The sequence below is a fragment of the Streptomyces sp. NPDC058632 genome (assembly GCF_042717095.1).
In the GTDB taxonomy this organism is placed as follows: Bacteria; Actinomycetota; Actinomycetes; order Streptomycetales; family Streptomycetaceae; genus Streptomyces.
In genome coordinates, this window is the sequence record NZ_JBHXQZ010000041.1 from 1 (window position 1) to 54,638 (window position 54,638).

Consider the following 54,638-nt stretch of genomic DNA (forward strand, 5'->3'; position numbering starts at 1 on the left):
CTTCAGTGCGTGCGCGTGCGCGTGTACGCGCACGGGCGCTGCCGCTCAGTCGCCGGCCGGCCGGCTGGCCGAGGCGGCGTCGGTCGGGGTGCTCTCGAGGCCGTCCGCCGCGTCGGTGGAGCCCTCGGTCTCCTCGGTCTCCTCGGCCGCGGGAGCGCTCGGCGAGCCCGTGGCCTCGCCGGTCGCCTCGTCGGTGGCTTCCGGCGACGGCTCGGCCGGGGCCTCCGGCCCGGTCGGGAGGTCGCTCGGGCCCCAGTCGCTGAAGAAGCCCTCGGCCGGGTGGACGAGCGCGCGCAGGCTCACGTCACCGGTCTCGCTGAAGGTGAAGGTGACCGGCTGCGCGTTGCCGTCCTGGACGGCCTCACGGCTGCTGGACAGCACGGCCGAGGCGTTGCCCGCGCCGCCGAGGATGAGCCGGCCGCCGGCCGGGACGGTCAGACTGCCGCCCTCGGCGGGGGAGAGCTCGGCGGTCTTGCCCGTGCCGGGAAGGGTGATCGACTCCAGTGTCTGGTCCGTGCGGCCCTCGTTGAACAGGGTCGCGGAGACGACGGCCGGGCCCGTGGACTCGCGGTCCGGCTGGGTGACGACGATGGCGTTCTGGACCTTGATGACGCCGACGGTCGTCGCGGCGTTGTCCGGCTGGATCTGCAGGGACTGGGCGTTGTTGCCGGCCGCGCACGCGGAGAGCGGGGCGATCGAGAAAGCGAGGGCGGCGGCGGCGATGGCGCCGCGTCGAAGGCTGCTGCTCACGGCGGCGGCAACTCCTTGACTCGAGCGAGCGGTGGCGACCGGTCAGCCGCCTTGAGTGTCTGTCAGTCGCTGCCAGTGCGTGGCTGTCAGCGGCCTCAGGTTATCGAGCCGCTCCCGTACGCCCGCACCCGACCCTCCCTGCGGCGCCCACTGTTCACCCCGGGTCACCCCGGGCGGCGTGCACGGGCACCGCGGACGCCCTCGGCCGCGTGCGGTCCCCGAGCGGGACGCCCGGTCGGGAGGAACGCGCGCGAGTCCGCGTGCGATGTCCGAGCGTGATGCCTGTCACTGACTCGCGCAAGTGACTCGCGGGTTACTTCGGCGGGGCACTCCTCCGGCATTCGCATAAGGGCGGCCGGGGGCATCCGCCCCTCGATGCGGCGCATATTCGGTGAAGGAATGCGGGGCCGGGCCGGAAAATGCGGCAGGTGGTCCGAAAATTGATCACCGGCGGTGTGTCCCGGGGGTCGCGTGATCAATTTCGGATTCGATCGGAACCTGGACGTCCGCACCGAACGGAGTAGCGGAAGTCGAGCACTTGGAGTCAGACATACGGGGACGTATGGGTGTCTGTGGAGGGTTCCGGATGCGTGTAACGTACGCGTTTCGCTCGCCCCGGAGAGCCCCTCCGACCTGCGAATACCTGCTTCCGTCCAGTGGCCGAAGCACGTCCCTGATGCTGTTGTCAAGCCCCGAGAATGCCCCTGACCTGCGAAAACGCCATTCAGAACCCGCCGTATCCGTGTTACCCTGGATAGCCACGGAAGGGGTACCTGTCACATGACGTTCAAGGTTGGCGACACCGTGGTCTATCCCCATCACGGGGCCGCGCTGATCGAGGCTATCGAAACTCGCCAGATCAAAGGCGTGGACAAGACCTACTTGGTGCTGAAGGTCGCCCAGGGCGACCTGACGGTACGTGTGCCAGCGGACAATGCGGAGTTCGTCGGCGTGCGTGATGTGGTCGGTCAGGACGGGCTGGACCGGGTCTTCGAGGTACTGCGCGCACCGTATGCCGAGGAGCCCACGAACTGGTCCCGTCGGTACAAGGCAAACCTGGAGAAGCTCGCCTCGGGCGATGTCATCAAGGTCGCGGAAGTCGTGCGTGACCTGTGGCGTCGTGAGCGTGAGCGCGGACTCTCCGCCGGTGAGAAGCGGATGCTCGCCAAGGCGCGCCAGATTCTGGTCAGCGAGCTCGCCCTCGCGGAGAAGACCAACGAAGACAAGGCCGAAGCCCTCCTCGACGAGGTTCTCGCCTCCTGAGGCGACGAAGGCAGCAGGCGGGGCACGGACGGAGCTTCGTCGCCCGGTGCTCGGTGGCACGCGGAATCCCACGTGCACTCCGAGGACCAGCACATCGAAATGCCGCGGTGCCCGATGACGTTTGTGAAGTCGCCGGGCGCTGCGGCATGTCCGCACCCGGACACCGTCCGTATGCCGCGCAGCCCGTACGCTTCGCACCCACCGCGCTTGCCCGCACTGTGCCGGCTCCGGGCGGCCGGCCCGACCAGAGTCACGGAAGGGGCTGGTCAAGGCGGTACGCCCGGCACTACCCCCGCTCCAGGAGCGGGGGCTACGCCCAGGCCATACCCACCCGGCCCCCGCTGTCAAACTCCCGTCTGCCGCACGACGCCCCGCACGAACTTCCGACGCGCCGGACCCCGGACCGAGCACATGCCGTACGGGGCCCAGTGCCCGGGATGCCGAGAGCACGCACCTGACGCCGCGCGGCCCGCCCTGCGGGCGGACGACGGAGACCCGACGGCAGGACCCGGCCCGAGCACACACACCTGACAGGAACCGATGTCTGACGATCCCCTCCCGCAGCCGCCGGCACAGCCCGTGTCCGGCCGTCCGACCGCCCGCACGGCGGCCGTGATCCCGGCCGCCGGCCGGGGTGTGCGCCTCGGACCGGGCGCTCCCAAGGCGCTCCGCACCCTGGGCGGCACGCCCATGCTCATCCACGCGATCCGCGCGATGGCCGATTCCCGCGCCGTCTCCCTGGTCGTCGTCGTGGCCCCGCCCGAGGGTGCCGCGGAGGTCAGGACGCTGCTCGACGCGCACGCGCTGCCCGACCGCACCGAGTTCGTCGTCGTCCCCGGCGGCCGGACCCGCCAGGAGTCCGTGAAACTCGGCCTCGACGCGCTGCCCCCCGGCTTCGACATCGTCCTGGTGCACGACGCGGCCCGCCCGCTGGTCCCCGTCGACACCGTGGACGCCGTCGTCGAGGCCGTCCGCGACGGCGCCCCCGCCGTGGTCCCGGCGCTGCCGCTCGCCGACACCGTCAAACAGGTCGAGCCCGCCGCCGTCCCCGGCGAACCGGAACCCGTGGTCGCCACCCCCGACCGGTCCCTGCTGCGCGCCGTGCAGACCCCGCAGGGCTTCGACCGGGCCGCGCTGGTGCGCGCGCACGAGACGGTGACCGACAACGTCACCGACGACGCGAGCATGGTCGAGCAGCTGGGCCTGGCCGTCGTCACCGTGCCCGGCCACGAGGAGGCGTTCAAGGTCACCCGCCCCCTCGACCTCGTCCTCGCCGAGGCGGTCCTCGCCCGCAGGAGGCTCAACGATGGCTTCTGAGCCGCAGGCCGTCCGCGCGGAGCCCGTGCTCCCGCAGGTCGGCATCGGGACCGACGTCCACGCCTTCGAGGACGGCCGGGAGCTGTGGTGCGCCGGTCTGAAGTGGGAGGGCCAGGGGCCCGGACTCGCCGGGCACTCCGACGCCGACGTCGTGGCGCACGCCGCGTGCAACGCCCTGTTCTCCGCCGCCGGCCTCGGCGACCTGGGGCAGCACTTCGGCACCGGGCGGCCCGAGTGGTCCGGCGCCTCCGGCGTGACCCTGCTGACCGAGACCGCGCGGATCGTCCGGGCGGCCGGATTCCGGATCGGCAACGTGGCGGTGCAGGTCGTCGGCGACCGGCCCAGGATCGGCAAGCGCCGGGACGAGGCCCAGAAGATCCTTTCCGAGGCCGCCGGGGCACCCGTGTCGGTCTCCGGCGCCACCACCGACGGACTCGGCTTCCCGGGCCGCGGCGAAGGACTGATGGCCGTCGCCACCGCCCTCGTCGTCCGGACCGACCGAGGCTGACCGTCCTCCGCGCGGGACAGGGCCGCCGCCAGCCCGGACCGCAGACCGCCGGCCGCGTGGGCCGGGGCGGTCACCCGCGCGGACCGGGACCGCCGTCCGAGTGTGGACCGGACCGCCGTCCGCGTGGATCGGGGCGGTCACCCGCGCGGACCCGGACCGGCCGAAACACCGGGCGGGCACGGCGGGAAAGGGGCGCGAGGCACCGCCCCGGGCCGACTACCCTGGAGGGGTGACTATTCGCCTGTACGACACCAGCGCCCGGCAGATTCGTGACTTCACCCCGCTCCAGCCGGGTTGTGTCTCGATCTACCTGTGCGGTGCCACCGTGCAGGCAGCGCCCCACATCGGGCACATCCGCTCGGGGCTGAACTTCGACATCATGCGCCGCTGGTTCGAGTACCGCGGCCTGCGGACGACGTTCATCCGCAATGTCACGGACATCGACGACAAGATCATCGTGAAGTCCGCGGAGCAGGACCGCCCCTGGTGGACCATCGGCTACGAGAACGAGCGCGCCTTCACCGACGGCTACCGGGCCCTCGGCTGCCTCCCTCCGACCTACGAGCCGCGCGCCACCGGCCACATCACCGAGATGGTCGAGATGATGCGCGGTCTCATCGAGCGCGGCCACGCCTACGACGCCGACGGCAACGTCTACTTCGCCGTCACCTCGTTCCCCGAGTACCTGGAACTGTCCAACCAGGAGCTCGACAACCTCCTCCAGCCGTCGGGCGAGGGCGAGACCGGCAAGCGGGACCCGCGCGACTTCGCCATGTGGAAGGCGGCCAAGCCCGGCGAGCCGAGCTGGGAGTCGCCGTGGGGCCGCGGGCGTCCCGGCTGGCACCTCGAGTGCTCGGCGATGGCGCACAAGTACCTCGGCACCGCCTTCGACATCCACGGCGGCGGCCTCGACCTGGTCTTCCCGCACCACGAGAACGAGATCGCCCAGGCCAAGGCCTACGGCGACGAGTTCGCCCGGTACTGGGTGCACAACGCCTGGGTCACCATGAGCGGCGAGAAGATGTCGAAGTCGCTCGGCAACTCGGTGCTCGTCAGCGAGATGGTCAAGCGCTGGCGGCCCATCGTGCTCCGCTACTACCTCGGCACCCCGCACTACCGCTCGATGATCGAGTACAGCGAGGAGGCCCTGCGCGAGGCGGACTCCGCGTTCGCGCGGATCGAGGGCTTCATCCAGCGGGTCGGTGAGCTGACCGGCACCCCGGGCGCCGTCGGGCCGGCCGCCGAGGTGCCGCTCGCCTTCGCCGAGGCCATGGACGACGACCTCGGCGTGCCGCAGGCCCTGGCGGTGCTCCACACCACCGTCCGGCAGGGCAACAGCGCGCTGGCCGCCGACGACAAGGAAGCGGCCGTCGCCCGCCTCGCCGAGGTGCGCGCCATGCTCGCCGTCCTCGGCCTGGACCCCCTCGACGCGCACTGGGCGGGCGGCGCCGACCGCGGCGACGATCTGCACGGCGTCGTCGACACCCTCGTCCGCATGGTCCTCGACCAGCGCGAGGCCGCCCGCGCCCGCAAGGACTGGCCCACCGCGGACGCCCTCCGCGACCAGCTGGGCCAGTCCGGACTGGTCATCGAGGACGGTCCGCAGGGACCACGCTGGAGCCTCGGCCCGCGCTGACGCGGACGCACGACCGCAGCACGACCGCAGCACAGCCGCAAGATCGAGTGTGCCGTCCGGGCCTCCGGGCGGCACACTGCATAGACGTAACACCGACACACGCGACACACCGACGCGACACACGCGACACACGCGACACCGACGTGGGTACGCAGACCGTACGCACGCACGACTTCATGGAGACGGGTACATCATGGCCGCGAACAACCGCCGCATGTCCGGCAAGAAGGGCGCGCAGGTCGGCAGTGGCGGCCAGCGGCGCCGGGGCCTGGAGGGCAAGGGACCCACGCCCCCCGCCGAGATGCGCAAGGGGCACGCCAAGCAGCGCGTCGCCCAGGCGAAGACGCGCCGGGCCGTCGGACGCGCCCCGCAGCGGCGCGGCGGCCGCTCGACCTCCGAACTCGTCGTCGGGCGCAACCCCGTCGTCGAGGCGCTGCGCGAGGGCGTGCCCGCCTCCACGCTGTACGTCCAGCAGTTCATCGACAACGACGAGCGGGTGCGCGAGGCGCTCCAGCTCACGGCCGAGCGCGGCGGCATCAACCTCATGGAGGCCCCCCGCCCCGAACTCGACCGGATGACCAACGGCCTGAACCACCAGGGCCTGGTCCTCCAGGTCCCGCCCTACGAGTACGCGCACCCCGAGGACCTCGTCGCGGGTGCCCACGACGAGGGCCAGGACCCGCTGATCGTCGCCCTCGACGGCGTCACCGACCCGCGCAACCTCGGCGCCGTCGTCCGCTCCGTCTCCGCCTTCGGCGGCCACGGCGTCGTCGTCCCCGAGCGGCGCGCCGCCGGGATGACCGCCGGTGCCTGGAAGACGTCCGCCGGTGCCGCCGCCCGTACGCCCGTCGCGCGGGCCACCAACCTGACGCGGACCCTGGAGGCGTACAAGAAGGCGGGGATCGCGATCGTGGGGCTGGCCGCCGACGGAGAGGCCGAGATCGGCGAACTGGCGGCGCTGGCCGGTCCCGTCGTGATCGTCGTCGGCAGTGAGGGCAAGGGGCTGTCCCGGCTCGTCGGCGAAACCTGCGACTTCCGGGTGCGGATCCCGATGCCGGGCGGCACCGAGTCCCTGAACGCCGGTGTGGCGGCGGGGGTTGTGCTGTACGAGGCGGCACGCCGCCGCGCCTGAACGGGTTTTCGGCACCTTCACTCGTACGGGGTATTCCGCGTAGTCCGGACAGGTGGGGGACATGCTTGACGCGGTCCGGACACATCCGGCGCGTCAAAGCAGTGTCCTAACGTCACGTCACTCGGTTAGATGAGTGTGGACACCAGAACACCCCGCACACCCACGGGGGACCGCTCGTCGGGACTCGACGACGCTCCCGCGCTGAGCATGGTGAAGGTGCCGAGCGATCCGGCGCAGGTCATCGTCAATCACGCCAGCTTCCGCGTGCAGCTGGGCGTCTCGAACCGACGCGTCCAATCCCCGCGGATCGCACGGCACTTGATCGCGGCCGAGGACACGGCCCGCATCCCCGTCGTCACCACCGTGGGCGCCCCGGGCCGGACCGCGGCCCGTCGGCGCCCCGTCGTCTGGAGCGGCCGCTCGGCCCCCGACGACACGGGCGCGCACCGACTCCTCCAGGCCATGCGGCACGAAGGAGTCCACCACGCCGACGAACCGCTCACCGACGCCGGCGCCACCCAGCTCATCCCGCACGTCGGCGACGGTTACGGCTACGCCGGGGACCTGGCGGCCCAGACCCTCGAGACCCCCGTCATCGGCTCCCAGCGCACCCACGGCGGCCGGCGGCCCCTGCTGCCCCCCATGCGCACCGTCGGCAGCGCCTACGACGAACCGGCGTACGGCGGCCAGGGGTACGAGGGCCAGGGGTACGGGGGCCAGGAGTACGGGGACCAGGGCTACGACGAGAAGGGTTACGACCACCAGGGGTACGGCGAACAGGGCGACGACGGCGACGAGTACGGGGACACCGGCGGCCACCGGACCGCCACCGCCCCGGACACCGGCGGCCGCCGCGCCAGGCGCCACGGCGACGACCCGGCCCGGCACGCCTACTACCCGGGCCGCCGGATGAACCTCGGGGTCGTCCTGCTCCCGCTGCGTCTCTTCCTCGGCTTCATCTCCATCTACGCCGGCATGGGCAAACTCTGCGACCCGCTCTACTTCGACGGCGGCGAGCGCGGCTCCATGGTGAAGTGGCTCACGACCCTGCACCCCTGGGACGTCGCCCGGCCGCTCCAGCAGTTCGCCCTCGAGCACCCCATCGGCGCCGGACTCGTCGTCGCCTTCCTCCAGGTGATCGTCGGCGTCCTCACCATCCTCGGCTGCTGGCAGCGCGTCGGTGCCGTCATCGGGGCCCTGCTCTCCGCCGCGCTGCTGGTCACCGTCAGCTGGAAGAGCGTCCCCGCCTACGACACGCCCGACATCATCTACCTCGCCGCCTGGTCCCCGCTGATCATCGCCGGCGCTCCCGTCTACTCCGTCGACGGACGCCTCGCCGCCCGCGCCTGGCGCCGCCTCGGACCCGGCTCCGCCCTCTGGGACCTGCGCCGCTACGTGCTGCGCCGCGGTGCCCTCGTCACCGTCGTGGTCTGCGGACTCACCCTGCTCATCGGCTCGCTGCTCGGCGGTGCCGTGCGGGACGCCGGCCGCGTGGTCGTCCCCGGCCCCGGAGAGGCCCCGCGCAACGAACTCCCCGGCTCCCCGCTTCCGAAGGAGCCCGGTGAGCGCCGGAAGGAGACTCCGTCCGCCTCCACCTCGCCCACCCGGGGCGCCACGTCCGGAGCCGGCGGCGCCGATCCGTCCGCCGGCACCACCGCCCCCGGCGCGAGCCGCGACACCGGCGGCGGTGTCACCGGCGCGCCCAGCCAGACCCAGGGCACCACCGGTGAGGCCCCGCCCCAGCAGCCGTCCCCGGTGGAACAGGCCCCGAGCACCAGCTCCGGCCCCACCTCGGGCGGCGGCACCACGGGAGGCGGAGACGGCGGCGGTGCCCCGAGCGACGGCGGAGGGGGCGGGGACGAGGGCCCGGCACCCGAGGAGCCCGGCCGGCTCGTGGGCGGGCTGCTGGGATAGGCCGTCGGGCCGCCGCGCCCATCAGGACAGGCGCAGTCACCACGACGACAGGGCGGCCCCGTACGGCACTGCCGTGCGGGGCCCCGTCGTCGTGGTGGGAGGGGAAAGGGGTGGAAGGCAGGAGGGAGGAGGGCGGAGGGCGCGGGCTCAGCGGTTCTGGGAGGCCAGTTCCTTCGCCGCCTCCGTCAGGTCCTTCGCGGTGTCGATCGCCCGCCAGTAGGAGCCCTGCGGGATCGGGAACCCGGCCAGCCGGCGCTCACGGGCCAGCCGTGGGAACGTGGTGCGCTCGTGGTCGCCGCGTTCCGGCAGCAGAGCGGCGAACCCGGGGGAGAAGACGTACACACCCGCGTTGATCTCGAACGTCGACGGCGGCGACTCGATGAAGTCGGTGATGTGACCGAACCCGTCGGTCTGCACCGCACCCCACGGAATGCGCGGACGGGCCAGGGCGAGGGTCGCGACGGCGTCCCGCTCGGTGTGGAAGTCCGCCATGTCGCGCAGCGAGAAACGGGTCCAGATGTCGCCGTTCGTCGCGTACCAGGGCTGCTCCGGGTGCGGCAGCCGGGCTGCGGCGTACCGCAGACCGCCGCCCCGGCCGAGCGGCTCCGTCTCGACGACGGTGGTGACGGAGAGCGGCAGATCGGCGGACTCCAGCCACTCCTGCAGCACCTCGGCGAGATGACCGCAGGAGACCACGACATCCGTCACCCCCTCCTCGGCGAGCCAGGAGAGCTGATGGCCGATGATCGGGGTCCCCGTACCGGGGATCTCGACCATCGGCTTGGGCCGGTCGTCGGTGTACGGACGAAGCCGGGAGCCTTGGCCGCCGGCCAGGACGACGGCTTGAACGGGGCGCGACGCGGCACTCGGATGGGTCATGAGCGCACACCCTACGTGGCGCCCGGAAGGCAGGACCGCGGGCCCCGGGGGCGGCCGCCCCCGGGGCCCGCCGAGCCCGGCTCAGGGGCGCGGCCGAGGGCCAGGCCGGGAGTCGGGCGGAGGGCAGGACGGAAGACGGAAGCCGGAAGCCCGGGCGAGTGGCGGGCGTGGGCCGAGCCGCGGGCTCAGCCGTGGGCGGTGAGCACCCCCGAGGCGAAGGAGGTGTCGCAGACCGGACGGGAGTAGGACTGGGCCCGGGTGGGGCCGTACATCCGGACCGCCGCCCTGCCGAGGGCACGCGCGATCGACGTGCAGTGCCGCGCCAGCGACGGGCGGTCGTTCACCGCCTGCTGGAGGTGGGTGAGGACGACGCCCGGGTTCTCCTCCTGCAACTCGACCAGGAGCGTGTCCCGCAGGACCTCGTGCGGGGCCCGCTCGGCGGCGCGCGAGGACGCGTCGGAGGAGGAGGCACCGGACACGGCGGTGTCGGCGGCGGCGAGGACCGGACTCGAAGGGCTCCCCGACCAGTTGACCCGGGCGACCGCGAGGGTCCCGGAGAACACCAGGACGACGGGCAGGACGAAGGCGAGGGTACGGCCGACCCGGCGGGCGGGGCCCCGGCCGCGTCGCGTCTGAGGGGTAGTGGAGTGCTTCACGCGTGTGAGGGTAGCGCCCGGTAAGGGAAGGGGGACATTCAGTCACCGGTTCGGGTGACATGGCGGGGAAGGATTCCGGGTAACGCGTTGACGCACGCTGGTCGAAATGCCGTGTATGCCAGGGTATTCGTCGACAAGGAAGACGCAACGAAGAGGGCCCGCAGCGCACTGCGGGGCCCTCTTCATCAACTCGGGTGAATTACCCGGGCCGTCGCGTTGCGAAGGCGACGACGCCCGGATCGGACGCCCGGATCAGTCGGACAGGCGCGCGCCGGACGACGTCGCGAACACGTGGGTCTCGTCGGACCGCGGCACGACGTGCAGCGTGCTGCCCTTCTCCGGCACGTTGCGGCCACCGACGCGGACGACGAGGTCCTTCGACTCGTTGCCGACCTTGGCGGTGCCGTACACGAACGCGTCGGAGCCCAGCTCCTCGACCACGTTGACGGTGACCGCGAGACCCTGGTCGGACTCGGAGCCGGCCACGTCGAAGTGCTCGGGACGGACGCCGACCGTGACGGTCTTGTCGGTGGCGGCGGCCAGCGCGTCGCGGTCCACCGCGACCACCGAGTTGCCGAACTTCACACCACCGTCGGTGATCGGCACCTCGACGAGGTTCATCGCCGGGGAGCCGATGAAGCCGGCCACGAAGAGGTTGGCGGGCCTGTCGTACATGTTGCGCGGGGTGTCGACCTGCTGGAGCAGACCGTCCTTGAGGACCGCCACACGGTCGCCCATGGTCAGCGCCTCGACCTGGTCGTGGGTGACGTAGACGGTGGTGATGCCCAGGCGGCGCTGCAGCGAGGCGATCTGCGTACGGGTGGACACACGGAGCTTGGCGTCCAGGTTGGACAGCGGCTCGTCCATGAGGAACACCTGCGGCTCACGCACGATGGCGCGGCCCATGGCGACACGCTGGCGCTGACCGCCGGAGAGCGCCTTCGGCTTGCGGTCCAGGTACTCCGTCAGGTCGAGGATCTTCGCGGCCTCCTCGACCTTCTGCCGGATCTCCGCCTTGTTGACGCCGGCGATCTTGAGCGCGAAGCCCATGTTGTCGGCGACCGTCATGTGCGGGTACAGGGCGTAGTTCTGGAACACCATGGCGATGTCCCGGTCCTTCGGCGGCAGGTGCGTGACGTCGCGCTCACCGATGCGGATGGCGCCGGCGTTCACGTCCTCGAGCCCCGCCAGCATGCGGAGCGAGGTGGACTTGCCGCAGCCGGACGGGCCGACGAGCACGAGGAACTCCCCGTCCTCGATGTCGATCTCCAGCGCGTCCACGGCGGGCTTGGTCGAACCGGGGTAGATCCGGGTCGCCTTGTCGAACGTGACAGTGGCCATGGTGAGGGGCCCCCTTCTACCGGCAGGAACGTGCCGGACGATCCGAGTAGGAAGGTGGTGCCACGACGGGATGTTCCGTTGTGGTTCCGTGTGGTGCAGTCCACAAGGGTGAACTGGCACAGGACGGTACCTGGCGTTCACCTGTCTGTCAGTACCCGCGGCCCTGTGAACTTCGCGGAAACTTTCGAATGCCATCCGGTCGAGTCCGGGATCACCCGTCGGCCGCGTACCGTTTCGCCAGTACCGCGACGGCCGCCGCGACCGCCCGTCGCAGCTCCGCCGGGCCCAGTACCTCCGCCTCGGCGCCGAGCCGGAGCAGGTCGCCGGTCGCAACCGCCTCCGACTCGACGGACAGCGCCACCTCGACCCACCCCTCGCCGTCCGGCGGCCCCGAGTCCGCGAGCGCCCGTGCGCCCGCCGCCCCGAACTGCATCGGCAGCAGCTTCTGCCCGCGGGGCGAGAGCCGCAGCCTGGCCGTGCCCCGGTGCAGGGCCGCCTCCAGCCGCCGGGAGGACTCCGCCCAGTACGCGGCGAGATCGAACCCGGCGGGACGGGTGAACTCCCCGCCCGTCTCCTCCACCGCCTGGAAACGCGACACCCGGTACGTACGCACGGCGTCCTCCGCCAGCGCCACCAGGTACCAGATGCCGCCCTTCAGTACGAGACCCAGCGGGCGCATCTCCCGGCGGACCTCGCCGCGCCAGCGCCGGTAGTGGGTGCGCAGCACCCGCCGCTCCCACACCGCCCGCGCGACGGCCTCCAGAAGCGGTACGGGGTCGGCACCCCGGAACCACGCCGGCGCGTCCAGGTGGAACCGCTCGCGCACCTGCCGTGCCTGCCCGGCCAGTTCGCCCGGCAGCGCGGCCTCCACCTTCAGCTGGGCACTCGCCAGGACGGCACCCAGCCCCAGCTCCCTGGCCGGTCCCGGCAGCCCGGCCAGGAACAGCGAACCGGCCTCCGCGTCCGTCAGCCCGGTCAGCCGGGTGCGGTACCCGTCCATCAGGCGGTAGCCGCCCTCGGGCCCGCGCTCCGCCCGCACCGGCACCCCGGACGCGCCGAGCGCCTCGACGTCCCGGTAGACGGTGCGCACCGACACCTCCAGCTCCGCCGCGAGTTCGGGGGCGGTCATCCGGCCGCGGTTCTGCAGCAGCAGGAGCAGGGAGAGAAGCCGGTCGGCGCGCACGGGACGCATTCTCCCGCGTCCCGGCCGTACCTGACAGGAGATGTCAGGTACGGCTCCCAGGATGGTCGTGCCGGGCCGGCGCGGAACCCTCCCCGCCGACGGCACGACCGAAGGAGCACATCCATGCCCACCACCCCGACCACCGGCCACTTCACCTTCGCCGACTGGAAGGAGGTCCCCGTGGGCCCGGAGGACACCCTCCCCCGGCTCGCGCACGCCACCGTCACCAACGCCTTCACCGGTGGCATCGAGGCCGAGTCCACGACCTGCGACTACGTGATCTCCTACCTGACCGGCACGACCGGCTCCTTCGCCGGAATGGAACTCGTCCGCGGCCGTGTCGACGGCCGTGAGGGCACCTTCGTCGTCGAGGAGCGGGGGCGCTTCGCACCCGACGGGAGCGTCCACTGCTCCTTCGAGGTCGTCGAGGGCTCGGGCACCGGGGAACTGGCCGGGCTGCGCGGCACCGGCGAGTTCACCTACCGGCACGGGGAGACGAAGGTGCCGTACACCTTCGCGTACGGACTGGAGTGAGCGGGCCGGGACCGCCGCCCCCAAGTGCGTGGCTCGGCGAAAGCCGCTCTGTGTACAGTGGACCCGCCCTCGCGCGCTCCGCGCGTGCGCGGCGCCTCCTTAGCTCAGATGGCCAGAGCAACGCACTTGTAATGCGTAGGTCGTCGGTTCGAATCCGACAGGGGGCTCCACTGGAACCCCAGGCCGGTCCACTCCGGCCTGGGGTTTTCTGGTGGATGAGGCGTGGCGGGGCACGTGGTGGGGGCCCTGCTCGGGTTGTCGTCCGTTCGGCTGACCGAGGCCGAAGCCCTTCGTGGGCTGCTGAGGTCACCTGCAGCAGTCGCACGCATCCGCTGTGGCACCGCGGCCGACGGCGCCACAGCGGGTGCCGCACGGCAGTCCGGAGGCTCCAGTTCCCGGGCCGGATCTCTCCGGTCCGGGATTTTTCACGGCGTCCGGGCGCCCAGGCGGCGGGCGATCTCCAGTTGGCGGTTCTCCAGGGGGCGGCCGTCCTCGATGTCCCAGAGGCAGTTCTGCAGCAGCCGTCCGTACGTCCACGCGCGGGCCCGCTCGCGGTCCAGGCCGAGGACGTCGGTCATCGCGTCGAAGCGCCAGCGGACGTCGTCGGCGTCGAAGCGGTTGTCCAGGGCCGGCCAGAGGTCGAAGCCGGGGTCGCCGGCCAGCGGCTCGGGGTCGATGGCGAGCCAGCCGGCACGGTCGCCGGCCAGGACGTTCTCCTCGTGCAGGTCCCAGTGCAGGAGACGGTCGCCGGGATCGTCCACGACCTCCCGTACGGCCGCCGCGCAGTCGGCGAGGGTGCGGCGGGCCGCCGGGTCCGGGACGCGGTCCAGGGCCCGGGGGGTCTGCTCCAGCATGGCGCGGGCGATGTCGCCGAGGTGGCGCATGCCCGCCGGGGCGGGGGTGGCGGTGAGGCGGGCGAGGAGGCGGGCGATCACCAGGACGGCCTCGTGGACGTCCGGGAGGCGGGAGAGCATCCGGGAGGGGTCGAGACGTTCCAGGAGCATGGTGCCGGTGGAGGCGTCGTGGTCCAGCAGGCGGACCGCCCCGTCGCCGTCCCAGATCCGCAGGGCGACCGGTTCGCCCTCGCTCTCACCGTCCAGGATCTGGAGCTTCAGCACGGCCGGTGTGCCGTCCGCGCGGTCGACGGGCAGAACCAGGGCGCTCACGCCGTGCATCGGCGCGCCGGTGACGCGCAGGTCCCAGCACTCCAGGAAGCCGGCGGCCAGGTCCGGCAGGGCGGCGATGAAGGCGCGCCCCGCCTCTCCGTTGAACTTCTCCTGGGATACGGCGAGTTCCTCGGGGACGACGACATCGGTCATCCCGCCACCGTAGCCGGTGGGGGCCTCGTTCCGGGGTTGCTCAGGGCTCCAGGACGACCTTCCCGGCCGTGCCCCGGTTCTCCAGGGCGCGATGGGCGGCTGCGGCCTCGGCGAGGGGGAAGCGGTGGACGGCGGGAGTGAGTCGGCCTTCGGCGGCTTCGGTGAGGGCGCGTAGTTCGAGGGTGCGTACGGGGTGGGGGCCGAAGGCGTGCAGGCGGATGGCGTGCATGGGCGTCTCCTGTGGACGCCAATCCGGGACGCCGGTCCGGGACGCCGGTCCGGGTGTCCGCCCGGACCGCCCGGCCCGGGTGCCGGACCGGCGTGGTCGCTGTGATGGGTCCACTGTCCGACCTCAAGCTCGCTTGAGGTCGAGCTCGTGCCGGCCGAGGGCGAGGGAGACGGCCGTGAGGGCGCTGTTGAAGGAGACCTCGGAGAGGACGCCGGGGGCGGCGACCTGGTCGCCGGCGAGGTAGACGCCGTCGCCGCGGTCGACGGCGGGACGGTCGCGCCAGCTGGTGCCGGGCAGGTCGACGGCGCCGGTCCGCCCGTTCGCCACCGCCTCCCGCCGCCAGGCGACGCGCTCCCGCCAGCCCGCGTGGCCCAGGTCCAGCAGTTCCTCGGCGCGGGCCACGCCGTCGGCCCTGGTCTCGTGCGGGGCGATGGGGATCTGTCCCTGGAGGAGCTGTTCGCCGGTGGGGGCGAGGGTGCGGTCCTGGGCGGTGAACCGTTCCAGCCAGCCGGGCGCGTCCAGGTCGGACACGACGAACGCGTCGCCGCGCCGGGTGCGCAGGGCGAGGTCGACGAGGACGGTGCGGCCGCTCGGCCAGGTGAGGGCGGGGTCGCCGAGGAGGCGGCGGGCGGCGTCCAGAGAGGTGGCGACGATGACCGGGGTGTCCGTGGGGGGCGTGTCCACACGGGACAGGGTCTCCATGCGGACGCCCAGGTTCCGGGCGCGGGCGGCCATGCGGTCGATGAGGCCGCCCCAGCCGCCGCGCGGGTAGTGGGCCTCCGGCGGCAGCCTGGTGGCGCGGCGCAGGCGTTCCTGGACGAAGGCGGCGGACAGGGAGCCGGGGTCGTGGTGGAAGAGGGCGACGGCGGAGTAGTGGGCGGCGGCGCGCGCGCCCTCCTCGCCGGCGATGCCGGTGGCCCAGGTACGGAAGTCGGTGCCGACGGGGGCGTGGGCATGGGCGCGGCGCAGCAGCTTCAGCATGGCGAGGGGCGGGACGCGGTGCAGTGTGCCGTGGTGGCGGAGCCGGAGGCGGGCGGCTTCCAGGGGCGGGAGGGGCGCGAGGGGGCCGATGAGGTCGCGTTGCCGGAGCCAGGCCCAGTGCGGGCCGCCGTTGTAGAGGGCGTGGGGGCCCTCGTTGGTCCGGTAGGGGCCCTCGGCGGTGCGGGCGCGGCCGCCGAGGGTGTGGTGCGCTTCGTGGAGGGTGACGTCGGCTCCTGCCTCGGCGGCGGTGATGGCCGCGGTCAGTCCGGCGAAGCCGCCGCCGATGACGGTGATGCGGTGCATGGCTGGGTTCTCCCTCGGTCGGGGTCGCGCCCGGCGGTCTCGGAGACGGTCCCGTCTCCGGTGGTCGCGGTCGCTCGTGGCTACGACGGCCCAGGGCCCCAGGATGTGACAGGTTCGAGGTCTTCGCAGGTCAGGACGATTGTCAGTGGGGGAGTGCAGGATGAGGACATGGTGGGGCGAGCGGGGCCGGCGGGTGGTACGGGGGTGAAGGGCGCGCGGCGGCCGGAGCTGCGGCTGCCGGTGCTGGAGCGGTACGAGGGGGGCGGGCTGGAGCCGGACGGGGACTACGACGGTCTGGAGTTCCGGGAGGTGGACCTCGCGGGGGAGGACGGTGCGGGGGCGCGGTTCATGGACTGCGCGCTGACGGGGTGTGTGCTGGACGGGACGCGGCTGTCCAAGGCCCGGGTGCTGGACTCGGTCCTCGCCGGTGTGCGGGGTGTGGGTACGGATCTCTCCGGAGCGACACTGCGCGACGTCGAGCTGACGGACGCGCGTCTCGGCGGGACGCAGATGCACGGGGCGGAGCTGGAGCGGGTACGGGTCCGGGGCGGGAAGATCGACTTCCTGAATCTGCGGTCCGCGCGGCTCAGGGACGTCGTCTTCGAGAGCTGTGTCCTGGTCGAGCCGGACTTCGGCGGGGCGCGGCTGGAGCGGGTGGAGTTCGTGGACTGCGCGCTGAAGGGCGTCGATCTCAGCGGGGCCACGCTGACGGACGTCGATCTGCGCGGTGCCGCCTCGCTGGAGATCGCCCGGGGGGTGGACCGGCTGTCGGGGGCGGTGATCAGTACGGGGCAGCTGCTGGATCTGGCGCCGGTGCTGGCGGGGGAGCTGGGGATCCGGGTGGAGGGGTGAGGACGGCGGGGGGAAGCGGCGGAAGGCTCGGGGAGCGGGCCGGGGCCGGAGGGGGCGCGGTGGGTTACCTCAGGCGCGGGTAGCGGGCCTGGAGGGTCCAGACGGCCGGGTTCTCGCCCAGGTCCTCGTGCAGGTCGGTCAGGTCGGCGAGCAGGTCGTGCAGGAAGTCACGTGCCTCGCGGCGGAGTTCGGCGTGGGAGAAGGTCAGCGGCGGTTCGGCCGCCGGCAGCCACTCGGCCTCGATGTCCACCCAGCCGAAGCGGCGTTCGAAGAGCAGCCGGTCGGTGGATTCGGTGAAGTCCAGTTCCGCGTACTGGGGGCGGGAGGCGCGGGAGCCCGCCGGGTCCCGGTCGACGCGTTCCACGATGTCGCACAGTGCCCAGGCGAAGTCGAGCACCGGCACCCATCCCCAGGCTGTGGACAGTTCCCGGTCCTCCTTGGTGTCGGCGAGGTAGACGTCACCGCAGAAGAGGTCGTGCCGCAGGGCATGGACGTCCGCACGGCGGTAGTCGGTCTGCGGGGGGTCGGGGAAACGGTTGGAGAGGGCGTAGCCGATGTCGAGCACGGAGGTGATGGTGTCACGGCGGGTGCGGTGGGCGGACGGCGGCGGACGGTCCGGGGGGAGGGGCGGCCCCGACGGTTGCGGGGCGGCCGGGGTCGCTCCGTGGTGTGCGGCCGCGCGCTTCCTAGGATCGCGGGGTGTGCCTCCGCTTCCGTCCCCGTAGCCCTCGCCGCTCCCGCGGCTCCGGCCCCCGCCCGCTTGCCGTCGTCGCCGTCGCCCTCGTGACCGTGGCCGTGACGGCGGCCGGGTGCGCGGGCGGTGCGTCCGGCGGGCCCGGGGACACCGGTGGCTCCGGTGGTCCGGGCAGTGCCGGGGTGGGCGACCCGTACTTCCCCAAGGCCGGCAACGGCGGGTACGACGTCTCCCACTACGCCCTCGACCTGGCCTACGACCCGGCCGCCCACCACCTCACCGGCACCGCGACGATCACCGCCCGCGCGACCGAGGACCTGACCGCGCTGAACCTGGACCTCGAAGGGCTGGACGTCGAGCGGGTCACCGTCGACGGCGGCACCGCCCGCTGGCGGCGCGCCGGCCAGGAACTGACCGTCCGGCCGCCGAAAGGGCTGGACCGGGACCGGACGTTCCGGGTGGTCGTCCGTTACTCCGGCGCCCCGGTGACCGTCACCGACCCGGACGGCTCCGAGGAGGGCTGGCTGCGCACCGCGGACGGGGCGGTGGCGCTGGGCCAGCCGACGGGCTCGATGGCGTGGTTCCCCGGCAACCACCACCCCTCCGACAAGGCGACGTACACCGTCACGGCGACCGTGCCGAAGGGCCTGCGGGCGGTGTCCAACGGCGAGCCCGCGGGGGAGCGGACGACGGGGGACCGGACGGCCTTCACCTGGCGTACCGCCGAGCCGATGGCGAGCTACCTCGCCGTGCTCGCCGTCGGCCGGTACGAGGCCGGACGCACCACGACCCCCGGCGGCCTTCCCGTCCACACCTTCGTCGACCCGCGGCAGGCTGCGGCGAGCCGTGAGGTGGTGGCCCGGATCCCGGACGTCGTGGAGTGGGCGGAGGGCTGGTTCGGCCCGTACCCCTTCTCCTCCACGGGGGCGGTCGTCGAGCGTCCCGAGGACGCCGGGTACGCCCTGGAGACCCAGAACCGGCCCCTGTTCCCCGGGGCGCCCGACACGGTGCTCCTGGTCCACGAACTGGTCCACCAGTGGTACGGCAACTCCGTCACACCGCGGACCTGGCGGGACATGTGGCTCAACGAGGGGTTCGCGGTCTACGCGGAATGGCTGTGGCGGGAGGACCACGGGGACGGCACCGCTCAGGAGACCTTCGACGCGATGTACGCCGGGACGTACTTCCCCGACGCGGCGACGAACGAGGCGATCTGGTCGTTCCCGCCCGCGCGGCCGCCCGCCGCGGCGCACCTCTCCGGGGTCCCCGTCTACCAGCGCGGCGCGATGGTCCTGCACAGGATCCGGCAGACGGTCGGCGAGGACGCCTTCCGCGCCCTCCTCCGCGGCTGGGCGACGGAGCACCGCCACGGCACCGCGGACACCGGCGACTTCACGGCGTACGTGGAGAAGACGGTCCCGGGCAAGGACTTCGACGGGATCTGGTCGGACTGGCTGTACGGGGAGGGGAAGCCGGCACGCCCCTCCACGCCGTAGGCCGAGCCCCGGGTCGGGACCGCGCTCACACCCGCACCCGCACCCGCACCCGCCCCCATGCCGGAGCCCCCGGCCGCCGGGGAGGCGGGCCGGGGGCTCCGAAGCGCATGCGTGGGGCGTCGTCCGTCAGACGTTGACGCCGAAGTCCGAGGCGATGCCCGTCAGGCCCGAGGCGTAGCCCTGGCCGACGGCGCGGAACTTCCACTCGGCGCCGTTGCGGTACAGCTCGCCGAAGACCATGGCGGTCTCGGTGGCCGCGTCCTCGGACAGGTCGTAGCGGGCGATCTCGGCGCCGCCGGCCTGGTTGAGGATGCGGATGTACGCGTTGCGCACCTGGCCGAAGTTCTGGCTGCGGTTCTCGGCGTCGTAGATCGAGACCGGGAAGACGATCTTGTCGATGTCCGCCGGGAGGCCGGCCAGGTTGACGTTGATCTGCTCGTCGTCGCCCTCGCCCTCACCGGTGCGGTTGTCGCCGGTGTGGACGATGGTGCTGTCCGGGGTCTGCTTGTTGTTGAAGAAGACGAAGTGACCCTCCGAGTACACCTTGCTCTGCGGGTTGACCGCGATCGCGGAGGCGTCGAGGTCGAAGTCCGTGCCGGTGGTGGTGCGGACGTCCCAGCCGAGGCCCACGGTGACGGCGGTCAGGCCCGGTGCCTCCTTGGTGAGCGAGACGTTGCCACCCTTGGACAGGCTTACAGCCATTGTTGGGAGTCCCTTCCCTCGTGTACGTACGGCTACGAAGCTACCGCTACCCCTTTGAACGCGAGAGGAGTACGCGAGGTTCCAGGTGGCTTTACTTTCTTTACCCGGGATATTCGGGTGACGCGGACCGGTCGGAGGCGGGACCATGGACGGCATGTCCGGTCCCCATCGGGGGTCTGGGGGGCTGCCCCCCAGAGCTCTCAGTATCCGCGGCTCCGTCCTCCTGCCCGAGGCCGAGCTCATATGGCGTTTCTCGCGTTCTTCGGGGCCCGGCGGGCAGCATGTGAACACCACCGACTCGCAGGTGGAACTGCGTTTCGACCTCGCCGCCACCGAGGCGTTGCCCGAGGTGTGGAAGCAGCGGGCGCTGGAGCGGCTGGCGGGGCGGCTGTCGGACGGTGTCGTCACCGTCCGGGCCTCCGAGCACCGCTCCCAGTGGCGCAACCGGGAGACCGCCGCGGTGCGCCTCGCGGCGCTCCTCGCCGAGGCCACCGCGCCCCCGCCCCGGCCCCGCAAGCCGACCCGCATCCCGCGCGGCATCAACGAACGCCGGCTGCGGGAGAAGAAGCAGCGCTCGGAGACGAAGCGGGGGCGCTCCGCGCGGGACTGGGGATGACCCGCGCGGGACCAGGTGCTCCGGCGGGGGTGATCCGGTTTCCGGGCGGACAGGAGGGCGACCAGGTGGGTTCGAGTGCGCCGGGCGGGGTGCGGCGTTCCGGGCGGGGCGGGCGGGGTGGCCCACGTGGGGTGTGAGTGATCCACCTCGGATGCGGTGCTCCGCGCGGGGCCGGCCGCTCCGAGCGGAGCGGGGCGTTCCGTGCGGGACGGGGTGATCCGTGCGGGGCCGGGGCCGTCAGGACAGGTCCAGTACCCCGACCGTTTCCCCCTCGACGACCTCCCCGTTCCTGCGGAAGCCCAGGCCGAGGTAGAAGTCCTCCGGGCCGTTCTCGCCGGGGTGCCAGGTGACGTAGCACTCCTTGCCGCCCCGGGCGCGGATCCGAGCGGCGACCGACTCCACGGCGAAGCGGCCGTAGCCCTTGCCCTGCTCCCCGGCCGCGATGTTCAGCCGCCACAGACCCGAGCGGACGGCGCTGCCGCCGTCCTCGTGCCAGTCGATGTCGAGGAAGGCCATCAGGAAGCCGACCGCGCGGTCACCGTCCATGATCAGGCGGGGCCAGGCGGAGCCGGCGTGGACGTATGCCTCGGCGAGGGACTTCACGACCGGGGCGACCGCGAACTCCTGGTCGGGGCGGACGCGTATGCCGAGGGCGGCGTCGAGGTTTTTCGAGGTGATCTCTTCGAGGCGGGGAGTTGTGTTCTTCGTCACCCGGGCAGCGTAGATTCGCCCTTCCCGTTCGGTAAAAGGAATTTCTGGTTCGGGAAGTTCGGGAAGTTCGGGAAGCGGCGGGGGAAGGCTCCGGGAAACGCTCGGGCGGCTCAGGCCAGGTGCCGGTAGCGGCCCCGGAAATAGGTCAGCGGCCCGCCGTCCGCACTGGGTACGTCCGCCGTCAGGACGCGGCCGATCACCAGGGTGTGGTCGCCGGCCGGCACCCGCTGCTCGGTGCGGCACTCCAGGGTGGCGAGGGCGCCGCCGACCAGGGGGGCGCCGCTGTGCTCGCCCCGCACGTACGGGATGTCCTCGAAGAGGAGTCGGTCGCTGATGCGGCCCTTCATCGCGAAGCGGCCCGCGATGTGCCGCTGGCTCTCGGACAGGACCGAGACCGACCACAGCGGCTGCTCGTCGAGCAGGTCGTCCATGCGGGAGCCCTCGCGCAGGCTGACCAGCACCAGCGGCGGGTCCAGGGACACCGACAGGAACGCGGTCGCGGTCATGCCGACGTCCTCGCCGGCCGGTGCCCGCGGGTCGTCCGGATCCAGCGGCGGCTCCTGCGCGGTCACCAGGACCACACCGGCGGCCAGGCGGGACATGGCTGCACGGAACTCGTCGTTGCTCACCCCCTCAGCATGCCGGGCGGCGGGCACGGTGGTGATCGCGGTCGGGGGTACAGGAGTGTTCGGCACACCGGAAACGCTAGTCTCCGCTCCGTACGCACCGCATCGGGCCTCCGCCCGAGCGGGGACCTAGGACCAGCGGCGGACTCCAGCGCTCCACGGGTGTGAGCCGACAGCAACGGACCGAACCCTGTGGAAGGGGCGCGGAATTCACATGCGGCGCATGCCGCGCATTCGGTATTCCCGGTGAAGGACCGGAGGGAACGCGGAAAGGTCTCCCCATTGTTCACATTTGGTTGTGACTTGAGTCACAGGGGGCGATAATTGTTGACCCTGTGTACCGAGTGGGCAGCGCGCTGTGATTCAGTGGCGGGGAGACTGCCAGGACGATACGCCGATGAGAACGCTTGATTCGCCGCGAGGTCCCGGGGGGGAGGGTGAGCATGGAGGCCGAGTCGGAGCCCTACGTCCGTCTTGCTTCCCTGCGGCAACTGCACCAGGGCATGGCCGACATGAACACGGCCCGCAGCCTGGCCGACACCCTCCAGACCGTCGCCGACGGCGTCGTCGACGCCCTCGGGTACGAACTGGCCTGCGTCAACCTCGTGCGCCCCGACGGCGACCTGGTCGTCGCCGCCTTCTCGGGCAACGCCGCCGCCGAAGCCCTCATCACCGGCCGGGTCGGCTCGCGCGAGTCCTGGGAGCGCCGCCTCTCCATGGGGGAGAGCTGGGGCGACCTGATCTTCATCCCGCACACCGAGGGCTGGGTCCTCGACGACGACGACGTCCCGCAGTGGTACACCGACGGCCCCGCCCCGCGCTTCGAGGACGAGTGGCACCCCTCCGACCGGCTCTTCGCCCCGATGTACGCCCCCGGCCCGCAGGGCGGCGGGGCCGGCGAACTGGTCGGCGTGCTCTCCGTGGACCGCCCGCGCAACGGCCGGCTGCCCGGCGCCTGGGGCCGCGAAGCGCTCCAGATGTACGCCTTCCAGGCCGCCATCGCGATCAGCAACGCCCGGCTGCGCTCCAACATGCAGCGCGCCCTGGTCCGCCTCGAGCGCGAGCAACAGGCCCTGCGCGCCAGCGAGGAGAGCTTCCGGCAGGCCTTCGAGTACGCCCCGTCCGGCATGGCCGTCGCCGAGATGGGCGGCGACCAGCACGGCCGCATCCTGCGCACCAACGACGCGCTGTGCCGGCTGCTCGGCCGCCCCGCCTCCGCGATGCGCCGCTACTCCTTCTCCGACCTCGTGCACCCCGAGGACATCGGCACGCTGCTGCGGACCTCCGCCGAGGGCGGCCGCGCCGAGCTGCGGCTGGCCCGCCGGGACGGCACCTACGTGTGGGTGTCCCTGCGCAACTCCGTCGTCGCCGACGCGGCCGACGGGCCGCGCTTCCTGCTCAGCCACGTCGAGGACATAGAGGACCGCAAGCGCCGTGAGCTGCACCTCGCGCACCGCGCCTCCCACGACTCCCTCACCGGCCTGCCGAACTCCGCCGAACTGCGCGCCCGGCTCTCCGCCCGCCTGTGCCGGCAGCGTCCGTCGGCGCTGCCCGCCGCGGTCGACGAGGCCATGGCCGCCTTCGAGTCCTTCGACTCCCAGGACGCCGCCTACGGTCCGCCCGCCTTCGACCGCGGCCACGACTTCGACTTCCCGCCCGAGGCCGAGGGGTTCGAGGGCTACGACCACCACGTGCACGCCATCGCCCCCGACGGCGACCGCGACGACGGCGCCAAGGGCCTCGCGGTGCTCTTCTGCGACCTCGACGGCTTCAAGTCGATCAATGACCGGTTCGGGCACAACGCGGGTGACGCGGTGCTCATCGAGGTCGCCCGCCGGCTCAGCAACGGCGTCCGGGACGGCGACACCGTCGCCCGGCTCGGCGGCGACGAGTTCGTGATCCTCGCCAACGGGCTCGGCCGGGCCGACGCCCAGGACCTCGCCGTACGGCTGCGCAACGAGATCATCCAGCCCATCCGGGCCGAGGGCCGGGCCGTGCGGGTCGGCGCCAGCTTCGGCATCGGATGGGCCCACTGCGGGATGACGGCGGACGAAGTGCTGAAGTCCGCCGACGAGCGGATGTACGTCGAGAAACGATCTCGTCCCAAACAGCATCGACGGGCGGGATGAACCGCAGGTCAGCGAGTTGAGGCGGCTGAAGCCACCCGTTCGGGTCACTCGAAGCGGGTAGGCTCGCCTTTCTCACACCCGTACCGCATTCGATCCGCAGCTAGGAGTACCAAGGGATGACGCCCGGCAACAACGGCGCGAGCACGCCCGAGGACGACGACCCGTTCGGCTACCTCTACGCCGACGGGCAGGCCAACGGAGCCCAGCCGCCGTCCGGGGGATACGGCTACCCGAACTCGCTCAACCGGGTGCGGGCGGTCGGCACGCGTCAGTACGGCCAGCAGGGCCCCGCGGCGCAGGCGCCGCAGCAGCAGGGAACGTACGGCCAGCCGACGAACGCGAACTACGCGGCACCGGAGACGCTGCCCGGCAACCGCGGCGGTCACGGTGGTGGTCATGGCGGTGGTGGTCATGGTGGTGGCGGCCGGGGCCGCGGCCCGAACACCAAGGGCCTGCTCATCGGCGCCGTCGCGGTGGTCGTCGCGGTGGTCGTCGGCATCGGTGTGGCGATGATCGGCGGCGACGACGAGGACGACAAGGGCGGCAACCAGGCCGACTCGACGCCGACCCAGTCGCAGCCCACCGGGGAGAGCAGCCCCTCGGCGAGCGGTGACGAGGAAGAGGAAGCGGCCGAGCTGCCGACGATCGACGCCAAGGCGCTGCGCCTGGGCGGCGGCGCGGCCCTGGCGCAGGACGTCGAGGGCGCGCAGTCCGACGGCGGAATCTATGTGGCGAACCTCAACCAGGTGGGGTCCACGGTCACCTGGACGGTCGACGGCATCCCGAAGGACGGCACGTACACCGTCTTCGTGCGCTACAGCACCACCGACGACCCCCAGTCGATGACGCTCACCGTCAACGGCAAGGAGTTCGGCTCCAAGCTCAACATGGACAACTTCGCCGGTGCCAAGGACGGCGACTTCGCGAAGGGCTGGACCCAGACCTTCGCGTGGCCCACGCTCAACGAGGGCACCAACACCCTCTCGGTCTCCTGCGCCGACGGCGACAAGTGCAACGTCCTGCTGGACCAGCTGTCGCTGAAGGAAGGCCAGGTCGAGAAGTAGGGGCCGCCGCCGAAGGGCCGCTGCCCGGTCCACCCCGCCGGCCGCACGCGTCGAAGGGCCCGACCGGTGCGTCGGGCCCGACGGGGGGCGGATCAGCCCAGTTGGGGGGAGACCACCCATTCGCCCCGGCGCATCACGCCCTTGAGGGTGAAGTCCGCGTCGAGAACCACGAGGTCGGCGTCCTTCCCGGGTTCCAGGGAGCCGATCCGGTCGTCCATGCCCAGCAGCCGGGCCGGGTTGGCGGACAGGGCGGCGACCGCGTGCTCGACGGGCAGCCCGTCGACGGTCACCGCCCGCTTCAGGGCGCGGTCCAGGGTGAGCGTCGACCCCGCGATGGAGCCGCCCTCCACCAGCCGGGCCACCCCGCCCGTGACCTCGACCTCCAGCGGGCCGAGCATGTAGCGGCCGTCGCCGAAACCGGCCGCGTCCATCGCGTCCGTGACGAACGCCACCCGTGCGGGGCCCGCGTGGTGGAACGCCAACCGGAGGGCCGCCGGGTGCAGATGGGTGCCGTCGTTGATCAGCTCGACCGTGACCCGCTCGTCCTCCAGCAGGGCGGCGATCGGGCCGGGGGCGCGGTGGCCGAGCGCCGGCATGGCGTTGAAGAGGTGGGTCGCGACGGTGGCGCCCGCGTCGATGGCGGCCACGGTCTGCTCGTACGTCGCGTCCGTGTGGCCGACGGCCGCGATCACGCCGTGCTCGGCCAGCAGGCGTACGGAGTCGAGGCCGCCCGGCAGTTCGGTGGCCAGGGTGAGCATCTTCGCCCGGCCGCGGGCGGCGTCGACCAGCTTGCGGACCTCCGCCGGGTCGGGTGCGCGCAGCAGCTCCTGGGAGTGCGCGCCCTTGCGGCACGGTGAGATGAACGGCCCCTCGAAGTGGACGCCGGCGATCTCGCCCTGTTCGGCCAGGTCCGCCAGCAGGCCCGCGCGCCGGGCGAGGAAGTCCAGGTCGCCGGTGACGGTCGAGGCGAGCAGGGTGGTGGTGCCGTGCAGGCGGTGGGTGTGGATGCCCTTGAGGACCTCGTCGACCGTGCCGGAGGTGAAGGACGCGCCGCCGCCGCCGTGGTTGTGGAGGTCGACGAAGCCGGGCACCAGCCAGTGCCCGGTCAGGTCGAGCAGGTCGGGCGTCCCGGCGTTCCCGGGAGTGCCGGAAGTGGCGTTCGCGGGGGCCGTGGCGGCGATCCGGGTGCCCTCGACGGTCACGCGGCCGTTGTCCACGGTCCCGGTGGGCAGGACCACCCGGGCACCGGCGAGAACCTTGGTGGGGGCCATCAGGTGGTTACCTCCGAAGGGTAGGGAGAGGAGCCGGCCGAGGGGTCCGTGGAGGAGCCGGTCGCGGGGGCGGTGGTGGTGAGGAGGTCCCGGGCGAGGAGGCCCGCGCCCAGGCAACCGGCGGTGTCCCCGAGGGCCGCGGGGACCAGGGGCGGCAGGTTCTGGAAGGTGACCCGCTGCCGGACGGCCTCCCGCAGCGGTGTGAACAAGGTTTCCCCGGCCTCGGCCAGCCCGCCACCGATGATCAGGGTGCGGGGGTCCAGCAGGGTGAGCGCGGTGACCAGCCCGTCGGCGAGCGCGTCGACCGCCTCCTGCCAGACCTTTCGGGCCCGTACGTCGCCCGACTCCACGGCCCCGGCGCAGTGGGCCGCGTCCGCGTCGGGGTCGCCGCAGGCCGCCGCCCACGCGTCGCCGACCGCCGCCGCGGACGCGTACCGCTCCAGGCAGCCGCGCTGACCGCACGGGCAGGGGGCGCCCCCGGGCCGTACGACGATGTGACCGATCTCGCCCGCGAAGCCGTGCGCGCCCGCCTCCACCCGGCCGTCGATGCCGATGGCGCCCGCGATGCCGGTGCCCAGCGGCACGAACAGGAACCGGTCGGCGCCCCGGCCCGCCCCGATGCGGCCCTCGGCGAGCCCGCCGGTGCGCACGTCGTGGCCGAGGGCGACCGGGATGCCGCCGAGCCGCTCCGCGAGCAGCGCGCGCAGCGGGAGGTCGCGCCAGCCCAGGTTGGCGGAGTAGACGGCGACGCCCCGCGCCTCGTCGACGATGCCGGGGACGGCGAGGCCGGCGGCGGACGCGGGCTCGCCGAGGTGCTCGGCGCCGTGGGCGCGGAGATCGGCGGCGAAGTCCAGGATCCCGGCTACGGCCGCGTCCGGGCCGCGGTCGCGCGCGGTGGCCCGGCGGGCCCGGTGCAGCAGCGTGCCGTCCGCTCCGACCAGGGCGGCCTTCATCCCGGTGCCGCCCACATCGAGGGCGATGACATGTTCCACGGGGGACAGTGTGACCCCGGGACCCGCAAGAGGTCTAGTCCACTTTCATGGTGTAGACCTTGATCCGATTATCGGAAAAGTTGGAAAAGTTTCGGAACGGATGGCGCGGAGCGCCGGAGCGGGAGCAAGCAGCAGTGCAGCGGCGGGGCTTGGCAAGGACGATCGCGATGGTGTCCGCACTGGGACTGACGGGGATCCTCGGCGGATGCGGTGTCGGCGGAGGCTCCTCCGACGTCACCCTGGAACTGGTCGCCGCCGACTACGGCACCGGCGTGGACAACAGCACGAAGAAGTACTGGGCCACGCTGACGGAGCAGTACGAGGCCGAACACCCGGGCGTGACGATCGACGTCACCGTCCACTCCTGGAACGACGTCGACCGCAAGGTCAAGGAGCGGGTCGAGGCGGGCGACCCGCCGGACATGGCCCAGATCGGCGCGTACGCCGACTACGCCGCCGACGGACTGCTCTACAAGGCCGACGACGTGCTCTCCATCCCCGTACAGGCCGACTTCGTCACGCAGTTGGCCACCGCGGGCCAGGTCAACGGCGTGCAGTACGGCATGCCGTTCGCCGCCTCCACGCGCGTGCTGTTCTACAACAAGACCCTGTTCGAGGAAGCCGGCCTCACCCCGCCGCGGACCTGGGACGAACTCGCCGCGAACGCCGAGGCCTTGAAGGAGGAGGGCGTGAAGTACCCCTACGCGCTGCCCCTCGGCCCGGAGGAGGCGCAGGCCGAGACCATGCAGTGGCTGCTCAGCGGCAAGGGCGGCTACACCGACGCCATGGGCGCGTACAGCTTCGACTCCGCGCAGAACACCGCGACCGTCACCTGGCTGAAGGACGAGCTGGTCGGCAAGGGCCTGACCGGCCCCGTCGCGCCCGGCGAACTCGACCGCGCCGACGCGTTCGCCGCCTTCGCCGCCGGTGACGTCGGCATGCTGAACGGCCATCCGTCGCTGATCGGCATGGCCGAGCAGAAGGGCGTGGAGTTCGGCACCGTGCCCATGCCGGGGGCCGACGGCGAGAGCCCGGCCACGCTCGGCGTCGCCGACTGGATGATGGCCTTCGACGAGAGCGGCCACCGCGACGAGATCGGTGACTTCCTCGACTTCGTCTACAGCGAGGAGCACGTGCTCGACTTCTCCCGCGAGTACGACCTGCTGCCGGTCACCACCTCCGCGTCCCGCGTGATGGAGGAGTCCGCGGAGGACAAGAAGTTCCGGCCCTTCCTCGGCCAGTTGGCGACCGCGGAGCTCTACCCGGTCGGCACCACCTCCTGGGCCGACGTCAACGCGGCCGTCAAGCAGCAGATTGGCAAGGCCGTGGCCCCGAACGGCAGCCCCAAGGGCGTCCTGAGCCAGCTCCAGGCGACGGCCGTACGCGCGGAGAGCGGGCGGTAGGGCACGTCGGGCCCGTAGGGCCTGCCGGGACCCGGCTGTCGGTGGCGAGGGCTACCGTGCGGGTATGGACCAGGGGCAGGAACGGGAGCAGGAGCCGCTGGCGCGGCGCGAGCGGGACGTCATCGCGCTGGAGCGCCGCGGCTTCCTCGGCCCCGGCGCGAAGGAGCGGGCGATCCGCGAGGAGCTGGGCCTGGCCCCGGTGCGCTACTACCAGCTCCTCAACGCCCTGCTCGACGACCCCCGCGCCCTGGCCCACGACCCGGTCACCGTGAACCGGCTCAGACGCGTCCGCGAGTCCCGCCGCACGCAACGCTGACGGAACGCGGGACGGCGGCGTCCCCGCAGGGCGGAGCGCCGGACGCGGGCCGTTGGCGTTCGGCGGTCGGCATCGGCGGGGACGTCAGCCGGTCATTCGGTCATTCGCTCATTCGGTCCGTGGGGCAGGGCCCGTGCCAGTGCCTCGAGCAGGTGTACGACCCCCTCGGGGCCGTCGACCACCACGTCCGCGCGTTCCCGCAGCTCCGTGACCTCGTCGCTGCCGCTGCACACCAGCAGCCCGGGGACGCCGTCCGAGCGGAGCCTGTCGACGGCGGCGTAGGCGGGGAGGTCGCCCAGGTCGTCCCCGGCGTACAGGACGCTCCCGGCGCCGATCTCGCGGGCGTACTCCGCCAGGGCGACGCCCTTGTCCATCCCGGGCGGACGCAGCTCCAGGACCATGCGGCCGGGCTCGACGACCAGACCGTGCCGCTGTGCCAGGCCGGTCAGCGGTTCGCGCAGCGCCTCGAGGGCGGCCTGGGGGTCGGCGGTCCTGCGGGTGTGGACGGCCACCGCGCGGCCCTTCTCCTCGGTCCAGGTGCCCTCCGGGGCGCCGGCCCGCTCGAGCAGCCCCGGCAGTTCCGCGCGCACGGCGGCGACCCCGGGGTGCGGGGCGGGCGCGGTGATGTCGCCGGTGGCGGCGTTCCAGCGCTCGGTGCCGTAATGGCCGAGGACGACGAGGCGCTCCAGGCCGGGAACGTCCGCGAAGCCACCGTGCCGTACCGCCACCGCGGGCGGCCGGCCGGTGATCACCGCCACGGAGGCCACCTCCGGGGCGAGCGCGGCGAGCGCGCGCACCGCGCCGGGATGGGCGCGGGCCTGCTCGGGGTCGGGCACGATCGGCGAGAGCGTCCCGTCGAAGTCGAGCGCGATCAGCGCCTTCCCCGGCCGCGCGAGCAGCGCGTCGAGTCCCTCCCGCCCGGCCCGCGTGGCGGGCACCGGCGGGGTGCCGGAGGCGTCGGGGTGCGTGGCGTTCGGATCCGTGGAGTCGTTGGGGCTGCCCATACCGTCAACCTATCCACGCCCACCCGTCCCCACGCATACCTGACCGGCCATCCAGGGACGGAGAGAGACGCCGGGGACGCCGAGAGACGCCGGGGGAGCGGCCGGCACGCCCTCCCCGGCTCCGCGAGCAGGGCCACCACTCGCGGCGGCGGGCTTCAGCTTCCGTCCCGCAGGGCGTTCAGCTGCTCCAGGAACCACTGCTCCGGCGGCAGCGCGGTCGCCGCCTCGGCCAGGCGCTTGGCGCGCTCGGCCCGCTCCTGAGGGCGCATCGTGAGCCCCTCGTGCAGGGCCCGCGCCGTGTCGACCACGTCGTACGGGTTGACGGTGATCGCGTCCTCGCCCAGCTCCTCGTACGCGCCCGCCTCCCGGGACAGCACCAGCGCGCAGCCCCCTTCGGACAGGATCGGGATCTCCTTGGCGACCAGGTTCATCCCGTCCCGGATGGGGTTGACCAGCGCCACGTCGGCCAGCCGGTACGCGGCCAGGGAGCGCGCGAAGTCGTCCCTGACGTGCAGGACGACCGGCCGCCAGCCCGGTGTCCCGTACCGCTCGTTGATCTCCCCGGCGACCCGCTGCACCTCGGCCGTGTAGTCGCGGTACACGGCGAGATCCTGCCGGGAGGGGTAGGCGAAGGCGACGTGCACGACCCGTTCGCGCCACTCGGGGCGGTCGTCGAGGAGCTGCCGGTACGCGAGCAGGCCGCGCACGATGTTCTTCGACAGCTCGGTCCGGTCGACCCGGACGATCGTCCGGCGCGCGGTCCCGTCGGGAGCCGTGCCGATCTCCTCGCGGAGCGCGACGATCCGCTCCTCGACGTCCGCCTCGTGCGCCCGGCCGCGCAGGAAGTCCGCGTCGGCGCCCAGCCCGTGCACCCCGACCGCGGTCTGTCCGAGCCCGCCCGCGAACCGCTCGCAGCACGCGGTGAACGCGTCCGCCCAGCGCCGGGTCAGGAAACCGAGCCGGTCCGCGCCCAGCATCCCGCGCAGCACCTGCCCGGCGATGTCGTCGGGCAGTATCCGGAAGTAGTCCGGCGGCGCCCACGGCGTGTGCGAGAAGTGGCCGATGCGCAGGTCGGGGCGGAGCTCCCGCAGCAGCCCCGGGACCAGCGTCAGGTGGTAGTCCTGCACCACCACCGCGGCCCCCCGCGCCGCCTCCTCGGCCAGCGCCTCGGCGAACGCCCGGTTGTAGGCCTCGTACGACGCCCACTGCCGGCGGAACTCCGCGTCGAAGACGGGCTCCAGCGGTGTCTGGTACAGCATGTGGTGCACGAACCACAGCACCGAGTTCGCGATGCCGTTGTACGCGTCGGCGTGCACGTCCGCGGGGATGTCCAGCATTCGCACGCCGTCCTCGCCGACCCCGCGCCGTACGGCCTCGCGGTCGCCGTCGGACAGCGCCGAGCACACCCACAGCGCGCCCGCGTCCGCCCCGATGGCCGACAGCCCGGACACCAGCCCGCCGCCGCCCCGCCTGGCGCGCAGCGCGCCGTCCTCATCCACCGTGTACGAAACGGGGCCGCGGTTCGACGCGACCAGCACCCGAGCGTTCCGAGTGTTCTGACCAGCCTGCATGGAAGCCATACGCCTCAACCTAGCCCGCCTCCGAAATGCTCAAACGTACGGATCGGCCGTACACGGACCAGTGGACCGGCCGTATACGACCGGATGCCCCCGGAAGACCAGGTCAAGGGCTGCGGCGGGGCCGCGGGCCGTCGTGGTCAGGCCACCCGGCGGGCCTGGTACTCGGCTATTTCCGTCATCGGAGGGCGCTCTTCCGTGTCCACCGGGTGGGTGCGGGGCTCGAAGCCGGTGCCGGTGCGTTCGAACTGGGTGAGAGCGGGGCGCAGGAGGTGGCTGCGGGCCAGCCGGAGGTGGGCGGTGCGGTAGATCGCGGCGGCCATGCGGCCGAGGGCCTGGCCGTCCTGGTGACGGTGCTTGCGCACGCCGACGTCGACCTGCGCGAGGGCGTCCAGGCCCACCAGGTGCAGGGCGTCGACCAGCATGCCCAGCTCGACGCCGTAGCCGACGGGGAAGGGCAGCCGTTCCAGGAGCGAGCGGCGGGCCGCGTACTCACCGCCCAGCGGCTGCACGAAGCCGGCCAGCCGCGGCCAGTGCAGGTTGAGCAGCGGGCGCGCCATCAGCTCCGTGACCCGGCCGCCCTGGCCGGCGGCGTCGCCCAGGGGCCGGTCGTACATGGCCTTCACCAGCTGCACGTCCGGCTCCGTGAGCAGGGGGCCGACGATGCCGGTGACGAAGTCGGCGGAGAACTCCCTGAGGTCCGCGTCGACGAAGCAGACGATGTCCCCCCGGGTGACCAGCAGGGAGCGCCACAGCACCTCGCCCTTGCCGGGCACGGCGGGGATGCGGGGCAGGATCGTGTCCCGGTGCACCACGGTCGCGCCCGCCGCCGCGGCCACCTGGGACGTGCGGTCGGTCGAGCCGGAGTCCACGACCACGATCTCGTCGACCAGCGGGACCCGCAGCATCAGGTCGTGCCGGATCGTCGTGACGATCTCCCCGACCGTCGCCTCCTCGTCGAGCGCGGGCAGCACCACGCTCACCGTCTGTCCCGTGGCGCGCTTCGCGGCCAGGAGGCGGTGCACCGGGCGGTCGGTCACGGACCAGGAGCGGTGGGCCAGCCAGCGCTCGACTTCTTCCAGCACGGTCAGCGGCTCCTCAGTTCTGTGGTCCATGGATCCTCTGGCCCATACTCCTGCGGTGCTCCTGCGGTCCGTACTCCGGTGGTCCGTACTCCGGTGATCCATGTCCCTGTGATCCGTCTCGCGGTTCGGACGCGCTCTCTCCACCGTCTTGGCCTTCGGTTACAGTCTTGGACAACGCGGATGGCCACGCACATCGGGGGTCGCGACCCTCTCCGGTCCTCGTCCGCGCCGCACGACCGCACGACACACAACCGAATACAGCTCATCCAGAGGGGCAGAGGGAAACGGCCCGATGAAGCCCCGGCAACCCTCCAGCCGGTTCTCGTAGATCACCGTCGATCGACGATCCAGCAGCGCACCGCGCAGTGGATCGCGCACGTGTCGCCGATCGTTCTCGCGAGGCTCCCGGCTAGGGAAGGTGCCAAATCCGTCTCACGGCGAGATGCGCCGTGAGGAAGATGAGGAGAAAGGGCCTCGCCTCACATGGCTGTGCAGACTGTCACCAGCACCACCGAATCCGCCGGATCCGCCGAGCCCTCCGGTTCTGCCGCGTCCTCCGTCGATCTCGGCCCCGCCGCCGCGCTGTCCTGCCGCGAGTGCGGCCACCGCGTACCGCTCGGCCCCGTCTTCGCCTGCGAGGAGTGTTTCGGCCCGCTGGAGATCGCCTACGACTTCTCGGCCTACGACACCGAGGAACTGCGCCGGCGCATCGAAGCGGGTCCCGCGAACATCTGGCGCTACGCGCCCCTGCTGCCCGTCCCCGCCGACGTGGCGACCAAGCCGAACATCAACCCGGGCTGGACCAAACTCGTCCAGGCCGACAACCTCGCCCGCGAGCTCGGCGTCACCGGCGGCCTGTACGTCAAGGACGACTCCGGCAACCCGACGCACTCCTTCAAGGACCGGGTCGTCGCCCAGGCCCTGGAGGCCGCCCGCGCCTTCGGCTTCACCACCCTCTCCTGCTCCTCCACGGGCAACCTCGCCGGTGCCGTCGGCGCCGCCGCCGCCCGTGCCGGACTGCGCTCCTGCGTGTTCATCCCGCACGACCTGGAGCAGGGCAAGGTCGTCATGGCCGCCGTCTACGGCGGTGAGCTCGTCGGCATCGAGGGCAACTACGACGACGTGAACCGCTTCTGCTCCGAGCTGATCGGCGACCCGGCCGGCGAGGGCTGGGGCTTCGTCAACGTCAACCTGCGGCCGTACTACGCCGAGGGCTCCAAGACCCTCGCGTACGAGATCTGCGAGCAGCTCGGCTGGCGGCTGCCCGACCAGCTCGTCGTCCCGATCGCCTCCGGCTCGCAGCTGACGAAGATCGACAAGGGACTGCGGGAGCTGATCGAGCTCGGCCTCGTCGAGGACAGGCCGTACAAGATCTTCGGCGCCCAGGCCGAGGGCTGCTCGCCGGTGTCGACCGCGTACAAGGCGGGCCACGACGTCGTCCGGCCGCAGAAGCCGAAGACCATCGCCAAGTCGCTCGCCATCGGCAACCCCGCCGACGGCCCGTACGTCCTGGACATCGCGCGCCGCACCGGCGGCGCGGTGGAGGACGTGACCGACGAGCAGGTCGTGGAGGCCATCAGGCTGCTCGCCCGGACCGAGGGCATCTTCGCGGAGACCGCGGGCGGCGTGACCGTCGGCGTCACGAAGAAGCTGATCGAGAACGGCGACCTGGACCCGTCCCTGACCACCGTCGTCCTCAACACCGGCGACGGTCTCAAGACGCTGGACGCGGTGGCCGACACCGGTCTGACCGCGACCATCCGCCCGAACCTGGACTCCTTCCGAGAGGCTGGCCTCAGCTCATGAGCGTGACCGTTCGCATCCCCACCATCCTGCGCACCTACACCGGCGGCAAGGCCGAGGTCGGCGCCGAAGGGGCCACCCTCGGCGACGTCATCGCCGACCTGGAGAAGAACCACGCCGGGATCGCCGCCCGCGTCCTCGACGACCAGGGCAAGCTGCGCCGCTTCGTCAACGTCTACGTCAACGACGACGACGTCCGCTTCGAGCAGGGCCTTCAGACCGCGACGCCGGACGGCGCGGGTGTGTCGATCATCCCGGCCGTCGCCGGCGGCTGACAGCGGCTGACGACGGCTGGTCATTACCATCGGTAACGGTTATGACCGGTCATTCATCGGATTGCCCCCTCCGCGAGAGAAGCGGAGGGGGCAATTCCGTAGGATTGAACACGGTAGAGTTGGGGAACGCGGTCCCGACTCCCGTATCGGGAACCATTAATTCCTGCCGCTCGCCCGACTGGATATAGCCGAAGTCCGGGCCTGTTCTGCGGCATTCGCTCCCTTTGTCCGGTCTGACTTGCCCTGAAAGCGGACGAATTACCGTCGCATTCCGGACCGGCAGCGCCGAGATTTCTCGTCCGACTGACCTGTTGCAGAGGGCAGTTGGGCAGATACATTCAGCCGCGGTCGACGCGTTCCGGCGCACGCCCCCAACCATTTGGGGAGTGAGGTCTGACCCGGATCCGCGAAGTGCGGATCTGTGCAAGGGCCAGTAATAGGGGAGTTAGGCATGGCTCAGGGCACCGTCAAGTGGTTCAACGCGGAGAAGGGGTACGGCTTCATCGCGGTCGACGGTGGTGCGGATGTTTTCGTCCACTACAGCGCGATCCAGATGGACGGCTACCGCACCCTTGAAGAGGGTCAGCGGGTCGAGTTCGAGATCTCGCAGGGCCAGAAGGGCCCGCAGGCCGACATGGTTCGCGTCAGCGCCTGAACGCGCTACCGGCAACCGCAAGAATTTTTCCTGCCGACGAAGGGCTCGTGTCTCCGGGATCACCCGGGGTGCGAGCCCTTCGCCTTGCCCGCGCAGCCCCTCCTGTCGCCCCTCCGGTCGCCCCTCCTGTCGCCCCGCGTGCCGCCCCTCCTGCCCGTTGTCCGTCCGCTCTCCGTCCGCTCTCCGTCCGTCCGCCGCCCGCCCGCCGTCCGCCTTGTCCGGGTGTTCGCGGGTGGCCGAGTCTCCCGCCGATCCTCGAAGGCGCTTGCACTCGCATGGGTCGAGTGCTAATCATTGCGTTAGCACTCTGAAGGTGAGAGTGACAACGTAAGGACCGGGTCGGTGAGGCCCGCGGGCCGGTGGGGCAAGGAACCACCGGGCCTGTGAGCCGTCCGTCGCGGGCGCGGGCGCGGTCCTAAAGGAGTCATCACCCCCAGTCCTGGAGGGACCACTTCACATGGCCAAGATCATCGCGTTCGACGAGGAGGCGCGGCGCGGCCTCGAGCGCGGCATGAACCAGCTCGCGGACGCCGTCAAGGTGACGCTCGGCCCCAAGGGCCGCAACGTCGTCCTCGAGAAGAAGTGGGGCGCCCCCACGATCACCAACGATGGTGTGTCCATCGCCAAGGAGATCGAGCTCGAGGACCCGTACGAGAAGATCGGCGCCGAGCTGGTCAAGGAAGTCGCCAAGAAGACGGACGACGTCGCCGGTGACGGTACGACCACCGCGACCGTTCTCGCCCAGGCCCTGGTCAAGGAGGGCCTGCGCAACGTAGCCGCCGGCGCCAACCCCATGGCCCTCAAGCGCGGTATCGAGAAGGCCGTCGAGGCCGTCTCCGGTGCCCTGCTGGAGCAGGCGAAGGACGTCGAGACCAAGGAGCAGATCGCCTCCACGGCCTCCATCTCCGCCGCCGACACCCAGATCGGCGAGCTCATCGCCGAGGCGATGGACAAGGTCGGCAAGGAAGGCGTCATCACGGTCGAGGAGTCCCAGACCTTCGGTCTGGAGCTGGAGCTCACCGAGGGCATGCGCTTCGACAAGGGCTACATCTCGGCGTACTTCGCCACCGACATGGAGCGTATGGAGGCGTCGCTCGACGACCCGTACATCCTGATCGCCAACTCCAAGATCGGCAACGTCAAGGACCTGCTGCCGCTCCTGGAGAAGGTCATGCAGTCGGGCAAGCCGCTGCTGATCATCGCCGAGGACGTCGAGGGCGAGGCCCTGTCGACCCTGGTCGTCAACAAGATCCGTGGCACCTTCAAGTCCGTCGCCGTCAAGGCCCCGGGCTTCGGTGACCGCCGCAAGGCCATGCTCGGCGACATCGCCATCCTCACCGGTGGCGAGGTCATCTCCGAGGAGGTCGGCCTCAAGCTGGAGAACGCCACGGTCGACCTTCTGGGCAGGGCCCGCAAGGTCGTCATCACCAAGGACGAGACCACCATCGTCGACGGTGCCGGCTCGGCCGACCAGGTCCAGGGCCGCGTGAACCAGATCCGCGCCGAGATCGAGAACAGCGACTCGGACTACGACCGCGAGAAGCTGCAGGAGCGCCTGGCGAAGCTCGCCGGCGGTGTCGCGGTCATCAAGGCCGGTGCCGCCACCGAGGTCGAGCTCAAGGAGCGCAAGCACCGCATCGAGGACGCCGTTCGCAACGCGAAGGCGGCCGTCGAGGAGGGCATCGTCGCCGGTGGTGGCGTGGCCCTGCTCCAGGCCTCCTCGGTGTTCGAGAAGCTGGAGCTCGAGGGTGACGAGGCGACCGGCGCCCAGGCCGTGAAGCTCGCGCTCGAGGCCCCGCTGAAGCAGATCGCCGTCAACGCCGGCCTCGAGGGCGGTGTCGTGGTGGAGAAGGTGCGCAACCTGACCCCGGGCCACGGTCTGAACGCCGCGACCGGCGAGTACGTCGACCTGGTCAAGGAAGGCATCATCGACCCGGCCAAGGTGACGCGTTCCGCGCTGCAGAACGCCGCGTCGATCGCCGCGCTGTTCCTGACCACCGAGGCCGTCATCGCCGACAAGCCGGAGAAGGCCGGCGCGGCCGCTCCGGGCGGCATGCCGGGCGGTGACATGGACTTCTGAGCCTGACTCGCCTCAGGTTCGGACCCGGTCCGTCAGTACCGAGGGCGGCACCCCCTGTCAAGAACAGGGGGTGCCGCCCTCGGGCGTTTCCGGAGCGGGGCTCGGGGCGTGAGCCTCCGGGGGGGCGGGTGGGTGTGGTGGGAGTCACAAGGGGGCGGGCCGGAGGGGTGGAATGGCCTGTGGCCCTTGCCGGTTGCCGCTGGAGTGCGATGAATGCGCACGCACATACTGACTGGTATATCCAACAGGGAGCCCCCCACATGACCGTCACCGCATCCACGACCGCCGCCCGGGCCTCGGGCATCCTGTCCCGGCCGGTCTCGATCAACGGCCTGACCGTGCCGAACCGCATCGCGATGGCGCCGATGACCCGGATGTTCTCGCCGGGCGGCGTCCCCGGCGAGGACGTGGTGTCGTACTACTCCCGGCGGGCCGCCGCCGGTGTCGGACTGATCGTCACCGAGGGGACGTACGTGGGGCACGAGTCGGCCGGCCAGAGCGACCGGGTGCCGCGGTTCCACGGGGAGGAGCAGCTGGCCGGCTGGGCGAAGGCCGCCGACGCGGTGCACGCGGCGGGCGGCACGATCGTGCCGCAGCTGTGGCACATCGGGATGGTCCGCGAGCAGGGGCAGGCGCCGTATCCGGAGGCGCCGGCGGTCGGCCCGTCCGGTGTGCGCACCGACGGCACCGAGGGCACGGGCAAGGCCATGACGCAGGCCGACATCGACGCGGTGGTCGAGGCGTTCGCGCAGGCCGCCGCGGACGCCGAGCGCATCGGCTTCGACGGCGTGGAGCTGCACGGCGCCCACGGCTACCTCATCGACCAGTTCCTGTGGGCCGGCACCAACCGCCGCACCGACACCTACGGCGGCGACCCGGTGGCGCGGGCGAAGTTCGCCGCGGAGATCGTCGCGGCGGTCCGTGAGCGGGTCTCGCCCGGGTTCCCCGTCCTCTTCCGTTACTCGCAGTGGAAGCAGGACGCCTACGACTCCCGGCTCGCCGAGACCCCCGGAGAGCTGGAGGCGATCCTCGCCCCGCTCGCGGAGGCCGGCGTCGACGCCTTCCACGCCTCCACCCGCCGGTACTGGATCCCGGAGTTCGAGGGTTCGGACCTGAACCTGGCCGGCTGGACGAAGAAGCTGACCGGCAGGCCCGCCATCACCGTCGGTTCGGTCGGCCTGAACGGGGACTTCCAGGACGCCTTCCGGGGGAAGGGCGCCGAGCTGGGCAGCCTCGACAACCTGCTCGACCGGCTGGAGCGCGACGAGTTCGACCTCGTCGCCGTGGGGCGCGCGGTGCTCCAGGACCCGGACTGGGCGGCGAAGGTCCTCGGTGGACGCTTCGACGAACTCGAGCCGTACGACGCGGCGTCGCTGAAGACGCTGAGCTGACCCTGCCGATCGGCCGGCGCCACCCGTGGGGCCCCGCAGGGCGGGGGTGGCGCCGGCGCCTCGTCGTCGGGGCGGGTGTGGGGCCGGCGCCGGTCCTCGGTCCCGCGTTCACCCGATTTTAACTTGCTTAAGTCAATCAATCTCCATAAGGTTGCCCGAGTCAAGTAGATCTGAGCCACCACGGAGAACTCCCCCATGTCCGACGCACTCGCCCGGCCCGCCACGGCCGGGGACTCCGCGCCGCCCCGTCCCAACGCCGTGGTGGCCGTGCTGGCCTTCAGCGGCATCGTCGTCTCGCTGATGCAGACCCTGGTCATCCCGATCGTGGGGCAGCTGCCACAGTTCCTGAACGCCCCGGCGTCGGACACCGCCTGGGCCATCACCGCGACCCTGCTCGCCGCCGCCGTCGCGACGCCGGTCATGGGACGCCTCGGCGACATGTACGGCAAGCGGCGCATGCTTCTGCTCAGCCTGAGCATGCTGGTCGTCGGTTCCGTGGTCGCCGGGCTCAGCGACAGCCTGACCCCGATGATCGTCGGCCGCGCCCTGCAGGGCCTCGCGTCCGGTGTGATCCCGCTCGGCATCAGCATCCTGCGCGACGAGCTCCCCGCCGAGCGGCTGGGCTCCGCCACCGCGATGATCAGTGCCTCGCTCGGTGTCGGCGGTGCCCTCGGCCTGCCCGCCGCCGCGCTCATCGCCGACAACTTCGACTGGCACGCGCTGTTCTGGACCTCCGCCGTCCTCGGCGTCGTCGCGCTCGCCCTGGTGCCGGCCCTCGTACCGGAGTCGAAGGTCCGCACCGGCGGCCGGTTCGACCTGCCCGGCGCGATCGGGATGGCCGCCGGCCTGATGTGCCTGCTGCTCGCGATCTCCAAGGGTGCCGACTGGGGCTGGGGGAGCGGTACCACGCTCGGCCTGTTCGCGGCGGCCGTCGTCATCCTGGCCGCCTGGGGCTTCTTCGAACTGCGCGTCACCGAGCCGCTGGTGGACCTGCGGGTCTCGGCCCGCCCCCAGGTGCTGGTGACCAACGCCGCCTCGGTGGCGATCGGCTTCGCGATGTTCTCCATGTCCCTGGTCATCCCGCAGCTGCTCCAGCTGCCGGAGCGGACCGGCTACGGCCTGGGCGAGTCGCTGCTGACGGCCGGCCTGGTCATGGCCCCGTCAGGCCTGGTGATGATGGCGCTGGCCCCGGTGTCCGCGCTGGTCTCCCGCGCCAAGGGGCCGAAGGTGACGCTGATGACCGGCGCCCTGATCGTCGCCGCGGGCTACGGACTGAACGTCGTCCTCATGGCCGAGGTCTGGCACTTCGTGCTCGCGTCCTGCGTCATCGGCGCCGGTATCGGCTTCTGCTACGGGGCGATGCCCGCCCTCATCATGGGCGCCGTGCCCGCCTCCGAGACGGGTTCCGCGAACAGCCTCAACACCCTGATGCGGTCCCTGGGCACGTCCGTCGCCAGCGCCGTCGCCGGTGTCGTACTCGCCCAGATGACCACGCGGCTCGGCACGTTCGCGGTGCCGTCGGAGAGCGCCTTCCGTACGGTGCTGGCGCTCGGCTCCGGTGCCGCGTTCGCCGGGTTCGTCGTGGCGGCCTTCATCCCGCACCGGCAGCCGGCGGGTCCGGCCGTGGCGAGCGCGGAGGGCCCGGGCGCGGGCGAGCCGGCCGCGGTTTCGACCACCAAGGCGTAGTCACCGGCGGTACGGGACTACAGGTTCCCCATCGGCTCGATGTCGGCGCGGACCGGGGTGCCCCACACGCGCAGTACCTCGTAGTCGGTGAACTCGTGCACGAGCCGGTACGCCATGGCCGCCCGGGGCCCGCGCCACTCGGCCGCGATGAACAGTTCGGCCTCGCGGCGGTCCCGGCGCGGGGTGCCGCACAACTGCCACGCCCGACCGTTCCACAGCTCCGGCAGCCAGCGCTGCTGGGGCTGGGGACGGTCGCCGTGCATTCCGTACCGGGACGGGGCGGGCCCGGCGGGCGCGTGCTGGGGCGCCGGCCCGTTGAACCCGGCGCGGCGGGCCGTACGGCGCCGGGTCTCGCACAGCAGGCACAGGTCGGGGGCGCTCTTGTCGACCGGGCCGGTGGGGTGCTCGGGGCAGCGCGTGCTGGGCGCGGCCGTGCTGACGCTCTCCTCCAGCTGGTCCAGCGCACGCTTCAGGTCGGCCCGGACCTCGTGCAGCTTGGCGTCCGGCGTGTCACCGGTCAGCGCCTCGCCGTGCTCACCGAGGACACGCAGGGCGCGGCCCAGGGCGGTGAGCTGCGCGTGGTTCATGTGGTTCGTCTCCCTGTGGGGGTGGGTCCAGTATCCCAGCCGTCACGGCCGGCCTGCCGCCGCCGCCAGCGCCGCGCGCAGGTGGCCGTCCGCCTCGTCGAGGAGGCGGACGGCCGTCGGGCCGTCCACGTCGGCCAGCAGGACCAGGACGGCGTTCTTCACCTCGCCGTCCGTGGCGGCCAGCGCACGCTCGATGTCGGCGTCCGCCGCCCCCGTCGCGAGGGCGACGATACGGCGGGAGCGGGCGCGCAGCTTCTCGTTGGAGGCGCGTACGTCGACCATCAGGTTCCCGTACGTCTTGCCCAGCCGGATCATCGTGATCGTCGAGATCATGTTGAGGACGAGCTTCTGGGCGGTGCCGGCCTTGAGGCGGGTGGAGCCGGCCAGCAGCTCCGGGCCGACGACGACCTCGATGCCGTGCTCGGCCGCCGCGGCGAGCGGGCTGCCCGCGTTGCAGGCGAGACCCACCGTCAGGGCGCCCCGCGCGCGGGCGTGCGTGACGGCGCCGACGGCGTACGGGGTGCGCCCGGAGGCGGAGACGCCGACCACCGTGTCGCCGGCGGTCAACGCCAGCGCGTCCAGGTCGGCCGCGGCCAGCTCCGCGGAGTCCTCGGCGCCCTCGATCGACGTGACCAGGGCACCGGGGCCGCCCGCGATCAGGCCGACGACCTGGCCGGGGTCGGTGTTGAAGGTCGGCGGGCACTCGGAGGCGTCCAGGACGCCCAGCCGGCCGGCGGTGCCCGCGCCCGCGTAGACCAGCCGGCCGCCCCGGGCCATCCGGTCGGCCACGGCGTCGATCGCGGCGGCGATCCGGGGCAGCTGCTCGGCCACGGCGGCGGCGACGGTGGCGTCCTCGCCGTTCATCAGCCGGGCGATGCCGAGGGTGGGCAGCCGGTCGACGTCCGCCAGCTCCGGACGGAACGCCTCGGTGGTCAGGGTCTCCAACTCGGCGCGGAGATCGCGGTGGTGGGAGGTGGAAGTCATGGCGGGTCTTTCCAGTCAGGGGGGTGGGGGCCTACCTCAGGGGGCGCGGGGAACTGCGCGATCAGCCACAGACCACCGGCAGATCTCCACGACGATCCGGCTACGGCGCCTTGCGAGCTGCCCGATGCCGATGCGCCAACGCCTCGTACGAAGCGGCCAGCGAAGGTGCCGCCGACTCGTAGGTGCGCTGGGCGATGCCCACGAACAGGCAGTCCACCACGAGGAGCTGACTGGTCCGGGAGGACATCGCGGCCGGGCGCAGTTCGCTCTCGCGGGCCGTGGACGTGGTCAGTACGTGGTCGGCGTACTGGCTGACGGGCCCGTCCGGGCGGCCGGTGACCGCGATGGTCGTCGCCCCGCGCTCGAAGGCGACCCGGAGCGGTTCGATGACGTCGCCGGTGGACCCGGAGTGCGTGATGGCGACGGCCACGTCACCGGCGCGCAGCTGCACCGCGTTGGTGACGGCGAGGTGCGGGTCGCTGGGGGCGTGTGCTATCAGCCCTATGCGCAGCAGTTTCTGGGTGAGGTCCTGGGCGACCAGGCCGGAGGCGCCGATGCCGTACACGTCCGTCCGGCGGGCGCCGGCCAGGGCGGCGACAGCCGCGCCGAGCTGGACGGTGTCCAGTCCGGCGGCCGTGTCGGCGAGGGTCTGCTGCTCGTCGTAGGCGAGCTTGGCGACGACGTCGGCGAGGGGATCGTCCACCGCGATGTCGGTGGTGATGGCGGGGGCGCGGCCCGACTCCTGCTGGGCGGCGAGCCCGGCGAGGGCGAGGCGCAGGTCGCGGTAGCCGGGGTAGCCGAGCAGGCGGGCGGTGCGCACGACGGTGGCCTCGCTGGTGCCGGTGAGTTCGGCGAGGCCGGTGACCGTGAGGGCCGCGCAGCCGGCCGGGTCACCCGCGACGGCTTCGGCGACCCGCTGCATGGAGCGGGTCATCGACGGCGCCAGTGTCCGCACCTTGGCCGCGAGGGCGGCGGGAGCGGGCGGAGCGAAAATTTCCTTCACGTCCTGGGTCACCGTTGAAAGATATTTTCGTTTCGGTGGTGCGGTCAAGAGTGCGCACAATAGGGGCATGCACCCCCACGGCGACCCTCGCGACCCCGACGACACCCCCGCCGCCCCCGTCAGCCCTCTGGAGCAGGCACTGCACGCGGCACGCGCCCTCGTGCTCGCCGACCTGGTCGCGCACGAGGTCGCCGAGGCGGAGATCGTCTCCCTCGTCGAGGAGTCCGTGGCGCAGCGCCGCTGGTGGGTCGAACAGTGGCCCCGGGGCGCCGGGTTCGTGGCCGGCCTGATCGCCCAGGACGTACAGGACGCCCTGCTGGACCGGTACGGCCGCTGGCCGCTGTGCCCGGTGTGCGGCTCCGGAGACCCGCACGCGCTGGAGGTCGAACCGGAGCTGGGCCCCGACCCGCACTGGGTGTGCCATCAGGCGGGCGTGAAGGTCGCGGCGGTGGGCTCGCTGAGCGGGGCGGCTCCGGCGTGACGGTGTACATCGACCCGCCCACCTGGCCGGGACACGGCCTGCTCTGGTCCCACCTGGTCAGCGACGTCTCCTACGACGAGCTGCACGCCTTCGCCGCCGCCCTCGGCGTCCCCCGCCGCGCCTTCGAACGCGACCACTACGACATCCCCCGGCACCGGTACGCGGACGTCGTGCGCGCGGGAGCGGTGGAGGTCGGCAGCCGCGAGGTGGTACGGCTGCTGTACGGGGCGGGGCTGAGGGTGCGCAAGAGCGAGGTGCGCGGGGGCGCGCTTCAGCGGCGCAGTTCGTAGACGTACTCGCCCTCGGGCTCGGCGGCCCGGGTGAATCCGGCGCGGGTGACGACGTTCTGCGAGGGCGTGTTGTCGCGCTCGATGACGGCGGTGACGGTCCGGACCCCGTCCTGCGCCAGCGCCCACGCCGACAGGGCGCGCAGCGCCTCGGTGGCGTAGCCGTGGCCGCGGGCGCCCTCGACGAGGTCGTAGCCGATCTCCACACGTCCGTCCTCGTCCGGAGCACTGTGGAACCCCATCGCGCCCACGGCGAGGTCGTCCTCCCGCCGGACCAGCACGTACGCGGTCCACTCCGGCCGGAACTCCCCCACCTCGTACTGCTCGACCATCATCCCGGCACCCACCCGGGTGCCGTCGGCGGGACCGGAGCCGGCCCACGCGAAGCCGCCGTCGCCGCCCATGCCGAGATCGGCGGCGGTGGCGGGCGTGATGCCTTCCAGGTCGAGCCGCTCGGAGCGGAGTACCGGATTGTTGTTCCAGTGCCACTGGCCGACGGGCCGGCGCCCCGGCAGTTCGCCGCGTCCGGTCGCCCACAGCAGGGTCTGCCAGGGGGTGGGCCCCGGCCGGACCTGCGGAAAGATCCGGGTGAGGACGAACGAGGCGAGTTCGGCGGGCGGTTCGTACCGTACGCCCAGGCCCTCGGTGATGTCGTGGGTGTGCAGCAGCGCCTCGGCCACGCCCATCGCGGCGAAGCCCTCACGGTTCGCGTGCCGGAAGGGGTACGGGTGGAAGGCGCGGACGGCGCGCGGTGTGGTGCGGATCGTGGCGGCGAGGAGGGCGCCGGTGGTGCTGATGACGTGGACGGCACCCGCGTTGTCGGCGGCGTCCAGTCCGTCGTCGCTGCCCTCGAGGGTGATCTCGAAAGGCACGTACCCGTCCTGTGCCCGTCCGGCGAGCTGTCCCGCGTAGGCGATGAGGTCGCTCGCGATGTGCGCCGCAGTCTCCCGGCAGTCCCACTCCAGCCGCCCGGCCCGCACGCCTTCCCAGTCCCGGTCGGTGACCGCGCCCAGCGCCGCCACGCAGTCCGCGACGGCCTCCTCCACCCGTTCCGCCGGCTGTTCCGCTCCCAAGCCACCCATGAGGGGCAGGCTACGAGGGCGGCGGCGCCGGGGGCGACAGCATTTCCAGCTCACCGCCGATGTTGTACCGGGCCGTGGCCTCCCAGTGCTCCCGCCCGTACGGCGTGCGGAACAGGTGAGGCAGGCCGAGGAGCCGACGCAGCACGGCGGCCCGCCCCTCGCGGAAGGCGTCGCCGGGGACGAAGTGGTACTCCTCGCGGACGGCGGCGGTGTAGGCGGCGTACGCGGACGGCGGCGAGGCGAGGACGGCCAGATCCGCGTCGCACAGCACCTGGCCGTCGGGGTCGTCGTCGGCCGGGTCGTGGGTGACGGTGAGCCGCACCAGCCGGGCCACCTCGGCGACCTTCGCCTCCGGAACCCCGGCCTCGGCCAGCGCCCGCTCGGCCAGTCGCGCCGACCGCTCCTCGTTCTCGGACCGGTCGGGCAGATAGACGGCGTCATGGAACCACGCCGCCAGCCGCACGACATCCACGTCGTCCGCGTACGCCGCCAACTCGTCGACCCGGTCGAGCACGGCGGTGAGGTGCGCGACGGTGTGATACCGCCGTTGATCCTCCTGCCAGCGGTTGAGCAGATTGTCGGCGTAGAGGGCGGGATCGGGCCCGCCCCCGGCCCCCCTGGCCCCCTCCAGAGCCCGGACGAAACGCTCACGCAGAACATCGGTGTCGACCATGCGGCCATTGTTCCCGGTACGCGCCCCGAGAGGTCAGAGGTCGATCTCGGCCCGTACCGTTTTGCCGGGGCCGCCGTCTCCGCGCGGCCCGACCTCCATCCGGCTCGTCAGGCAGGCCACCAGCCAGAGACCTCGGCCGGTCTCGGCTTCGGGGCCCTCGGGAGCGTGGGGCCGTGCCGGAGGCAGGCGGTCGTCGCGGGTATCGACGACCTCGACGCGGAGGAGATCGCGTACCGCGGTCAGCGTCAGGCTCAGTCGGAAGTCGCGGCCCGGGACCCGGCCGTGGGTCACCGCGTTCGCGGCGAGTTCGGCGACGATCAGGGTCGCGGTGTCGTTCACCTCGGACTCGTAGGGGAAGCCCCAGGCGTCAAGCCGGTGGGAAGTGAGCCGCCGGGCGAGGCGGGCGCCTCGCGGGGTCGAGGTGAAGCACATGGAGAACTCTTCGGCGTGTGCTGTGGAGTGGCTGGTGCGCTCGAAGGGGGGAGTTCCGGTCGTCATGAAGGTGAGCCTTGTCGGGCGCGCGTACGGTGACCAGCGACCACGTCCTTACACAGTGTGTCTGTAGGGGCGCCGTATGTGTCTGTCAGGGCAGGAACAGGGGTGGCCCATGGTGCAGGTTTCGGAACAGGTGGTCGCGGTGCGCGGCCAGGATCCTGCCGACGAGCTACTACGGTGCTTCGGTAGGCAGATCAAGCTCCTTCGGGAGCGTGCCGGTCTCACCCAGGCCGCCCTCGGACCGCTCCTCGGATACAGCGAGGCGCAGATCGCCGCGATTGAGCAAGGGCGACGTATCGCCCGGCCGGACACCATCGAGAAGCTGGACACGCTGCTCGGGGCGGACGGGATCCTGCTCGCGATGAAGCGGGCGGTCGCCCTGACGCGATACCCCGCCTTCTTCCGGGATGCTGCGCGGATCGAGGAGACCGCAGTTGAGTTCCACCAGTATGCGCCGTTGATCGTGCCGGGCATGCTTCAGACCGAGGACTACGCCAGGACGATGTTCACGGTGTGGCGTCCGCGTCGGAACGAGGCGGAGATCGAGCAGATGGTGGCGGCGCGGCTCGCACGACACGAACTCTTCGACCGTAAGCCCGCGCCCGTACTCAGCTTTGTCCTGGAAGAGGCCGTCCTCCAACGGCCCATCGGGGGCCGGGAAGTGCTGCAAGGTCAGCTTGAGCACTTGCTCCTCACCGGTCAGAACCCGAACGTAGAGATTCAGGTGATGCCGACCGAGGCGACCGACCACGCCTGTGTGGACGGCCCGTTCACGCTGATGGTGCCGGAAGGAGGGGAGCAGGTGGCCTATCTGGAGAGCCAGGGAAGCGGTCGGGTGGTCACCGACAGGGAAATCGTCCGCGGCATCGCGGCGCGGTATGGAATCATCCGGGCTCAGGCGCTGGCCCCGAGGGAATCCCTGCGCCGCATCGAGAAGCTGCTGCAAGGAGACCCATGACAAGTGAGCAGTCCAAGGGCCAGTCGCTCAACTGGTTCAAGTCCAGCTACAGCGGCGGTTCTGGTGGCGACTGCGTCGAGGTCGCCGCCCTCCCCGCCTCCGTCCGCGTCCGCGACTCCAAGGACACCGGCCGGGGCACCTTCACCGTGGCCCCGGCCGCGTGGTCCGCGTTCATCGCTCACGCACGCCACACGCACTGACCGAAAAACGCCGTCAAGAATGGCGTGGCGGTCGGCTTGGCCCACTTCCGTCGGCCCTGGCAGCATCGGCGGTAGCAGACAGAACAGGGTGCACACGGCTGCACCAGGTCCTGGGGCCGCTCCTTCGGGGGCGGCCCGAGTGCTTTCCGGCAAGGGTCGCCGGATCGCACGCACCTGTCCGTATGTCACCCCCGGGCCCCGGGCCCGACCGGCGAGATCGCGGCGTGCGTGCCGCCGGTACCGTGAGAAAGCGGAAAGTGAGCCGCCGGGTGCAACCGACGTTCGTACTGGTCCACGGAGCCTTCGCGAACTCCTTCTCCTTCGCGCCGCTCCAGGCCGAACCGGGCCTGCTCGGGCACCGTTCGGCCGCCGTCGACCTGCCCGGCCACGGCTTCGCGGCGACCTGCACCCGCGCCTACCAGGCGCCGCAGGATCCCGAAGGTCTCGCCACCGCGTCCGGTGCGATCAAGGGCGTCACGCTCGCCGACAACGCCGCGCACCTGATCGGGGTCCTGGAGCGGGCCGAGCGGAACGGCCCGGTGGTCCTCGTCGCCCACAGCCGCGGCGGCGTCACGGCCACGGCCGCGGCCGACGCGCGGCCCGACCTGATCGACCGCATCGTCTACGTCGCGGCCTGGTGCCCGGTCGCGCTCGACGTCGGCGACTACTACGCCGAGCCGGAGACGGCCACGGTCGACGCCGCCTCCCTGGGACTGGCGATGGCCGGAAACCCCGCCGAACTCGGCCTGCTCCGCGTCAACTTCCGCACCGCGGACCCGGCCGCCCTCGCGGCGTTCAAGGCGGCCTTCCTCGCCGACGGCACCGACGAGGAATTCCTGACCTTCCTGAACACCTTCCAGCCCGACGAGAACCTGGACGTCGGCACCTCCGCGGACCGGGCGCAGGCGGCGACCTGGGGCCGCATCCCGAAGACCTTCGTCCGCCTGGCCGACGACGCGAGCATGCCGCTCGCCCTGCAGGACCGGCTGATCCGCGAGGGCGACGAACTGACGCCGGACAACCCGTACGACGTCCGCACGCTCGCGGGCAGTCACCTGAAGTGGCTGGTCGACCCGGCGCCGGCGGCCCGGATCCTGGGCGAACTCGCCGCGCTCCCGGCCCCGTCCGCGGGGTGACTCCCGCTCTCGCCCCGGAACGATTCCCCTCCCGGGGGCGGAGCCGCCACTAGCGTGGACCGCATGACGACTCCTGCTGATGTGCACGGCGTGCGTGAACCCGGGCTTCCCGGGAGGTTGTTGACCGTTGAGCGGGACGCGCTGGTCCCGTTGCTGCGGGGGCGGGCGGAGGAGGACTTCGGCCGGCCGGTCGTGGCCTGCCCGGGGTGGACCGTGCGGGACGTGCTGGCGCACTGTTCGGCCGCGCTCACACGGGTGGTGGAGAGCCGGTTCGAGGAGGGGGTGTTCTCGCCCGCGTCGAACGAACGGGACATCGCCGAGCGGGGCGCCTGGAGCAACCAGCGTGTGGTGGACGAACTGGAGCGGGGGATGACCGAGGCCGGGCCGGTGATCGCCGGGGCGGGCGGGCTCCTCGACATCCTCGCGCTGGGCGAGTGGGTGCATGCCGGTGACGTGCGCGAGGCGCTCGGGGAGCCCGGGGCGTACGCGGGGGCCGGGCTGCCGTACGCGCTCGATCTGCTGGCCCGCGTCACGGGTGTGACGGGGCATCTGCCGCTGCACGCCGATCTCGACGACGCCGACGAGCCGCTGCGGCTCGGGAAGGTCTCCGGGCAACGGCCCCCGGCGCGGTACATCGGGGGCGGGGCGACGCTGGTGCGACTGTACGCGGGACGCCCGGTGGACGGGGCCTCGTACGAGCTGGCCGGGGCGGAGACCGCGGAGCTGAACATCTTCGGGGGGTGAGACCGGCCTCGGGGTGCGGGGGCGCGGATCCCCGGTCGGCGGGCGTAGGCTGGATTGGACTAGACCTCTAGGTCTCCAGTCGTCGACGTCGTAGAAGTCGTCGGTCCGTGCCCTTGATGCCGAGGAATGGGGTTCCATGAGCAAGCGTGCCGTCCTGGAGGTGATCGCCCTCGACGTCGAGGACGCCGTTGCCGCGCGGGCGGGAGGCGCGGACCGGCTCGAGCTGGTCACCGACATGGCCGCCGACGGGCTCACCCCGTCCGCCGCCACCGTCGCCGCCGTCCGCGCGGCCGTCGGCCTCCCGCTGCGGGTGATGCTGCGCCTGGCGGACGGGTTCGCCGCCGGTGACCTCGACCGGCTGGTGCGCACCGCCCACGCGATGCGGGACGCCGGGGCCGACGAGTTCGTCCTCGGGTTCCTCGACGGCGACGGCCGGGTGGACCTGGACGCCGTGGAACGGGTCGTCGGGGCGCTGGACGGCTGCCCGTGGACCTTCCACCGCGCCATCGACCGCGCCGCCGACCGCGGCGCCCTCCGCAAACAGCTCGACGGGCTGCCCGGCCTCGACACCTACCTCACGGCCGGCGCGCCCGGCGGCGTGGCCGACGGATTGTCCACCCTGCTGGCCGAGGCCCGGTGCGGGCGCGAGGACGAGCCCGGGTACCAGCAGCACCTGCTCGTCGGGGGCGGCCTGCGACTGGAGCACGTTCCCGCGCTGCTCACCGCCGGGGTCCACGCCTTCCACATCGGGGGCGCGGCCCGGCCCGGCGGATGGACCGGGCCCGTCTCGGCGGAAGCCGTCGCGCAGTGGCGCCGGGTGGTGGACGGGGCGGCCGAAGAGGCGGTCGACGGGGGCTGACGCCGTCCCGCCGGGTCGGCTCAGTTCGGCAGCAGCTGCTCCGGCAACGGCGCCGCATGCGTCACGATCAGGCCCGAGACCGCTCGGGTCAGCGCCACGTACAGGCGGCGCAGGCCGGTGCGTTCGTCGGGCTCGCCGTCGACCACGGCGCGCGGCTCGTCCAGGACCACGTAGTCGTACTCCAGGCCCTTCGCCAGCGACGCCGGGACCAGGGTGAGCCGGGTGTCGTACGTCGTCTCCTCGCCCGGCGCGACGTAACCGGTGCCCGCCCCCGTGAGGGCCTTCGCCAACTCCGGGATCCGGGCGTCGGCGGCGATCAGGCCGACCGAGCCCTCGTGGGCCAGCAGTTCGCGGCAGGCCTCGAGCACGTCGTCGGTTCCGTCGGCCGGCCGGACGGTGAACAGGCCCGGGTTGTCGCGGATCGACGCCACCGGCGCCAGGCCCGGCGCGATGTGCGGGAGCAGCCGGGAGGCGTACGCGATCACGTCCGTCGGGACGCGGAAACCGGCGGTCAGTTCCTCCACCACCGCGTCCCGCTTACCCAGATGGCCCAGCGCCTCCTCCCAGCTCCGGGTCGCCCACGGCGTGGTGCCCTGGGCCAGGTCGCCCAGGACGGTCGCCGAACCGGTCGTGCAGCGCCGGCCCACCGCCCGGTACTGCATGGGCGAGAGGTCCTGCGCCTCGTCGAGCACCACGTGCCCGAGGGACGGGGTGCGCCGGATCAGATCGGTGGCCTCGTCGATCAGTACCGCGTCCGCCGCCGACCACTGCGCGGACTTCACCGACCGCGCCGGCTTCGCCCAGAGGATCGCCTTCTGCTCGTCCTCGTCCAGCAGTCCGGCCGCGTGCCCGGCCAGGAACTCCGGGTCCGCCAGCAGGCGCAGAACGAGCTTCGCCGGATCGACGGCCGGCCAGAGAGCCTTCACGGCCGCCTTCACCGCGCCGTTGCGGGCCACCGTGTCCTGCACCCTGTCGTCCGGCGCCTCCCCGGCCCGCTCCATCTGCACCAGCACGGCGTGCGCGATGCGCTGCGGCAGGGCCTCGCGGGCGGCACCGTAGCGGATGTCCCGGTCGAGCAACTGGCGTACCAGTTCCTCCAGTTCGTACGCCGCTACCCGCCAGCGGCGTGAACCGCGCACGACGACGACCGGTTCGGTGGGCATGGCCACGTGTGCGTAGAGGGCCCGGCGCAGCACCTCGGCCATCCTCGCGTCGCCCTTGACGAGCGCGGTGCGCGCGTCGTCCGTCCCGCGCACCTCGACATGGGCCACCAGGTCGTCCACCGTCGCCTGCCCGACCGCCAGCTCGCCCAGCGCGGGCAGCACCTGCTCGATGTAGTGGAGGAAGGACCGGTTCGGGCCGACGACCAGCGTGCCCGTGCGGGCCAGCCGCTCGCGGTGGGCGTACAGGAGGTAGGCGACCCGGTGCAGACCCACGGCCGTCTTCCCGGTGCCGGGGCCGCCCTGCACGCAGACGCTGCCCGTCAGGCCGGACCGTACGATCTCGTCCTGCTCGGGCTGGATCGTGGCGACGATGTCGCGCATCGGGCCGACGCGCGGGCGTTCGATCTCCTGCTGGAGCAGCCTGCTGGTGACGGCCTCCCCGGCGGAGCCGGACAATGTCACCGCGGTGGGGTCGGACAGGTGCTCGTCCTCGTACGCCGTGAGGTCGCCGCCGGTGTAGCCGAAACGGCGGCGCAGCGCGACGTCCATCGGGTCCTTCTTCGACGCCCGGTAGAACGGCTGCGAGACCGGCGCACGCCAGTCGATCACCATCGGGTCGCCGTCGGCGTCGTGCACATGCCGGCGCCCGATGTAGAACTGCTCGCCCCCAGCCCCTTCCGCCTCCTCGGCGCCCGGAGCGTGCAGGTAGTCGAGGCGCCCGAAGAACAGCGGGGTGCCGCTGAGGTCGGCCAGCGCCTTGACGCGGTCCTCGATCTGCCGCTCCAGGATCTGCGCGTTGACCCAGTTCGCGGTGACGTCGCGGATGTCGAGGGCCTCGACGTCCTCGCGCATCGCGCGCAGGGCGGTGCGGGACGCGGCGAGGTGGGCGCGCTCGCGGACCAGCGGGCCTGCGGGGTCGGGGGTGGGCGTGGCTGTGGCGGCGGGTTCGGGGATGTGCGCGGGCACGGGTCTGCCTCCGGCTGGTGCGGGCGGTGATGCCGTGTGATCACGGCATGGCGGACCGCCCGGTTTCCGTCCGGGCGGTGGCACTCCGGCGAGGGAGGCGGGAGGACCCCGGTCGGCTACCGTTCCAGTGGCCGGGGCGAGCGGGGGATTCTAGTCGGCTCCCGCACGCAGAGCGAACGAATAAAGCGGTGCCCCGCACTTCTGAGGGAGCTCTCAGGGGATATCAGGAGCGCGGGTCCTCCTCGAAGGGGACACCGTGCGTCTTGGGGCGTATGCGAAGGGACCTGAAGTCGGGCCCCACGACCGATGCCCCGAACGGGTGATATGGCGCACTCTGGACACATGAGTACAGCGACCTTCATCCCAGGCAACCGGGCCCGTGACCAGGGCACCCCCAGTGGTGCCACCGCCACCGGCTCCGTCCACCACTCCCCGCACCGCGTCGGCAACGCCCTGCGCGCGGTGCGGGTCTTCGCCGAGAGCCTCTTCTCGGTCGTTGTCCTCGGCGAGTACAGGGAGGAGGCGGGCGTCCGCCGCCGCTGACCGTGCAGTCCCCGGACCCGGACCCGGACCCGGCCTTGGTCAGGGAGCCGTGCGGCGGTCCTCCGGGAGAAGGCGGTCCTCCGGGAGAAGCAGACCGGCGACGACGTCCAGGGGCCGGCGGCCGTACGGCAGTGCCGCGTCCCCGGCTCCGGCCGGCGGCAGGAGCCCGGCCGGCGCGCCCGCCGTTGCCGACTCCGGCGTGACCTCGGGGTCCGGCCCCGGCGGTGTCCCGGGGATCCGTTCGACGAACGGCGGGAGATCCTGCGCGCACCGCGCGTTCTCCGGCGGCAGCGCACCCGTGAGGAAGTAGCGCACGGCGTACCGCCCCACGCACGCGCTCGGGTTGTCCAGCGCGGTGTGGCCGTACCCGTCCACCGTCAGCAGTCGCGCGTCACGCAGTTGCCCGGCCATGCTCACGCCCGCCGCGTAGGGGGTGGAGGGGTCGTGGGTCGTGTTCACCACCAGCACCGGATGGGCGGTCGCCCCGTCCCACGGGCCGGTGTACGGGGCGGCGGCGCGGGCCGGCCAGGCGGCGCACGGCTCGTTGGCCCACACCCACCAGCGGGCCAAGGCCCCCGCTTGTGCCACCGCCCGTTCCTCCAGCTCCGGGTAGAGCCGCGGCGACCGCGGATTGGGGCTCTCCGCGCACAGCACCGCGAGCGACTGTTCGAAGCCCGGATAACGTGTCGGGCCCGCCGGATCGCTGAGCGGAATGAGCGGCCGGCCGCTCCACAGCGTCTGCAGCAGGTCGGCGACCCCGGCCCAGCCGGGGTGCACGGTGTAGAGCCCGCCGCGCACCTCGCTCACCGCCCTCGCGTACGTCGGGTCGCCCGCCGGACGCCGGGCGAGGCGCGCCATGAGGGTGTCGTACTTGTCGCGGGTGGCCGCCGGGCTGCCCGCCGAGAAGACGCAGCCGGTCACGGGCGCGCGCCCGCAGTGGTCGAGGAACTGCGCCAGCGTGTCGGCCGACCCGAGGTGGGAGCCGAGCCGCAGGAAAGTGTTCAGCGCGGCCGACGCGCCGGCCCCGCTCGTCGCGCGGGCCCCGTCCGCCGTCCTGGCCGGGGCCGCCGCGACGCGCTCGTCCACCCAGGCCGAAGGGTCCACGTTCCCGTCGAGGACGAGCCGTCCGGCCCGTTCGGGGAACAGGTTCGCGTAGGTCGCGCCGAGGAGGGTGCCGTACGAGACGCCCCAGTAGTGCAGCTGTTCCTCGCCGACCGCGGCGCGCAGCAGGTCCAGGTCGCGGGCGGTGTCGGCGGTCGAGACATGGCGCAGCAGCTGCGGATCGCTCTGCTCGCAGCGCTCCGCGAGATCGGCGTACGCGGCGATGTACGCCTGCTGCGCCCGCTCGCCCACCGGGAACGGAGGGAGGTCCGCCTGCCAGTCGGTGGCCTCCTCGGCGGTGCCGAAGCAGCGTACGGCCGTACTCTCGCCGACGCCGCGCGGGTCCCAGCTGACGATGTCGTAGCGGTCCCGCAGGTCGTCCGGGAACTTGTCGTACAGCTCCGGGAGTCCGACGGTGCCGGGTCCGCCCGGACCGCCGGGGTTGAAGAACAGCGTGCCGGCCCGCTTCTCCGGGGCCGCGGCACGGTGCCTGATCACCGCCAGCTCGATCGTGCGGTCCCCGGGGCGGGCGTGGTCCAGGGGCACGTTCGCCACCGCGCACTCGAACCCGGTCTGCGTCACGCCCCGGCAGTCCTGCCACCGCAGCACCACGCCGCCGCCCCCGCCGCCCCCGCCGCCCCCGCCGCCCCCGCCGCCCCCGCCGACCGGTCCGCCCGCGGCCACGGGCCCGGCCGCCCCGAGCAGCAGCACCAGCGCCCCGGCCGCCGCCCCCGCGGCCCTGGTGAGCGGTATCCGTGTGGCGGTGGCGGTCCGTGACATGGGCAGGCCCTTCCCTCGCGGCAGCCGGGAGACGGGCCTGCGGCAGCGGACCCGCTGTCATACCACCGGCGGTCCACCGACCGGGCAACCGACACGCGTCCGTTCGGGTGCCGAAGTGAGTAACCCGCGCCCGCCCGACCGGGACCGCCGGGCCTGGGCGGCACCCACCGTCGTGACCGTGCTGCTGGTGTTCGACCTCCCGCAGGGCTGGGGCCTGTCCGGC

General features: G+C 72.4%; 52 protein-coding genes, 1 tRNA gene, 1 pseudogene and 1 riboswitch. Of the genes and pseudogenes, 29 read left to right on the forward strand and 25 right to left on the reverse strand.

Annotated elements, in window-relative coordinates:
- Positions 1 to 45: 45 nt before the first annotated feature.
- The gene (locus ACFWVE_RS17545; RefSeq protein WP_384014555.1) at positions 46 to 750 is read right to left on the reverse strand and encodes a DUF461 domain-containing protein; all 705 of its coding nucleotides are present in this window, start codon (positions 748 to 750) and stop codon (positions 46 to 48) included.
- A gap of 780 nt (positions 751 to 1,530) precedes the next feature.
- On the opposite strand from ACFWVE_RS17545, the gene ACFWVE_RS17550 reads away from it, so the two are divergent.
- From ACFWVE_RS17550 to ACFWVE_RS17575, 6 genes are all read left to right on the forward strand, one after another.
- Positions 1,531 to 2,013 carry a CarD family transcriptional regulator gene (locus tag ACFWVE_RS17550; protein WP_042168913.1) on the forward strand — a complete coding sequence of 161 codons (483 nt, stop codon included), beginning with the start codon at positions 1,531 to 1,533 and terminating at the stop codon, positions 2,011 to 2,013.
- Between the two features lie 540 nt (positions 2,014 to 2,553).
- Complete coding sequence (ispD, locus tag ACFWVE_RS17555) at positions 2,554 to 3,330, forward strand: 2-C-methyl-D-erythritol 4-phosphate cytidylyltransferase (RefSeq protein WP_384014558.1); 777 nt, start codon at positions 2,554 to 2,556, stop codon at positions 3,328 to 3,330.
- A complete protein-coding gene (ispF, locus tag ACFWVE_RS17560) occupies positions 3,320 to 3,838 on the forward strand; it encodes a 2-C-methyl-D-erythritol 2,4-cyclodiphosphate synthase (protein ID WP_384014561.1) in 519 nt (172 codons plus the stop codon). The genes ispD and ispF overlap by 11 nt, the downstream gene beginning before the upstream one ends.
- 229 nt (positions 3,839 to 4,067) lie before the next feature.
- Complete coding sequence (gene cysS / locus ACFWVE_RS17565; protein WP_384014563.1) at positions 4,068 to 5,474, forward strand: cysteine--tRNA ligase; 1,407 nt, start codon at positions 4,068 to 4,070, stop codon at positions 5,472 to 5,474.
- 193 nt (positions 5,475 to 5,667) lie between these two features.
- On the forward strand, positions 5,668 to 6,606 hold the full coding sequence (rlmB, locus tag ACFWVE_RS17570; protein WP_384014566.1) for a 23S rRNA (guanosine(2251)-2'-O)-methyltransferase RlmB: 939 nt from the start codon (positions 5,668 to 5,670) through the stop codon (positions 6,604 to 6,606).
- 129 nt (positions 6,607 to 6,735) lie between these two features.
- On the forward strand, positions 6,736 to 8,520 hold the full coding sequence (locus ACFWVE_RS17575) for a DoxX family protein (protein ID WP_384014568.1): 1,785 nt from the start codon (positions 6,736 to 6,738) through the stop codon (positions 8,518 to 8,520).
- Between the two features lie 147 nt (positions 8,521 to 8,667).
- Here ACFWVE_RS17575 and ACFWVE_RS17580 read toward each other — a convergent pair whose 3' ends face one another.
- From ACFWVE_RS17580 to ACFWVE_RS17595, 4 genes are all read right to left on the reverse strand, one after another.
- Positions 8,668 to 9,399 (reverse strand): NDP-sugar synthase, encoded by a 732-nt coding sequence (locus tag ACFWVE_RS17580; RefSeq protein ID WP_384014571.1) that lies wholly within the window; start codon positions 9,397 to 9,399, stop codon positions 8,668 to 8,670.
- A gap of 185 nt (positions 9,400 to 9,584) precedes the next feature.
- The gene (locus ACFWVE_RS17585) at positions 9,585 to 10,055 is read right to left on the reverse strand and encodes a hypothetical protein (protein WP_384014573.1); all 471 of its coding nucleotides are present in this window, start codon (positions 10,053 to 10,055) and stop codon (positions 9,585 to 9,587) included.
- Between the two features lie 252 nt (positions 10,056 to 10,307).
- A complete protein-coding gene (locus ACFWVE_RS17590; RefSeq protein WP_384014576.1) occupies positions 10,308 to 11,396 on the reverse strand; it encodes an ABC transporter ATP-binding protein in 1,089 nt (362 codons plus the stop codon).
- Between the two features lie 211 nt (positions 11,397 to 11,607).
- Complete coding sequence (locus ACFWVE_RS17595) at positions 11,608 to 12,588, reverse strand: helix-turn-helix transcriptional regulator (RefSeq protein WP_384014579.1); 981 nt, start codon at positions 12,586 to 12,588, stop codon at positions 11,608 to 11,610.
- Positions 12,589 to 12,702: 114 nt separating this feature from the next.
- On the opposite strand from ACFWVE_RS17595, the gene ACFWVE_RS17600 reads away from it, so the two are divergent.
- Entirely contained in the window at positions 12,703 to 13,113 is a 411-nt protein-coding gene (locus ACFWVE_RS17600) for a DUF3224 domain-containing protein (RefSeq protein WP_384014582.1), read from the forward strand.
- Between the two features lie 93 nt (positions 13,114 to 13,206).
- Positions 13,207 to 13,283: transfer RNA gene (locus tag ACFWVE_RS17605), tRNA-Thr, on the forward strand.
- A 255-nt stretch (positions 13,284 to 13,538) separates the two neighbouring features.
- On the opposite strand, the gene ACFWVE_RS17610 is transcribed toward ACFWVE_RS17605, so the two are convergent.
- The 3 genes and pseudogenes from ACFWVE_RS17610 to ACFWVE_RS17620 all read right to left on the reverse strand — a co-directional run bounded on the left by ACFWVE_RS17610 (position 13,539) and on the right by ACFWVE_RS17620 (position 15,945).
- Positions 13,539 to 14,432, reverse strand: coding sequence for an aminoglycoside phosphotransferase family protein (locus ACFWVE_RS17610; protein WP_384014584.1), 894 nt, complete (start codon positions 14,430 to 14,432; stop codon positions 13,539 to 13,541).
- A 40-nt stretch (positions 14,433 to 14,472) separates the two neighbouring features.
- Positions 14,473 to 14,640 (reverse strand): annotated as a pseudogene (locus ACFWVE_RS17615) (zinc-binding dehydrogenase); the annotation flags it as partial.
- A gap of 144 nt (positions 14,641 to 14,784) precedes the next feature.
- The gene (locus ACFWVE_RS17620) at positions 14,785 to 15,945 is read right to left on the reverse strand and encodes an NAD(P)-binding protein (RefSeq protein ID WP_384014587.1); all 1,161 of its coding nucleotides are present in this window, start codon (positions 15,943 to 15,945) and stop codon (positions 14,785 to 14,787) included.
- A 168-nt stretch (positions 15,946 to 16,113) separates the two neighbouring features.
- Here ACFWVE_RS17620 and ACFWVE_RS17625 point away from each other — a divergent pair, with 168 nt between their 5' ends.
- On the forward strand, positions 16,114 to 16,797 hold the full coding sequence (locus ACFWVE_RS17625) for a pentapeptide repeat-containing protein (protein WP_384014590.1): 684 nt from the start codon (positions 16,114 to 16,116) through the stop codon (positions 16,795 to 16,797).
- Between the two features lie 64 nt (positions 16,798 to 16,861).
- Here ACFWVE_RS17625 and ACFWVE_RS17630 read toward each other — a convergent pair whose 3' ends face one another.
- Positions 16,862 to 17,362 carry a hypothetical protein gene (locus tag ACFWVE_RS17630; RefSeq protein WP_384014593.1) on the reverse strand — a complete coding sequence of 167 codons (501 nt, stop codon included), beginning with the start codon at positions 17,360 to 17,362 and terminating at the stop codon, positions 16,862 to 16,864.
- 218 nt (positions 17,363 to 17,580) lie between these two features.
- On the opposite strand from ACFWVE_RS17630, the gene ACFWVE_RS17635 reads away from it, so the two are divergent.
- The gene (locus ACFWVE_RS17635) at positions 17,581 to 18,987 is read left to right on the forward strand and encodes a M1 family metallopeptidase (protein ID WP_384014596.1); all 1,407 of its coding nucleotides are present in this window, start codon (positions 17,581 to 17,583) and stop codon (positions 18,985 to 18,987) included.
- Positions 18,988 to 19,113: 126 nt separating this feature from the next.
- Here the strand turns inward: ACFWVE_RS17635 and ACFWVE_RS17640 are convergent, their stop codons facing one another.
- Complete coding sequence (locus ACFWVE_RS17640; RefSeq protein ID WP_384014598.1) at positions 19,114 to 19,689, reverse strand: TerD family protein; 576 nt, start codon at positions 19,687 to 19,689, stop codon at positions 19,114 to 19,116.
- Positions 19,690 to 19,834: 145 nt separating this feature from the next.
- Between ACFWVE_RS17640 and arfB the strand changes: the two genes are divergently transcribed.
- The gene (arfB, locus tag ACFWVE_RS17645; RefSeq protein ID WP_384014601.1) at positions 19,835 to 20,305 is read left to right on the forward strand and encodes an alternative ribosome rescue aminoacyl-tRNA hydrolase ArfB; all 471 of its coding nucleotides are present in this window, start codon (positions 19,835 to 19,837) and stop codon (positions 20,303 to 20,305) included.
- A 237-nt stretch (positions 20,306 to 20,542) separates the two neighbouring features.
- Here arfB and ACFWVE_RS17650 read toward each other — a convergent pair whose 3' ends face one another.
- Positions 20,543 to 21,016, reverse strand: a complete 474-nt coding sequence (locus ACFWVE_RS17650) for a GNAT family N-acetyltransferase (protein ID WP_384014604.1) — start codon at positions 21,014 to 21,016, stop codon at positions 20,543 to 20,545.
- A 110-nt stretch (positions 21,017 to 21,126) separates the two neighbouring features.
- Positions 21,127 to 21,711, reverse strand: a complete 585-nt coding sequence (locus ACFWVE_RS17655) for a flavin reductase family protein (RefSeq protein ID WP_384014607.1) — start codon at positions 21,709 to 21,711, stop codon at positions 21,127 to 21,129.
- A 374-nt stretch (positions 21,712 to 22,085) separates the two neighbouring features.
- Here ACFWVE_RS17655 and cdgB point away from each other — a divergent pair, with 374 nt between their 5' ends.
- A complete protein-coding gene (gene cdgB, locus ACFWVE_RS17660; protein WP_384014610.1) occupies positions 22,086 to 23,771 on the forward strand; it encodes a diguanylate cyclase CdgB in 1,686 nt (561 codons plus the stop codon).
- 116 nt (positions 23,772 to 23,887) lie between these two features.
- A complete protein-coding gene (locus tag ACFWVE_RS17665) occupies positions 23,888 to 24,835 on the forward strand; it encodes a carbohydrate-binding protein (RefSeq protein ID WP_384014613.1) in 948 nt (315 codons plus the stop codon).
- 92 nt (positions 24,836 to 24,927) lie between these two features.
- On the opposite strand, the gene nagA is transcribed toward ACFWVE_RS17665, so the two are convergent.
- On the reverse strand, positions 24,928 to 26,106 hold the full coding sequence (nagA, locus tag ACFWVE_RS17670; protein WP_384014616.1) for an N-acetylglucosamine-6-phosphate deacetylase: 1,179 nt from the start codon (positions 26,104 to 26,106) through the stop codon (positions 24,928 to 24,930).
- Entirely contained in the window at positions 26,106 to 27,098 is a 993-nt protein-coding gene (locus ACFWVE_RS17675) for an ROK family protein (RefSeq protein ID WP_384014619.1), read from the reverse strand. Before ACFWVE_RS17675 ends, nagA begins: the two co-directional genes overlap by 1 nt.
- A 167-nt stretch (positions 27,099 to 27,265) precedes the next feature.
- On the opposite strand from ACFWVE_RS17675, the gene ACFWVE_RS17680 reads away from it, so the two are divergent.
- The gene (locus ACFWVE_RS17680; protein WP_384014622.1) at positions 27,266 to 28,501 is read left to right on the forward strand and encodes an extracellular solute-binding protein; all 1,236 of its coding nucleotides are present in this window, start codon (positions 27,266 to 27,268) and stop codon (positions 28,499 to 28,501) included.
- A 64-nt stretch (positions 28,502 to 28,565) separates the two neighbouring features.
- The gene (locus ACFWVE_RS17685; protein ID WP_384014625.1) at positions 28,566 to 28,817 is read left to right on the forward strand and encodes a DUF3263 domain-containing protein; all 252 of its coding nucleotides are present in this window, start codon (positions 28,566 to 28,568) and stop codon (positions 28,815 to 28,817) included.
- A gap of 92 nt (positions 28,818 to 28,909) precedes the next feature.
- Here the strand turns inward: ACFWVE_RS17685 and otsB are convergent, their stop codons facing one another.
- From otsB to ACFWVE_RS17700, 3 genes are all read right to left on the reverse strand, one after another.
- Complete coding sequence (gene otsB / locus ACFWVE_RS17690; protein WP_384014628.1) at positions 28,910 to 29,821, reverse strand: trehalose-phosphatase; 912 nt, start codon at positions 29,819 to 29,821, stop codon at positions 28,910 to 28,912.
- Positions 29,822 to 29,976: 155 nt separating this feature from the next.
- Complete coding sequence (locus ACFWVE_RS17695; protein WP_384014631.1) at positions 29,977 to 31,401, reverse strand: trehalose-6-phosphate synthase; 1,425 nt, start codon at positions 31,399 to 31,401, stop codon at positions 29,977 to 29,979.
- Between the two features lie 137 nt (positions 31,402 to 31,538).
- A complete protein-coding gene (locus ACFWVE_RS17700; RefSeq protein WP_384014718.1) occupies positions 31,539 to 32,483 on the reverse strand; it encodes a glucosyl-3-phosphoglycerate synthase in 945 nt (314 codons plus the stop codon).
- Positions 32,484 to 32,742: 259 nt separating this feature from the next.
- Positions 32,743 to 32,948, forward strand: a riboswitch (SAM riboswitch).
- Between the two features lie 18 nt (positions 32,949 to 32,966).
- On the opposite strand from ACFWVE_RS17700, the gene thrC reads away from it, so the two are divergent.
- The 6 genes from thrC to ACFWVE_RS17730 all read left to right on the forward strand — a co-directional run bounded on the left by thrC (position 32,967) and on the right by ACFWVE_RS17730 (position 40,373).
- Positions 32,967 to 34,289: a threonine synthase gene (gene thrC, locus ACFWVE_RS17705; protein WP_384014634.1), complete on the forward strand. Its 1,323-nt coding sequence runs from the start codon at positions 32,967 to 32,969 to the stop codon at positions 34,287 to 34,289.
- On the forward strand, positions 34,286 to 34,561 hold the full coding sequence (locus ACFWVE_RS17710) for a MoaD/ThiS family protein (RefSeq protein WP_384014637.1): 276 nt from the start codon (positions 34,286 to 34,288) through the stop codon (positions 34,559 to 34,561). The genes thrC and ACFWVE_RS17710 overlap by 4 nt, the downstream gene beginning before the upstream one ends.
- Positions 34,562 to 35,012: 451 nt before the next feature.
- Entirely contained in the window at positions 35,013 to 35,216 is a 204-nt protein-coding gene (locus tag ACFWVE_RS17715; RefSeq protein ID WP_010035953.1) for a cold-shock protein, read from the forward strand.
- Positions 35,217 to 35,673: 457 nt separating this feature from the next.
- Positions 35,674 to 37,296, forward strand: coding sequence for a chaperonin GroEL (gene groL, locus ACFWVE_RS17720; protein WP_384014640.1), 1,623 nt, complete (start codon positions 35,674 to 35,676; stop codon positions 37,294 to 37,296).
- A gap of 260 nt (positions 37,297 to 37,556) precedes the next feature.
- Positions 37,557 to 38,687, forward strand: a complete 1,131-nt coding sequence (locus tag ACFWVE_RS17725) for an NADH:flavin oxidoreductase (RefSeq protein ID WP_384014643.1) — start codon at positions 37,557 to 37,559, stop codon at positions 38,685 to 38,687.
- A gap of 195 nt (positions 38,688 to 38,882) precedes the next feature.
- Positions 38,883 to 40,373, forward strand: a complete 1,491-nt coding sequence (locus ACFWVE_RS17730) for an MFS transporter (RefSeq protein WP_384014646.1) — start codon at positions 38,883 to 38,885, stop codon at positions 40,371 to 40,373.
- Positions 40,374 to 40,390: 17 nt separating this feature from the next.
- On the opposite strand, the gene ACFWVE_RS17735 is transcribed toward ACFWVE_RS17730, so the two are convergent.
- The 3 genes from ACFWVE_RS17735 to ACFWVE_RS17745 all read right to left on the reverse strand — a co-directional run bounded on the left by ACFWVE_RS17735 (position 40,391) and on the right by ACFWVE_RS17745 (position 42,959).
- Positions 40,391 to 40,960, reverse strand: a complete 570-nt coding sequence (locus ACFWVE_RS17735) for a hypothetical protein (RefSeq protein WP_384014648.1) — start codon at positions 40,958 to 40,960, stop codon at positions 40,391 to 40,393.
- A gap of 42 nt (positions 40,961 to 41,002) precedes the next feature.
- Positions 41,003 to 41,944: an N-acetylmuramic acid 6-phosphate etherase gene (gene murQ / locus ACFWVE_RS17740; protein ID WP_384014651.1), complete on the reverse strand. Its 942-nt coding sequence runs from the start codon at positions 41,942 to 41,944 to the stop codon at positions 41,003 to 41,005.
- Between the two features lie 100 nt (positions 41,945 to 42,044).
- Positions 42,045 to 42,959 (reverse strand): MurR/RpiR family transcriptional regulator, encoded by a 915-nt coding sequence (locus ACFWVE_RS17745; protein ID WP_384014654.1) that lies wholly within the window; start codon positions 42,957 to 42,959, stop codon positions 42,045 to 42,047.
- A gap of 55 nt (positions 42,960 to 43,014) precedes the next feature.
- On the opposite strand from ACFWVE_RS17745, the gene ACFWVE_RS17750 reads away from it, so the two are divergent.
- On the forward strand, positions 43,015 to 43,428 hold the full coding sequence (locus ACFWVE_RS17750; RefSeq protein WP_384014660.1) for a hypothetical protein: 414 nt from the start codon (positions 43,015 to 43,017) through the stop codon (positions 43,426 to 43,428).
- On the forward strand, positions 43,425 to 43,718 hold the full coding sequence (locus tag ACFWVE_RS17755) for a DUF4031 domain-containing protein (protein WP_384014663.1): 294 nt from the start codon (positions 43,425 to 43,427) through the stop codon (positions 43,716 to 43,718). The genes ACFWVE_RS17750 and ACFWVE_RS17755 overlap by 4 nt, the downstream gene beginning before the upstream one ends.
- On the opposite strand, the gene ACFWVE_RS17760 is transcribed toward ACFWVE_RS17755, so the two are convergent.
- The 3 genes from ACFWVE_RS17760 to ACFWVE_RS17770 are packed head-to-tail and all read right to left on the reverse strand — an operon-like array spanning position 43,700 to position 45,968.
- Positions 43,700 to 44,761 carry a GNAT family N-acetyltransferase gene (locus ACFWVE_RS17760; protein WP_384014721.1) on the reverse strand — a complete coding sequence of 354 codons (1,062 nt, stop codon included), beginning with the start codon at positions 44,759 to 44,761 and terminating at the stop codon, positions 43,700 to 43,702. The genes ACFWVE_RS17755 and ACFWVE_RS17760 overlap by 19 nt on opposite strands.
- Positions 44,762 to 44,807: 46 nt before the next feature.
- Entirely contained in the window at positions 44,808 to 45,470 is a 663-nt protein-coding gene (locus tag ACFWVE_RS17765; RefSeq protein ID WP_384014666.1) for a hypothetical protein, read from the reverse strand.
- Between the two features lie 33 nt (positions 45,471 to 45,503).
- A complete protein-coding gene (locus tag ACFWVE_RS17770; protein WP_384014669.1) occupies positions 45,504 to 45,968 on the reverse strand; it encodes an ATP-binding protein in 465 nt (154 codons plus the stop codon).
- Between the two features lie 109 nt (positions 45,969 to 46,077).
- Between ACFWVE_RS17770 and ACFWVE_RS17775 the strand changes: the two genes are divergently transcribed.
- The 5 genes from ACFWVE_RS17775 (at position 46,078) to ACFWVE_RS17795 (ending at position 49,862) form a co-directional block, all read left to right on the forward strand.
- Positions 46,078 to 46,923, forward strand: a complete 846-nt coding sequence (locus tag ACFWVE_RS17775) for a Scr1 family TA system antitoxin-like transcriptional regulator (protein WP_384014672.1) — start codon at positions 46,078 to 46,080, stop codon at positions 46,921 to 46,923.
- Positions 46,920 to 47,123: a DUF397 domain-containing protein gene (locus ACFWVE_RS17780; protein ID WP_384014675.1), complete on the forward strand. Its 204-nt coding sequence runs from the start codon at positions 46,920 to 46,922 to the stop codon at positions 47,121 to 47,123. The genes ACFWVE_RS17775 and ACFWVE_RS17780 overlap by 4 nt, the downstream gene beginning before the upstream one ends.
- A gap of 257 nt (positions 47,124 to 47,380) precedes the next feature.
- Complete coding sequence (locus ACFWVE_RS17785; protein ID WP_384014678.1) at positions 47,381 to 48,259, forward strand: alpha/beta hydrolase; 879 nt, start codon at positions 47,381 to 47,383, stop codon at positions 48,257 to 48,259.
- A gap of 63 nt (positions 48,260 to 48,322) precedes the next feature.
- Positions 48,323 to 49,003, forward strand: a complete 681-nt coding sequence (locus tag ACFWVE_RS17790) for a maleylpyruvate isomerase family mycothiol-dependent enzyme (RefSeq protein ID WP_384014682.1) — start codon at positions 48,323 to 48,325, stop codon at positions 49,001 to 49,003.
- A gap of 136 nt (positions 49,004 to 49,139) precedes the next feature.
- Positions 49,140 to 49,862, forward strand: a complete 723-nt coding sequence (locus tag ACFWVE_RS17795; protein WP_384014685.1) for a copper homeostasis protein CutC — start codon at positions 49,140 to 49,142, stop codon at positions 49,860 to 49,862.
- Positions 49,863 to 49,882: 20 nt separating this feature from the next.
- Here ACFWVE_RS17795 and ACFWVE_RS17800 read toward each other — a convergent pair whose 3' ends face one another.
- The gene (locus ACFWVE_RS17800) at positions 49,883 to 51,991 is read right to left on the reverse strand and encodes a HelD family protein (RefSeq protein ID WP_384014688.1); all 2,109 of its coding nucleotides are present in this window, start codon (positions 51,989 to 51,991) and stop codon (positions 49,883 to 49,885) included.
- Positions 51,992 to 52,333: 342 nt separating this feature from the next.
- Between ACFWVE_RS17800 and ACFWVE_RS17805 the strand changes: the two genes are divergently transcribed.
- Positions 52,334 to 52,534, forward strand: coding sequence for a hypothetical protein (locus ACFWVE_RS17805; protein WP_384014691.1), 201 nt, complete (start codon positions 52,334 to 52,336; stop codon positions 52,532 to 52,534).
- A gap of 39 nt (positions 52,535 to 52,573) precedes the next feature.
- On the opposite strand, the gene ACFWVE_RS17810 is transcribed toward ACFWVE_RS17805, so the two are convergent.
- Positions 52,574 to 54,415: an alpha/beta hydrolase gene (locus tag ACFWVE_RS17810; RefSeq protein WP_384014694.1), complete on the reverse strand. Its 1,842-nt coding sequence runs from the start codon at positions 54,413 to 54,415 to the stop codon at positions 52,574 to 52,576.
- Positions 54,416 to 54,638: the final 223 nt, after the last annotated feature.

What these genes read in the sequence shown, in the direction of transcription:
- ACFWVE_RS17550 (WP_042168913.1), top strand. Translation starts at nt 1,531, where the DNA reads ATGACGTTCAAGGTTGGCGACACCGTGGTCTATCCCCATCACGGGGCC.
- ispD (WP_384014558.1), top strand. Translation starts at nt 2,554, where the DNA reads ATGTCTGACGATCCCCTCCCGCAGCCGCCGGCACAGCCCGTGTCCGGC.
- ispF (WP_384014561.1), top strand. Translation starts at nt 3,320, where the DNA reads ATGGCTTCTGAGCCGCAGGCCGTCCGCGCGGAGCCCGTGCTCCCGCAG.
- rlmB (WP_384014566.1), top strand. Translation starts at nt 5,668, where the DNA reads ATGGCCGCGAACAACCGCCGCATGTCCGGCAAGAAGGGCGCGCAGGTC.
- ACFWVE_RS17575 (WP_384014568.1), top strand. Translation starts at nt 6,736, where the DNA reads ATGAGTGTGGACACCAGAACACCCCGCACACCCACGGGGGACCGCTCG.
- ACFWVE_RS17580 (WP_384014571.1), bottom strand. Translation starts at nt 9,399, where the DNA reads ATGACCCATCCGAGTGCCGCGTCGCGCCCCGTTCAAGCCGTCGTCCTG.
- ACFWVE_RS17590 (WP_384014576.1), bottom strand. Translation starts at nt 11,396, where the DNA reads ATGGCCACTGTCACGTTCGACAAGGCGACCCGGATCTACCCCGGTTCG.
- ACFWVE_RS17595 (WP_384014579.1), bottom strand. Translation starts at nt 12,588, where the DNA reads ATGCGTCCCGTGCGCGCCGACCGGCTTCTCTCCCTGCTCCTGCTGCTG.
- ACFWVE_RS17600 (WP_384014582.1), top strand. Translation starts at nt 12,703, where the DNA reads ATGCCCACCACCCCGACCACCGGCCACTTCACCTTCGCCGACTGGAAG.
- ACFWVE_RS17610 (WP_384014584.1), bottom strand. Translation starts at nt 14,432, where the DNA reads ATGACCGATGTCGTCGTCCCCGAGGAACTCGCCGTATCCCAGGAGAAG.
- ACFWVE_RS17620 (WP_384014587.1), bottom strand. Translation starts at nt 15,945, where the DNA reads ATGCACCGCATCACCGTCATCGGCGGCGGCTTCGCCGGACTGACCGCG.
- ACFWVE_RS17625 (WP_384014590.1), top strand. Translation starts at nt 16,114, where the DNA reads ATGGTGGGGCGAGCGGGGCCGGCGGGTGGTACGGGGGTGAAGGGCGCG.
- ACFWVE_RS17640 (WP_384014598.1), bottom strand. Translation starts at nt 19,689, where the DNA reads ATGGCTGTAAGCCTGTCCAAGGGTGGCAACGTCTCGCTCACCAAGGAG.
- arfB (WP_384014601.1), top strand. Translation starts at nt 19,835, where the DNA reads ATGGACGGCATGTCCGGTCCCCATCGGGGGTCTGGGGGGCTGCCCCCC.
- cdgB (WP_384014610.1), top strand. Translation starts at nt 22,086, where the DNA reads ATGGAGGCCGAGTCGGAGCCCTACGTCCGTCTTGCTTCCCTGCGGCAA.
- ACFWVE_RS17665 (WP_384014613.1), top strand. Translation starts at nt 23,888, where the DNA reads ATGACGCCCGGCAACAACGGCGCGAGCACGCCCGAGGACGACGACCCG.
- nagA (WP_384014616.1), bottom strand. Translation starts at nt 26,106, where the DNA reads ATGGCCCCCACCAAGGTTCTCGCCGGTGCCCGGGTGGTCCTGCCCACC.
- ACFWVE_RS17680 (WP_384014622.1), top strand. Translation starts at nt 27,266, where the DNA reads ATGGTGTCCGCACTGGGACTGACGGGGATCCTCGGCGGATGCGGTGTC.
- ACFWVE_RS17685 (WP_384014625.1), top strand. Translation starts at nt 28,566, where the DNA reads ATGGACCAGGGGCAGGAACGGGAGCAGGAGCCGCTGGCGCGGCGCGAG.
- otsB (WP_384014628.1), bottom strand. Translation starts at nt 29,821, where the DNA reads ATGGGCAGCCCCAACGACTCCACGGATCCGAACGCCACGCACCCCGAC.
- ACFWVE_RS17695 (WP_384014631.1), bottom strand. Translation starts at nt 31,401, where the DNA reads ATGGCTTCCATGCAGGCTGGTCAGAACACTCGGAACGCTCGGGTGCTG.
- thrC (WP_384014634.1), top strand. Translation starts at nt 32,967, where the DNA reads ATGGCTGTGCAGACTGTCACCAGCACCACCGAATCCGCCGGATCCGCC.
- ACFWVE_RS17710 (WP_384014637.1), top strand. Translation starts at nt 34,286, where the DNA reads ATGAGCGTGACCGTTCGCATCCCCACCATCCTGCGCACCTACACCGGC.
- ACFWVE_RS17715 (WP_010035953.1), top strand. Translation starts at nt 35,013, where the DNA reads ATGGCTCAGGGCACCGTCAAGTGGTTCAACGCGGAGAAGGGGTACGGC.
- groL (WP_384014640.1), top strand. Translation starts at nt 35,674, where the DNA reads ATGGCCAAGATCATCGCGTTCGACGAGGAGGCGCGGCGCGGCCTCGAG.
- ACFWVE_RS17725 (WP_384014643.1), top strand. Translation starts at nt 37,557, where the DNA reads ATGACCGTCACCGCATCCACGACCGCCGCCCGGGCCTCGGGCATCCTG.
- ACFWVE_RS17730 (WP_384014646.1), top strand. Translation starts at nt 38,883, where the DNA reads ATGTCCGACGCACTCGCCCGGCCCGCCACGGCCGGGGACTCCGCGCCG.
- ACFWVE_RS17735 (WP_384014648.1), bottom strand. Translation starts at nt 40,960, where the DNA reads ATGAACCACGCGCAGCTCACCGCCCTGGGCCGCGCCCTGCGTGTCCTC.
- murQ (WP_384014651.1), bottom strand. Translation starts at nt 41,944, where the DNA reads ATGACTTCCACCTCCCACCACCGCGATCTCCGCGCCGAGTTGGAGACC.
- ACFWVE_RS17750 (WP_384014660.1), top strand. Translation starts at nt 43,015, where the DNA reads ATGCACCCCCACGGCGACCCTCGCGACCCCGACGACACCCCCGCCGCC.
- ACFWVE_RS17765 (WP_384014666.1), bottom strand. Translation starts at nt 45,470, where the DNA reads ATGGTCGACACCGATGTTCTGCGTGAGCGTTTCGTCCGGGCTCTGGAG.
- ACFWVE_RS17770 (WP_384014669.1), bottom strand. Translation starts at nt 45,968, where the DNA reads ATGACGACCGGAACTCCCCCCTTCGAGCGCACCAGCCACTCCACAGCA.
- ACFWVE_RS17775 (WP_384014672.1), top strand. Translation starts at nt 46,078, where the DNA reads ATGGTGCAGGTTTCGGAACAGGTGGTCGCGGTGCGCGGCCAGGATCCT.
- ACFWVE_RS17780 (WP_384014675.1), top strand. Translation starts at nt 46,920, where the DNA reads ATGACAAGTGAGCAGTCCAAGGGCCAGTCGCTCAACTGGTTCAAGTCC.
- ACFWVE_RS17790 (WP_384014682.1), top strand. Translation starts at nt 48,323, where the DNA reads ATGACGACTCCTGCTGATGTGCACGGCGTGCGTGAACCCGGGCTTCCC.
- ACFWVE_RS17795 (WP_384014685.1), top strand. Translation starts at nt 49,140, where the DNA reads ATGAGCAAGCGTGCCGTCCTGGAGGTGATCGCCCTCGACGTCGAGGAC.
- ACFWVE_RS17805 (WP_384014691.1), top strand. Translation starts at nt 52,334, where the DNA reads ATGAGTACAGCGACCTTCATCCCAGGCAACCGGGCCCGTGACCAGGGC.
- ACFWVE_RS17810 (WP_384014694.1), bottom strand. Translation starts at nt 54,415, where the DNA reads ATGTCACGGACCGCCACCGCCACACGGATACCGCTCACCAGGGCCGCG.